53 protein-coding genes and 1 tRNA gene (2 of these 54 cut by a window edge) are annotated in these 57671 nt (G+C 32.6%); 34 read left to right on the plus strand and 20 right to left on the minus strand.

What is annotated here, in order from left to right:
* The 4 genes from pyk to DG508_RS08505 all read right to left on the minus strand — a co-directional run.
* Window positions 1-523: the 5' end (the start) of a pyruvate kinase gene (gene pyk / locus DG508_RS08490; protein ID WP_108867738.1), read on the minus strand. Its footprint begins 905 nt before the window's first position; the window shows 523 of its 1428 coding nt (coding positions 1-523); its start codon is at window positions 521-523; its stop codon lies beyond the left edge, outside the window.
* A complete protein-coding gene (locus DG508_RS08495) occupies window positions 523-1014 on the minus strand; it encodes an IPExxxVDY family protein (protein WP_159090764.1) in 492 nt (163 codons plus the stop codon). The genes pyk and DG508_RS08495 overlap by 1 nt, the downstream gene beginning before the upstream one ends.
* 250 nt (window positions 1015-1264) lie before the next feature.
* Window positions 1265-1474 (minus strand): hypothetical protein, encoded by a 210-nt coding sequence (locus DG508_RS08500; protein WP_108867740.1) that lies wholly within the window; start codon window positions 1472-1474, stop codon window positions 1265-1267.
* Between the two features lie 29 nt (window positions 1475-1503).
* The gene (locus DG508_RS08505; RefSeq protein ID WP_103866595.1) at window positions 1504-1743 is read right to left on the minus strand and encodes a hypothetical protein; all 240 of its coding nucleotides are present in this window, start codon (window positions 1741-1743) and stop codon (window positions 1504-1506) included.
* Between the two features lie 148 nt (window positions 1744-1891).
* Here DG508_RS08505 and DG508_RS08510 point away from each other — a divergent pair, with 148 nt between their 5' ends.
* Both DG508_RS08510 and DG508_RS08515 read left to right on the plus strand, forming a co-directional pair.
* Complete coding sequence (locus DG508_RS08510; RefSeq protein WP_108867741.1) at window positions 1892-2122, plus strand: helix-turn-helix domain-containing protein; 231 nt, start codon at window positions 1892-1894, stop codon at window positions 2120-2122.
* A 69-nt stretch (window positions 2123-2191) separates the two neighbouring features.
* On the plus strand, window positions 2192-2419 hold the full coding sequence (locus tag DG508_RS08515; protein WP_103866593.1) for a helix-turn-helix domain-containing protein: 228 nt from the start codon (window positions 2192-2194) through the stop codon (window positions 2417-2419).
* Between the two features lie 37 nt (window positions 2420-2456).
* Here DG508_RS08515 and rnc read toward each other — a convergent pair whose 3' ends face one another.
* From rnc to DG508_RS08530, 3 genes are read right to left on the minus strand one after another with little or no spacing between them, the layout of a single operon-like run.
* On the minus strand, window positions 2457-3191 hold the full coding sequence (gene rnc / locus DG508_RS08520; protein ID WP_108867742.1) for a ribonuclease III: 735 nt from the start codon (window positions 3189-3191) through the stop codon (window positions 2457-2459).
* Entirely contained in the window at window positions 3191-4444 is a 1254-nt protein-coding gene (gene fabF / locus DG508_RS08525; RefSeq protein ID WP_108867743.1) for a beta-ketoacyl-ACP synthase II, read from the minus strand. The genes rnc and fabF overlap by 1 nt, the downstream gene beginning before the upstream one ends.
* Window positions 4445-4464: 20 nt before the next feature.
* Complete coding sequence (locus DG508_RS08530; RefSeq protein WP_024768509.1) at window positions 4465-4698, minus strand: acyl carrier protein; 234 nt, start codon at window positions 4696-4698, stop codon at window positions 4465-4467.
* Window positions 4699-4881: 183 nt separating this feature from the next.
* Here DG508_RS08530 and purN point away from each other — a divergent pair, with 183 nt between their 5' ends.
* The gene (purN, locus tag DG508_RS08535) at window positions 4882-5454 is read left to right on the plus strand and encodes a phosphoribosylglycinamide formyltransferase (protein ID WP_108867744.1); all 573 of its coding nucleotides are present in this window, start codon (window positions 4882-4884) and stop codon (window positions 5452-5454) included.
* Between the two features lie 54 nt (window positions 5455-5508).
* Window positions 5509-6144, plus strand: a complete 636-nt coding sequence (locus tag DG508_RS08540; protein ID WP_103866589.1) for a ribonuclease H1 domain-containing protein — start codon at window positions 5509-5511, stop codon at window positions 6142-6144.
* Between the two features lie 18 nt (window positions 6145-6162).
* Here the strand turns inward: DG508_RS08540 and DG508_RS20985 are convergent, their stop codons facing one another.
* Complete coding sequence (locus DG508_RS20985) at window positions 6163-6303, minus strand: hypothetical protein (protein WP_159090765.1); 141 nt, start codon at window positions 6301-6303, stop codon at window positions 6163-6165.
* Window positions 6304-6554: 251 nt separating this feature from the next.
* Here DG508_RS20985 and DG508_RS08545 point away from each other — a divergent pair, with 251 nt between their 5' ends.
* Both DG508_RS08545 and DG508_RS08550 read left to right on the plus strand, forming a co-directional pair.
* Complete coding sequence (locus tag DG508_RS08545; RefSeq protein ID WP_108867745.1) at window positions 6555-6764, plus strand: hypothetical protein; 210 nt, start codon at window positions 6555-6557, stop codon at window positions 6762-6764.
* Window positions 6733-8388 (plus strand): hypothetical protein, encoded by a 1656-nt coding sequence (locus tag DG508_RS08550; protein WP_108867746.1) that lies wholly within the window; start codon window positions 6733-6735, stop codon window positions 8386-8388. The genes DG508_RS08545 and DG508_RS08550 overlap by 32 nt, the downstream gene beginning before the upstream one ends.
* 379 nt (window positions 8389-8767) lie before the next feature.
* On the opposite strand, the gene DG508_RS08555 is transcribed toward DG508_RS08550, so the two are convergent.
* On the minus strand, window positions 8768-9838 hold the full coding sequence (locus DG508_RS08555; RefSeq protein ID WP_108867747.1) for a M12 family metallopeptidase: 1071 nt from the start codon (window positions 9836-9838) through the stop codon (window positions 8768-8770).
* Window positions 9839-10250: 412 nt separating this feature from the next.
* On the opposite strand from DG508_RS08555, the gene DG508_RS08560 reads away from it, so the two are divergent.
* Complete coding sequence (locus DG508_RS08560) at window positions 10251-11180, plus strand: PfkB family carbohydrate kinase (RefSeq protein WP_108867748.1); 930 nt, start codon at window positions 10251-10253, stop codon at window positions 11178-11180.
* A gap of 90 nt (window positions 11181-11270) precedes the next feature.
* The gene (locus DG508_RS08565) at window positions 11271-13169 is read left to right on the plus strand and encodes an amidophosphoribosyltransferase (protein WP_108867749.1); all 1899 of its coding nucleotides are present in this window, start codon (window positions 11271-11273) and stop codon (window positions 13167-13169) included.
* A 484-nt stretch (window positions 13170-13653) separates the two neighbouring features.
* Here the strand turns inward: DG508_RS08565 and DG508_RS08570 are convergent, their stop codons facing one another.
* Window positions 13654-14262, minus strand: a complete 609-nt coding sequence (locus DG508_RS08570) for a superoxide dismutase (RefSeq protein ID WP_108867750.1) — start codon at window positions 14260-14262, stop codon at window positions 13654-13656.
* Window positions 14263-14452: 190 nt separating this feature from the next.
* On the opposite strand from DG508_RS08570, the gene DG508_RS08575 reads away from it, so the two are divergent.
* The 8 genes from DG508_RS08575 (at window position 14453) to DG508_RS08610 (ending at window position 27664) form a co-directional block, all read left to right on the plus strand.
* Window positions 14453-15592, plus strand: coding sequence for a DUF5700 domain-containing putative Zn-dependent protease (locus DG508_RS08575; protein ID WP_108867751.1), 1140 nt, complete (start codon window positions 14453-14455; stop codon window positions 15590-15592).
* Between the two features lie 88 nt (window positions 15593-15680).
* Complete coding sequence (locus DG508_RS08580) at window positions 15681-18836, plus strand: UvrD-helicase domain-containing protein (RefSeq protein ID WP_108867752.1); 3156 nt, start codon at window positions 15681-15683, stop codon at window positions 18834-18836.
* Between the two features lie 285 nt (window positions 18837-19121).
* Window positions 19122-20525, plus strand: coding sequence for an OmpA family protein (locus tag DG508_RS08585; RefSeq protein ID WP_108867753.1), 1404 nt, complete (start codon window positions 19122-19124; stop codon window positions 20523-20525).
* 105 nt (window positions 20526-20630) lie between these two features.
* The gene (locus tag DG508_RS08590; protein WP_108867754.1) at window positions 20631-23366 is read left to right on the plus strand and encodes a PD-(D/E)XK nuclease family protein; all 2736 of its coding nucleotides are present in this window, start codon (window positions 20631-20633) and stop codon (window positions 23364-23366) included.
* Window positions 23367-23368: 2 nt separating this feature from the next.
* Window positions 23369-24217, plus strand: a complete 849-nt coding sequence (locus DG508_RS08595; protein ID WP_108867755.1) for an alpha/beta hydrolase family protein — start codon at window positions 23369-23371, stop codon at window positions 24215-24217.
* A gap of 57 nt (window positions 24218-24274) precedes the next feature.
* Window positions 24275-24562 carry a hypothetical protein gene (locus tag DG508_RS08600; protein WP_108867756.1) on the plus strand — a complete coding sequence of 96 codons (288 nt, stop codon included), beginning with the start codon at window positions 24275-24277 and terminating at the stop codon, window positions 24560-24562.
* 81 nt (window positions 24563-24643) lie between these two features.
* Complete coding sequence (locus DG508_RS08605) at window positions 24644-27037, plus strand: TonB-dependent receptor (protein ID WP_108867757.1); 2394 nt, start codon at window positions 24644-24646, stop codon at window positions 27035-27037.
* 27 nt (window positions 27038-27064) lie between these two features.
* On the plus strand, window positions 27065-27664 hold the full coding sequence (locus DG508_RS08610; RefSeq protein WP_108867758.1) for a type 1 periplasmic binding fold superfamily protein: 600 nt from the start codon (window positions 27065-27067) through the stop codon (window positions 27662-27664).
* A gap of 987 nt (window positions 27665-28651) precedes the next feature.
* Here DG508_RS08610 and DG508_RS08615 read toward each other — a convergent pair.
* Window positions 28652-29731 carry a PepSY-associated TM helix domain-containing protein gene (locus tag DG508_RS08615; RefSeq protein WP_234418202.1) on the minus strand — a complete coding sequence of 360 codons (1080 nt, stop codon included), beginning with the start codon at window positions 29729-29731 and terminating at the stop codon, window positions 28652-28654.
* A gap of 596 nt (window positions 29732-30327) precedes the next feature.
* Between DG508_RS08615 and gloA2 the strand changes: the two genes are divergently transcribed.
* Together gloA2 and DG508_RS08625 are read left to right on the plus strand one after the other, a co-directional pair.
* Window positions 30328-30714, plus strand: coding sequence for an SMU1112c/YaeR family gloxylase I-like metalloprotein (gene gloA2, locus DG508_RS08620; protein WP_108867785.1), 387 nt, complete (start codon window positions 30328-30330; stop codon window positions 30712-30714).
* Complete coding sequence (locus DG508_RS08625; RefSeq protein ID WP_108867759.1) at window positions 30711-31316, plus strand: DapH/DapD/GlmU-related protein; 606 nt, start codon at window positions 30711-30713, stop codon at window positions 31314-31316. Before gloA2 ends, DG508_RS08625 begins: the two co-directional genes overlap by 4 nt.
* Before the next feature lie 88 nt (window positions 31317-31404).
* On the opposite strand, the gene DG508_RS08630 is transcribed toward DG508_RS08625, so the two are convergent.
* Complete coding sequence (locus DG508_RS08630) at window positions 31405-32982, minus strand: choice-of-anchor I family protein (protein ID WP_108867760.1); 1578 nt, start codon at window positions 32980-32982, stop codon at window positions 31405-31407.
* A gap of 614 nt (window positions 32983-33596) precedes the next feature.
* Between DG508_RS08630 and DG508_RS08635 the strand changes: the two genes are divergently transcribed.
* Together DG508_RS08635 and DG508_RS08640 are read left to right on the plus strand one after the other, a co-directional pair.
* Window positions 33597-36200, plus strand: a complete 2604-nt coding sequence (locus tag DG508_RS08635; protein WP_108867786.1) for a TonB-dependent receptor — start codon at window positions 33597-33599, stop codon at window positions 36198-36200.
* A gap of 274 nt (window positions 36201-36474) precedes the next feature.
* Window positions 36475-36915, plus strand: coding sequence for a hypothetical protein (locus DG508_RS08640; RefSeq protein ID WP_108867761.1), 441 nt, complete (start codon window positions 36475-36477; stop codon window positions 36913-36915).
* Window positions 36916-36997: 82 nt separating this feature from the next.
* Here DG508_RS08640 and DG508_RS08645 read toward each other — a convergent pair whose 3' ends face one another.
* Window positions 36998-37429 carry a secondary thiamine-phosphate synthase enzyme YjbQ gene (locus tag DG508_RS08645; RefSeq protein ID WP_108867762.1) on the minus strand — a complete coding sequence of 144 codons (432 nt, stop codon included), beginning with the start codon at window positions 37427-37429 and terminating at the stop codon, window positions 36998-37000.
* A 223-nt stretch (window positions 37430-37652) separates the two neighbouring features.
* On the opposite strand from DG508_RS08645, the gene DG508_RS08650 reads away from it, so the two are divergent.
* Entirely contained in the window at window positions 37653-38471 is an 819-nt protein-coding gene (locus DG508_RS08650) for an HAD family hydrolase (protein WP_103865765.1), read from the plus strand.
* A 7-nt stretch (window positions 38472-38478) separates the two neighbouring features.
* Here the strand turns inward: DG508_RS08650 and DG508_RS08655 are convergent, their stop codons facing one another.
* Both DG508_RS08655 and lepA read right to left on the minus strand, forming a co-directional pair.
* A complete protein-coding gene (locus tag DG508_RS08655; protein WP_108867763.1) occupies window positions 38479-39423 on the minus strand; it encodes an MBL fold metallo-hydrolase in 945 nt (314 codons plus the stop codon).
* A gap of 61 nt (window positions 39424-39484) precedes the next feature.
* The gene (lepA, locus tag DG508_RS08660) at window positions 39485-41281 is read right to left on the minus strand and encodes a translation elongation factor 4 (RefSeq protein WP_108867764.1); all 1797 of its coding nucleotides are present in this window, start codon (window positions 41279-41281) and stop codon (window positions 39485-39487) included.
* A 238-nt stretch (window positions 41282-41519) separates the two neighbouring features.
* Here lepA and dusB point away from each other — a divergent pair, with 238 nt between their 5' ends.
* The gene (gene dusB / locus DG508_RS08665) at window positions 41520-42515 is read left to right on the plus strand and encodes a tRNA dihydrouridine synthase DusB (RefSeq protein ID WP_108867765.1); all 996 of its coding nucleotides are present in this window, start codon (window positions 41520-41522) and stop codon (window positions 42513-42515) included.
* Window positions 42516-42776: 261 nt separating this feature from the next.
* Window positions 42777-46154: a tetratricopeptide repeat protein gene (locus DG508_RS08670; RefSeq protein WP_108867766.1), complete on the plus strand. Its 3378-nt coding sequence runs from the start codon at window positions 42777-42779 to the stop codon at window positions 46152-46154.
* A 28-nt stretch (window positions 46155-46182) separates the two neighbouring features.
* Here the strand turns inward: DG508_RS08670 and DG508_RS08675 are convergent, their stop codons facing one another.
* Entirely contained in the window at window positions 46183-47385 is a 1203-nt protein-coding gene (locus tag DG508_RS08675; RefSeq protein ID WP_108867767.1) for an ABC transporter permease, read from the minus strand.
* 117 nt (window positions 47386-47502) lie between these two features.
* On the minus strand, window positions 47503-47895 hold the full coding sequence (rbfA, locus tag DG508_RS08680; protein ID WP_108867768.1) for a 30S ribosome-binding factor RbfA: 393 nt from the start codon (window positions 47893-47895) through the stop codon (window positions 47503-47505).
* 63 nt (window positions 47896-47958) lie between these two features.
* Between rbfA and mce the strand changes: the two genes are divergently transcribed.
* Together mce and DG508_RS08690 are read left to right on the plus strand one after the other, a co-directional pair.
* Entirely contained in the window at window positions 47959-48387 is a 429-nt protein-coding gene (gene mce, locus DG508_RS08685) for a methylmalonyl-CoA epimerase (RefSeq protein ID WP_199185102.1), read from the plus strand.
* A 104-nt stretch (window positions 48388-48491) separates the two neighbouring features.
* Window positions 48492-48565, plus strand: a tRNA-Ile gene (locus DG508_RS08690).
* A gap of 702 nt (window positions 48566-49267) precedes the next feature.
* On the opposite strand, the gene DG508_RS20990 is transcribed toward DG508_RS08690, so the two are convergent.
* Both DG508_RS20990 and DG508_RS08695 read right to left on the minus strand, forming a co-directional pair.
* Complete coding sequence (locus DG508_RS20990; protein ID WP_159090766.1) at window positions 49268-49423, minus strand: hypothetical protein; 156 nt, start codon at window positions 49421-49423, stop codon at window positions 49268-49270.
* Between the two features lie 99 nt (window positions 49424-49522).
* Window positions 49523-49861 (minus strand): hypothetical protein, encoded by a 339-nt coding sequence (locus tag DG508_RS08695; RefSeq protein WP_146052707.1) that lies wholly within the window; start codon window positions 49859-49861, stop codon window positions 49523-49525.
* 482 nt (window positions 49862-50343) lie between these two features.
* On the opposite strand from DG508_RS08695, the gene DG508_RS08700 reads away from it, so the two are divergent.
* The gene (locus DG508_RS08700; protein ID WP_103864370.1) at window positions 50344-50526 is read left to right on the plus strand and encodes a hypothetical protein; all 183 of its coding nucleotides are present in this window, start codon (window positions 50344-50346) and stop codon (window positions 50524-50526) included.
* A 24-nt stretch (window positions 50527-50550) separates the two neighbouring features.
* Here the strand turns inward: DG508_RS08700 and DG508_RS08705 are convergent, their stop codons facing one another.
* On the minus strand, window positions 50551-51138 hold the full coding sequence (locus tag DG508_RS08705) for a riboflavin synthase (RefSeq protein ID WP_108867769.1): 588 nt from the start codon (window positions 51136-51138) through the stop codon (window positions 50551-50553).
* Between the two features lie 107 nt (window positions 51139-51245).
* Between DG508_RS08705 and pdxA the strand changes: the two genes are divergently transcribed.
* The 8 genes from pdxA to DG508_RS08745 form a co-directional block, all read left to right on the plus strand.
* The gene (pdxA, locus tag DG508_RS08710; RefSeq protein ID WP_108867770.1) at window positions 51246-52319 is read left to right on the plus strand and encodes a 4-hydroxythreonine-4-phosphate dehydrogenase PdxA; all 1074 of its coding nucleotides are present in this window, start codon (window positions 51246-51248) and stop codon (window positions 52317-52319) included.
* 160 nt (window positions 52320-52479) lie between these two features.
* Entirely contained in the window at window positions 52480-53019 is a 540-nt protein-coding gene (locus DG508_RS08715; RefSeq protein WP_108867771.1) for a YceD family protein, read from the plus strand.
* Window positions 53020-53029: 10 nt separating this feature from the next.
* Window positions 53030-53227 carry a 50S ribosomal protein L32 gene (rpmF, locus tag DG508_RS08720; RefSeq protein ID WP_024768393.1) on the plus strand — a complete coding sequence of 66 codons (198 nt, stop codon included), beginning with the start codon at window positions 53030-53032 and terminating at the stop codon, window positions 53225-53227.
* A 172-nt stretch (window positions 53228-53399) separates the two neighbouring features.
* Window positions 53400-54395, plus strand: a complete 996-nt coding sequence (locus DG508_RS08725; protein ID WP_108867772.1) for a beta-ketoacyl-ACP synthase III — start codon at window positions 53400-53402, stop codon at window positions 54393-54395.
* Between the two features lie 29 nt (window positions 54396-54424).
* Complete coding sequence (accB, locus tag DG508_RS08730; protein WP_108867773.1) at window positions 54425-54934, plus strand: acetyl-CoA carboxylase biotin carboxyl carrier protein; 510 nt, start codon at window positions 54425-54427, stop codon at window positions 54932-54934.
* A 91-nt stretch (window positions 54935-55025) separates the two neighbouring features.
* On the plus strand, window positions 55026-56369 hold the full coding sequence (gene accC / locus DG508_RS08735) for an acetyl-CoA carboxylase biotin carboxylase subunit (protein ID WP_108867774.1): 1344 nt from the start codon (window positions 55026-55028) through the stop codon (window positions 56367-56369).
* A gap of 152 nt (window positions 56370-56521) precedes the next feature.
* Window positions 56522-57199 carry a hypothetical protein gene (locus DG508_RS08740; RefSeq protein ID WP_108867775.1) on the plus strand — a complete coding sequence of 226 codons (678 nt, stop codon included), beginning with the start codon at window positions 56522-56524 and terminating at the stop codon, window positions 57197-57199.
* Window positions 57200-57209: 10 nt separating this feature from the next.
* Window positions 57210-57671, plus strand: partial view of a hypothetical protein gene (locus DG508_RS08745; RefSeq protein WP_108867776.1) — the 5' portion only. Its footprint extends 1287 nt past the window's final position; 462 of the gene's 1749 nt are visible here — the first part of the coding sequence; the start codon lies at window positions 57210-57212; the stop codon falls past the right edge of the window.

Below are 57671 nucleotides of genomic sequence, written 5' to 3' on the forward strand. Positions count from 1 at the left end.
TCTCTGTTAGTGCAGGTAAGGAGATGCTTGTATTAGGTAGGTTGACCCCTTTTTTAGACCTTAGAGGGCCTCCTTGTATTACCTTGGTCTTAACAGTATCTTTTTTGTTTGAAGAAACAACTTCAAAAATCAATTTACCATCATCTAGCAATATTCTTTCTCCAGCTTTTACATCCTTAGGAAAACTCTCATAATTCATATACACTTGCTCAGCTGTTCCTACAAAAGGCTCACCTGTTACAAAATTGATTGTATCACCATCATTTACGATGATATCTCCTTTCATGACACCCACTCGTAATTTGGGTCCTTGCAAGTCACCTAGTATCGCTGCATTATAACCATGTTCCTTACTTAGTTTTCGTATAATTTTTACACGTTCTTTGACGTCATTATAATCTGCATGAGAAAAATTGATTCTAAAAACATTTACGCCAGCTTCCAGCATTTTTTTTAAGATCTCTTCACTACTGGTTGCGGGTCCCAGAGTAGCGACTATTTTAGTTCTTTTACGTTTTGGCATTATTCGAATATTAAGTTGTTCTTTGATTTAAGTGTTGCATATTCTACAGGATATGCAGTTATAATTTGCGAAATAGAAAGTATATCGGCTAACAAGGATTTACTTGAAAAATTTGAAGTCTCTGTTTCAATTTTTAGAAAATAATCTACATTCTTTAATTCTGGAATTAAATATTTTGTAGTAAACGTATTCTCTATTGTAGTAAACAATCCGTCAGAAATATCTGTTTTTGATTCTATTTGAGTCTGAAACTTATTTCCCAAAAGGCTATATGTATTGTATTGAAATTGATCATCATATCTATATAATGGAAAGTTGGCAATAAAGTCATCATACCGAAAAATGATATCTTCTTTTTTTCTGAAAAGTTTTAATTTCAGATTTTTATTCAATAAAAAAGCTAACCTATATGAAGCTAATGAACAATGAATGGCAATAAGTTCATAATCATCATCGGCAAAGGCATCTAATACTAAACGCTGAACAGCCACTTTTGATCTTTTTATTTCAGATTAATGCGAAATATACAAATAAAATCATCCAACGGGTTTAATTAAATATAAACTTATTTAACGAAAACGATTGAGTTAGTATCTTTTTGATAGAAGTGGTTTTTACTTTATGTTATAGAAAGTATAGTTATCAAGAATACCATCAAATTTCATGGGTGTTCTATTACTTTATTTTATAGAATAGAATCACCCATGATTCTGATAATTTTATCTATAATAGATGTGGTGGTTATTTAGTGTGGTCTATTATCCTTTTGCGTAATCGCATTAATGTATTTCTATGGATTACAGCTTTACCATCTATTATAGATAATGCTGGGTTCATTTTTAAAAGTACTTCTCTGAGAACATCTTGAGGAACATGAATATGTTCAGACAATCGTGTAATGGCTATTTGTTTTTCTTCGGCATTCAGGTTTTTGTAATTTTTATTAAGCATATAAAGTGATGTTCTATAAATTCAACAAATTATGGTTTAGGAGCATTATACGTTCTTAGAATAAAAAGACGTCTAGCTCTATGTATATGTTCTATTGCTTCTTCACGAGTTTTTCCTTTTTTATATAATTTATTTATCCATGTATATATAAGAACTTCATAAGGACGTTTTTTATCAACATCACAAAAGAAATTTTTGAACTCCAAATGAAGTGCATTTAAGACTTCATTTGTAAATCTATGGTATATATCGTCTTTTTTTATACTCATGGGGATAATTTATATCTGATAGTATGCAAGTTACGATTTTTTCAACAAAAAGAGCATTATATACCGTAAAATCACGTATCATATGCCGTAATATTTTGTTAAGTGAATACTGAATTTTGTTTGAAAGTATATAAAGTACAGCTTTTTTATGAAAAAACAGGAGAAACTGCAACAACGTATTCAATTAATTGGAAAACGTATTAAGAAATTAAGGATTGATGGGAATTACACAAGTTATGAAAAATTTGCTATTGCAAAAGGAATTGATCGAAAGCAATATTGGCGATTGGAAAAGGGATCCAATTTTACAATGGCCACACTAATTAATATTTGTGATTTTCATAATATAAGTTTAGAAGAGTTTTTTGAGGGATTATAAGCAAAATCTACATCTCTGGGGTATTCGTGCCGTAATTTTTCAGACACATAATGATGATTTTTGTTAGTGATGGAAAATAAAACTGAAGACCGAATTAAAATCATTGGGGAGCGTATTAGACAACTAAGGTTTAAAGCTGGTTATACTAGTTATGAAACGTTTGCCCATGATAAAGGTGTCGATAGAAAGAACTATTGGCGTTTAGAAAAAGGTGCTAACTGTACACTAAAATCTCTTATGAAAATTTGTGATATACACGATATTTCTTTAAAAGAGTTTTTTAAAGATATAGAGTAATCTTTTGTTATAGTAAATAGAAGTAGTTTGTAACTTCTTACATGTTTATTTTGGATTGAAAAGCGAAGTAAGCTCTTTTTGAGGCTTTTTCTTCTGCTTTCTTTTTTGAAGTTGCTCGTGCCTTGGCAACCACTTTGTCGTCTATTCTTAATTTTACGGCAAAATGTTTCATTTCATCTTTACCAGTATCTTCATAGACTTCGTAGTTGAATATCTTCTTTTCTTTTTGACACCATTCTATTAGTAGACTTTTGTAGCTAATAATTTGCCCTTCTAGACTTTCGATATCTACATATGGATTGATTACAGCTTCTTTAATAAACCGTTCGCAATATGCAAAGCCACGATCTAAGTAAATAGCACCGATGAGTGCTTCAAAAAGATTTCCGTGTATATTTATTCCAAATTGAGATTTAGGGATATTGGTTCGTACCAATTCTATCAAGTTAAGATCTTTTCCTAGTTCATTTAGGTGTTTTCTGCTTACTACTTTTGCCCTCATCTTGGTTAGATACCCTTCGTTTCCTTCAGGAACTTCCTTAAACAAATGCGCAGCAATAACACTACTTAGCATAGCGTCACCCAGAAACTCCAATCTTTCAAAATTAACAGCATTTCCTTTTTTATCCTTTAGATTCAAGGATCTGTGTGTAAATGCTTTTTCGTATGGACGTATGCTACGAGGCTTAAAACCAACGATTTTCTGGATTTTAGAAAAAAAATTCCCGTTCTTTTCAGAGCGGGAATTTAGTATGTTTCGAATAATATTCATTATTCGTTCAATTTTTTAAATAACACACAAGCGTTATGACCTCCAAAACCAAAAGTATTACTCATTGCGTATGTGATGTCACGTTTTTGAGCTTTGTTTAATGTCAAATTCAATGTAGGGTCTATATTTTCATCCACTGTAGTATGGTTGATTGTTGGTGGTACCGTACTTTTTTGCATAGCAAGGATAGAAGCAATGGCCTCTATTGCCCCTGCGGCACCAAGTAAGTGTCCAGTCATAGATTTTGTTGAATTGATATTGATGTTGGGTGCATGGTCTCCAAAAACCTTGGTAATTGCTTTTAATTCTGCTACATCTCCTAATGGAGTAGATGTACCATGTGTATTAATAGTATCTACCTGCTCTGGATTTACCCCAGCGTCTCTTAAACAATTAAGCATTACACGCTCTACGCCTATTCCGTCGGGATGCGGAGCTGTCATATGATATGCATCACTAGACATTCCACCACCAACAACTTCGGCATAAATTTTAGCACCACGTGCTTTTGCATGTTCATATTCTTCAAGAATGAGTGCTCCACTACCTTCACCAAGTACAAAACCATCTCTGGTTGCATCAAATGGCCTAGAGGCAGTTTCTGGATTTTCATTTCTTGTAGACAAAGCGTGCATCGCATTAAATCCTCCCATACCAGCAATAGTAACTGCGGCTTCACTTCCTCCTGTAATAATGATATCACAATGACCTAAACGAATATAGTTTAGAGCATCAATCATTGCATTTGCAGAAGAAGCACAAGCAGATACTGTGGTATAGTTAGGTCCCATAAAACCATTTCTTATAGAAATATGTCCAGGAGCAATATCGGCAATCATTTTCGGGATAAAGAAAGGATTGAAACGTGGTGTTCCATTCCCATTGGCATAACCAATTACTTCTTCCTGAAAAGTCTCTATTCCACCAATACCAGCTCCCCAGATCACACCAACTCTAAATTTATCAACCTTTTCAAGGTCAATAGCCGCATCTTTTATAGCTTCTTCAGAAGATACAATAGCATATTGGGCAAATTTATCAAGCTTGCGTGCTTCTTTTCTATCAAAATAATCTGTGGGAGAATAATTTTTGACTTCGCAAGCAAATTTAGTCTTGAAATTTTCGGTATCAAAATAAGTGATAGGAGCGCAACCGCTCTTACCATCTACTAATCCATTCCAATATTCATCAATATTGTTACCGATAGGTGTTAAGGCACCTAGTCCTGTGACTACAACTCGCTTAAGATTCATATTTTGTCGTGAAGTTATTACTACTTTGCGTCTTCAATATAAGATATTGCTTGACCTACTGTTGCAATGTTCTCAGCTTGATCGTCTGGAATCTGAATGTCAAATTCTTTTTCGAATTCCATGATCAATTCTACAGTGTCTAACGAATCAGCGCCTAGGTCGTTTGTGAAACTAGCTTCATTTACAACTTCGTTTTCGTCTACTCCTAATTTGTCAACGATTATCGCTTTTACTCTTGATGCAATGTCTGACATAATGTTTAATTTTAATTTTTAAATTAGGTGGCAAAAATAAAAAACTTTATTTTAAAACCCCACAATCCCATAAAAATGTGCTTGTATTTTATCAAATATAGCGAAGTATTGCGTTTTTGCTACCTAAAAATGAATAATAATTATTTTTTTTGTGTTCTCTAAATTAACAATTTTCCAATCTTTATGAAACGTATTATAATTTTTGCTTCCGGATCTGGTACCAATGCCGAAAATATCATAAAATATTTCCATGAGCAAAAAATTGCTGAGGTTACACATGTGTTCTCTAACAACCTGCGTGCCAAAGTATTAAAAAGAGCTCATGCACTGGGGGTAAAGGCTTTACACTTTGACAAAGCGTCATTTTATGACACAAATGAAGTACTTAATGTCTTAAAAGATGCCAAACCAGATGTAATTGTCCTTGCTGGATTTTTATGGATTTTTCCGAAAAAGATCATAGATTCTTTTCCTGATAAAGTTATAAATGTGCACCCAGCTCTATTGCCAAAATATGGTGGTAAAGGAATGTATGGCCACCATGTACATGAAGCTGTAGTAAGAAATAAAGAAAAAGAAAGCGGAATCACTATTCATTATGTAAATGAACATTATGATGAAGGAGCGATCATTTTTCAAGCAAAAACGCTTGTGTCTGAAGAAGACTCTGCTGATGATGTTGCTCAGGCAATACATCAATTAGAGTATAAGTATTTTCCTGCTGTTATAGAAAAACTACTATTTCCTACAAAATGACCCTATGGTTTGTGATATATTACATCCAAAATTAATAACAATCAATTAATAGTAATGGCTAAGAAAGAGAAGTTTTATGTAGTGTGGGAAGGGCATAAGTCAGGAATTTATAGAAGCTGGAAAGATTGTAAGGCTGCAGTAGCAGGGTATGCAGGAGCAAAATATAAATCTTTTGATTCTTTTGATGTTGCCAAAAAGGCATACAACGGGAATTATGATGATTATAAAGGAAAAAGTAAACCTAAAAAAACACTTACTGCAGCACAATTGTCAAAAATAGGAGAACCTAATCTGTATTCTATTGCGGTAGATGCAGCCTCTAGTGGTAATCCTGGTAAGATGGAGTATCGAGGCGTAGATACCCAAACGCAAAAACAACTTTTTCATCAAGGGCCTTTTAAACAAGGAACAAATAATATAGGAGAATTTTTGGCATTAGTTCATGGGTTGGCCTACCTCAAAAAGAAAAATAGTGATCGCATTATTTATTCTGATTCTAAAATAGCAATAGGATGGGTAAAACAAAAAACATGTAGAACAAAACTAAAAAGAACTCCAAAAAATAAAGCGATGTTTGAGCTGGTGGATCGAGCCATAACATGGCTAAAAGAAAACACCTATACTACTACCATTGTAAAATGGGAAACCAAAGCATGGGGAGAAATACCTGCCGATTTTGGTAGGAAGTAGAATTAAAGTTTTTTAAAATTACTTTTTGGTTAAAAGAGCAATTAGATCATCTTTATCCTGTAATCGAGCTTCGTATAAAGCAATGATCTTTTCCATTTTTTCTTTACTCTCTTGATAGAGGTTTTCTATTTCTTGATGATCAATAGACTGGTCTTGCATATGTTGATTATAAATATTTTTAGCCTTAATATCTAGCAAATCAATTACTGGTGTTTCTAGGATTTCTGCTAATTTATATAATCGTTTTACGCTAAGTTTAGTTTCATTTTTTTCTAATTATTTTTTTTTTAAGTATTGAAATAGATAGTTTTTAAGAATTTAAAAAAAAATCTATTAAAACAAATCGATAAATTAGAGACAAAACAATTAATTTTAATTGAAGAAAAAAATAATATATTTAAAAATGTAACGTGGGAGATATACTATGTGAAATAATTACATCTTCAGATATCACCTCATTGTGGAAAGTTACAAAAGATCAAGTAGAAATCTGTAATAGTTGTGAATTTAGGTATGCATGTCCTGATAATCGTATTCCAATTTTTGATTCAAAAAGTAATCAGTATTATCACTTAACACCTTGTAAATATGACCCTAAAACAAAAAAATGGAATGCTTAAATTGATATTCTTTTTCAGCAGTATAGTTCTATTTAGTATTTCTTCAGGTTGTTCTTCATCAAAAATGTACCGAAAACATAATTATCATAATGGAGTTGTATACTATAATAATTTTTTAAAGATAAGTGGTCGGTTTTTTGGGGATATTAATTTTTATACAATAGGCGAAAAAGAAATTCACACAAAATTTCTTAAAAAGAACCATTCAATAAAAAAAAATATAATCCTTTATGGAAGAGCAAAAGATCCCAAATATGAGGTAATTATAACATATCGGGAAAATAAAAAAATAAAAAAATCCACAGATACTCTACTCCTTAATGACTTTAAAAATCAGAAAGTAATTTACAAAAAAAGTACCAAAGGAAAAGAAATCAAACTATATATAAGTGCAATTGGATCTCATAAATCAAACCTAACGATGTTGAGAGATGGAGATAAAATCATAAAATCATTTAAATTTAATTCTAATATTGAAGATCAAGTTCAACTTATTGATATATTTAATACGTATCGGTATGAAAATAATTTTCTATACCTGTTAAACAAGTTAGATCAAGCGCCAATTAATACAAAACAACGAAATCAATGGCTAAATTTTCAGTTATACACAACTATCTTGTCTAATGATACAAGCAATAAGAGGTATCAAGAACTAATTAAAAAATATGATTCCAAAAGAACCCAAAACCTTAAAAAAATTACCGAGGATGTTTTAGCTACTATATCAAATCATCCTAACAAAAAAGGAGTTCTACCACAAATAAAAAATGTATCAAAACATAAAAAAGTAGTAATGCTGAATGAAAACCATTGGAGTCCTAATCATAGAATATTTGCACATAGTCTATTACCTATACTTAAAGAAAATGGTTTTAATTATTTGGCTATCGAAGCGGTAAATAAAGATCAAGATAGCATTCTTAATGAGAGGGGAATCCCTGCTAAGAGCACAGGATATTATACAAGAGAACCTTATTTTGGGATTTTTATCAGAAAAGCTCTAGCGTTAGGATATCATATAGTTGGTTATGATGATGATGTATCTAATAATCGTGAGAAAGCACAAGCTGAGAATTTAATAAAAATAATTGATAAGGATCCCGATGCAAAAATATTCGTGTATGCTGGCATTGATCATATTCTCGAATATAACCCTGTAAAGAAAATGATGGCAGGATATTTTAAAGAATTATCAGGAATTAACCCTCTTACTATTGATCAAGTCGAAATAATTGCAAATACGAATGCCGATACAATTCTTTTGGAATCAAAATATTTCAATCAATCGGAGTTGATAAATTCAGGAGTTGATTATTTCCTTATCAATACAATCAAGCCAAATTTAAAAAAGGTGTACAAAGAAAATACAGTTTTTTTATTTTCTTCTGAAGAAAAAACACTCAAAACATATAAAAATGAAGACGTATTAGTATCGGTTTTTCTTGAAAAAGAATATTTAAAATTAAAAAATAACAGCATCCCTATAAAAAACAAAATCCTTTCTGTAAAAGATAACACTATAGAATTAGAGTTGCCAGAGGGAAATTATAGATTAAAAATTATGGACGGTAATAATAAAGTTATACTTTCAAAAGAGATAAACCATCACCGTTCAAAATAGATAAATTTATTTTTAAAGAGTGGTTGGTGATTAGGAAGAAAAAAATTGTTGTTAAGACAATAAATAATTAAGGAACTAAGAGCTGAATTTTTTGAGATGTTTAGTTTTTATACTATTATGAGAAATAAATGTTCAAACCCCCCTTGTTTTTTATGCTATCAAAGAATACTATACTTACAATTGTTAGTAATGTTATCTTGTAAGTAAAAAATCAAAAGAAAATATAGAGCAGTTGTTGGAGAAGTTGCAACTTAAATAAAACAAAGAAGTTCTATAAAAGTGAATTTACAAAAAATGCTCCAGTGTTTATCTGGAGCATTTCTTTAAAAATAATTTATTAATCTAGAGTATCAAATAATTGATACGTGATTACCGTTTTTTAGTTACCACATGCACCAAGATTATTCCATCCACTAGCTGTTCTTTGATATAAGCTTCCTTGAAATGTTACCTTATCCCCAACAGAATAAGAAGCATTACCATTATATGCAGCTACACCACTACAAATATCGTTATTAGGAGTGCTATCACATGCGCCAAGGTTATTCCATCCACTAGCTGTTTTTTGATATAAATTACCTTGATATGTTACCTTATCTCCAACAGAATAAGAAACACTACCATTATATTCAGATACACCATCACAGTTACCACCACCAGTACTAGAACCTGGATAAATAGTAGCTATAAAAGATTTATCTGTTGCAGATAATTGAGAATTGCTTCCTACAGCAACACGATCTGTGGTGTGTTCTGCAGGAATAGGATAATGCATGATAGATTTTGGATCATATACACTATAATTAGAAATATTTTTTTCATAGCGTCTGAATAGATTATTATCTACCTGTGCTCTACTCCAGTTATTAGGTGGTCCTGCATAATACGCATAGACAGCTTCTTTATCCCAGTTAATTCCAGCAACAGGATTTTGATGTTCATGAATCAAACCAAGCGCATGACCAAATTCATGAATAGTAGTTCTTCTAAACTCTGTGTCAGAAGTATTGTTATTAAACCATCCAAAATGCATACTATGAGCATGGTTATTAGAATCTGTTCCTAAATATGACCAAGACCCCCCATCATCTGCAAATTGACCTTCTTTAAAACCAATTTTGATATTGGCACTACTGTTTGAAGATACCCATTCAAATTTTAGATTCGCATGGTTTTCCCATTCTACGGCATATTGTCGTACTTTGGATTGTACATAACTATTTCCATTTAAAAATTTAACACGAATTGTTTGTCCAGGCTCCCACTGCTTTGATTTAAGACTTGCAGCTTTTGATTGATTGGTATCCCATTTTTCGATACAAACATGAGCGCTTTTTGCAGCTGTATCCTGATTTGTTTCGATAACATCGTCAGAATTCTTCTCACAGTTGAATAATAAAATCGAGAATAACGTAACTAAAGCTAGTTTAGCTAAATTTAGTTTTTTCATAATTAGTATAAGTTTGAGTTATTGCAAATAACGTTTATTTTTTATAAATATTTTAAGATTTATTTAATTTTTTTACGTAAATTTTAACATTTGTGTGTTGTTTAATGTGTTTTGGTTAGTGATTTGCTATTGTTGATTTTGTGATAAAAATGCAGAAAACCCTTTTGAAGTCTATGCTTTTTACTCAAGATTGACTCGTTGTCGAATAACCTAACTGATCAAGAGTGTTTGAAGGTGGAATATTTAAAGAGAGATATAATATCTTTATTTAATAGAATGATTTAAAAGTGATAATATTTATCTAAGAAAAAGCTAAGAAAAATATCTACTGATTTTGAAGGTAAGTTTGCATCAAACGGTCTTTACTACTTAAAACTAAAACGTATATTTGCAAAAAAAATAACGCTAGTTTATGAGCAAATTACTTATTGTAGGTTCTATTGCCTTTGATGCAATAGAAACCCCATTTGGTAAAACTGATAAAATATTAGGTGGAGCAGCACCTTATATTGCACTTTCAGCCTCTAATTTCAACATTTCTTCTGCGATTGTTTCTGTAGTAGGAGAAGATTTTCCAACAGATTATCTTTCAAAACTTCAGGAGAAAAACATCGACACTTCTGCAGTAGAAGTCGTAAAAGGAGGAAAAACATTTTTTTGGAGTGGTAGATATCATAATGACTTGAACTCAAGAGATACATTAGACACTCAACTTAATGTACTTGCTGATTTTAATCCAATGGTACCAGATAGTTATAAAGATGCCGATATAGTGATGTTGGGAAATCTAAATCCACTAGTACAGCTTGGTGTTTTGGAGCAACTTACAACCAAACCAAAACTAGCTATATTAGATACAATGAATTTTTGGATGGAAGATGCTTTTCTAGAAGACCTTCTTAAAGTAATTGCTAAAGTAGATGTCATTACTATTAATGATGAAGAGGCTAGGCAATTGAGCGGAGAATATTCTTTGGTAAAAGCAGCTAGAGCTATCGAAAAGATGGGGCCAAAATATGTAGTAATAAAAAAAGGAGAACATGGAGCGCTCTTATTTCATAAAGAACAGATTTTCTTTGCTCCTGCATTACCACTAGAAGAAGTTTTTGATCCTACGGGAGCTGGAGATACTTTTGCAGGTGGTTTTTCAGGATACCTGACAAAAACAAATGATATATCATTTGATAATATGAAGAAAGCCATTATTCATGCATCTAATTTAGCATCTTTTTGTGTAGAAAAATTTGGTACAGAAAGAATGGAAGACTTAAAGCGAGACGAAGTTCAAAAACGGCTTAAGCAGTTTAAGGATTTGACACAATTCGAGATAGAATTATCTTGAAATAAATATAGGCCCTAAAGCGCAATTGTTTGGGGCTTTTTTAATTATGGTTTACCTAACACAACAACAGTTTAGAATTTTTGGAATACAATGAGTGATGCGTTAAAACACGAATGCGGTATAGCATTTATCAGATTATTAAAACCGTTAGAGTATTATAAAGAGAAATACGGAAGTGCATTTTATGGAGTAAATAAAATGTATCTAATGATGGAAAAACAGCATAATCGTGGTCAAGATGGTGCTGGATTCGCTAGTATTAAGCTGGATACAGCTCCTGGAGAAAGATATATAAGTAGAGTGCGATCAAGTGAATCGCAACCAATACAAGATATTTTTTCTCAGATCAATGATAGGATTAATAAAGAATTGGTTAGTCATCCTGAATATGCAGATGACGTAGCAGAACAGAAAAAGAACATTCCATATATAGGAGAAGTACTTCTTGGGCATGTGCGTTATGGTACATTTGGTAAAAACAGTGTAGAGAGTGTTCATCCTTTTTTAAGACAAAATAACTGGATGCATCGTAACCTTATTGTTGCAGGTAACTTTAATATGACCAATAATGATGTCTTATTTAATAATTTGGTAAGATTAGGGCAACATCCAAAAGATAAAGTAGATACTGTAACTGTAATGGAAAAGATAGGTCACTTTCTAGATTCAGAAGTGGCTAAGTTATATAAGAAGTTAAAGAAAGAAGGATTTAATAAGAACGAAGCTTCTCCGCAAATAGCAGAAAGACTAAATGTTGCTAAAATCCTTAAGAAATCATCAAGAGATTGGGATGGTGGATATGCAATGGCAGGAATGCTTGGGCATGGCGACGCTTTTGTTTTAAGAGACCCTGCGGGAATAAGACCAGTATACTACTACAAAGATGATGAAGTAGTTGTTGTAGCATCAGAAAGACCTGTAATACAAACAGTATTTAATGTCGATTTTGATGATGTTTCTGAACTGGATCCAGGAAAGGCAATCATTGTAAAAAAAGACGGAAAAACATCTATAAGTAAGATTATAGATCCTTTAGAGAGAAAAGCATGTTCTTTTGAGCGTATTTATTTTTCTAGAGGTAGTGATGCTGAAATTTATAAGGAAAGAAAAAGTTTAGGAAAGTTGATCATGCCTCAAGTTCTGGAAGAAATTGATCATGATACAGTAAATACAGTCTTTTCTTTTATACCTAATACTGCAGAAACCTCTTTTTATGGTATGGTAGAAGCAGCGCAAGATGAGCTGAATAAGCAAAAGAATGAGACCATATTATCAGAAAAAGAAAGACTTACTGATGAGCGTTTGTCGCAGATTCTTTCTTATAGATTAAGAACAGAAAAAATAGCAATCAAAGATGCCAAGCTTCGTACTTTTATTACAGAAGATAGTAGTAGAGATGATTTGGTAGCTCACGTATATGATGTGACTTACGGAGTAGTAAAAGAAGAAGATAATCTAGTAATAATTGATGATAGTATTGTTAGAGGAACTACACTAAAAAAGAGTATCATTAAAATGGTAGATAGGTTGAAGCCTAAAAAAATAGTTATTGTTTCTTCTGCTCCACAGATTCGTTATCCAGATTGTTATGGGATTGATATGGCACGATTAGAAGGGTTAATTGCTTTTCAGGCATCGTTAGAGCTTTTAAAAGAAAATGGTAATTATGATCTGGTAGAGAAAGTTTACGAAAAATGCAAGGCTCAGGAGAATCTTGAAGATTCTGAAGTGCAAAACTTTGTAAAAGAAATCTATGATGGGTTTTCTGATCAGGAAATAAGTGATAAGATCTCAGAATTGTTAAGTGATACGTCTGTTAATGCTGATGTAAAGATTATTTATCAAACAGTAGACAACCTTCATAAGGCGTGCCCTAAGAATTTAGGAGATTGGTATTTTACTGGAGATTACCCAACTGCTGGAGGTAATAGGGTTGTAAATAAGGCATTTATAAACTTTTTTGAAGGGAACGACGAAAGAGCGTACTAAAAAAAGAAAATGTTTGCTGTTAAAATAGGTTAAATTGTGTAGTTCAACAAGTATTTTGACCTTTCATCTAAAACATTTTTCCACAATGAAATAACGCTTTATATTAGCAGAGCCATAGCATAAGTAGGTTAAGTTCATGGTAGATTTGGGGCAAAAAAAGGTGGATCTTCCACCTTTTTTTATTTTATAGCATTTCGTAATTCTTCATATACGCAAGACTATTGATTTATAGGATATACAAATTAAGAGCTATCATGTTGTTTAAGCAACTATTTTGATTAATCAAGAAATTCTTCTTCGTATTTATCTGAACCGTACTCTAAGAGCTTCTATTTAAGTATAAAGGTATCGGCTATTATTGATAAGATAGTTTTATAACTACTATAAAGAAAAGACTTAGTCATAAGACAATTGTATAGTATAAAAAAAGGAGTGATTAATTCTTAAAGAATTAATCACTCCTTTTTTATTAAAATACCAATTATTATTTTCCTTGAGCGTATCTGCTAGAAACTTCGTTCCAGTCAATTACGTTAAAAAATGCGGAAACATAATCTGGGCGACGATTTTGATAATTTAGGTAATATGCGTGCTCCCAAACGTCTAATGCTAGTATAGGAGTTCCTCCACAACCAATTCCTGGCATTATTGGATTGTCTTGGTTAGGAGTAGAGCAAACCTCTACTTTTCCTCCTTGGTGAACACATAACCAAGCCCATCCAGAACCAAATCTAGTTCCTGCTGCTTTAGAAAAAGCATCTTTGAAGGCCTCAAAAGAACCAAAAGCTGCATTTATTGCATCAGCAAGCTCACCAGAAGGCTTACCGCCACCGTTTGGAGACATTACTTCCCAGAACAGACTGTGATTATAATATCCTCCACCGTTATTTCTAACAGCTCCATTCGTCATATCAAGATTAATAAGGATATTTTCGATGGTTTTACCTTCAAGGTCAGTTCCTTTAATTGCAGCATTTAATTTATTGGTGTATCCAGCATGATGCTTATCATGATGAATTTCCATGGTACGAGCATCTATATGAGGTTCTAACGCATCAAAAGCGTAGTTTAATTTTGGTAGTTCAAATGACATACGTGACTGTTTTTGATTAATAAAAAATAAAAATGACACCAAATTTAACAATTAGAATGATGAATAAAAATTTATAATTGTTATAAATTAATTAAATAGCTAATTTTTTTATATAGTTTAAGACTATAATCAGTCAATTTTGTATGTTTACTGAGGGGGAAATTCAAACTTCAGTTTTAATATACATACTATGGATTTTATAAAACACACATGCTTATTGTCTATTTTGTTATTTGCTGTTGGTTGTGGTAATAAAAAACCTAGTGTTAGTAAGGATGCTGCTTCTCGTTTTAATTTTGAAGCTGTTTATGATTATTGGGAGGTAGTAGATTCATTAAAAAATAGTCAATACCCTTCTGATGTTTTGTGGGATAAGTTATTGAATCATCAAGGATATAAAGTAATAGAATCTGCCAATGGTACGACACCTGAAATGATAAAAGAGAGATTATCAATATGTTTTTATCCTGAAAATAAAAAAACAAAAGATAGTATATTTAGATATGGAGATGTTTTTCAGAAATCGATGTATTCACACCTTATAGAAACTGATCGGTCGAGAGAGGCCTTAAAAAAACATATAAATTGGATGAGGGGTCAAGAGGTTTATGAGGCTATGATTGATAAAACCAATGAGTTTTTACCAGAAAAATATAAGAATTATAAAACCCCGATTATCAATATAATTTTATTCGGAGAAAATGCGCATGCAAACCAATCGGGAGTGTGTATGGATTTATTACTTTCATATTTTATTGATAAAATAGACAAAGGAGGAACATTAGGTCATGAATTACATCATTATGTTTTAGATAGTTATAAAACTAATAGTGCCAAAGAAAGAAACAAGACTCTTGATAAAACTAAAGAACTTGTTCAGAAAATAGTATACCAGTCTCAAAAAGAAGGAATTGCGGATTTAATAGATAAGGAAAGAGGATACTTGAACCCTAAAGTAAAAACTACTTCACCCGAATATTTAACATTTATAAGAAGTGAATTTGCAAATGGAAAAATGCGTATTTCTCAATTAAATAAAAAATTAGTAACCATATCGCAAAATAAAAATAAGACATACACTTGGGATTTTGTAAGTGAAGCACTGCCTTTTTATGGGCACGTAGTTGGGTTTTATATGGCAAAAACAATTAATGAGAATGGGTATCACAAAGAATTGATTAACACTATAAATAGGCCACAATGTTTTTTTGAACTATACAATAAAGTGGTACAAGAAAAGAAATTGGATGCGCCTTTATTTGATGAAGTGGTTATTCAATTAATTAATGAATCTAGTTCTCAAGAGAATACTGCATTTTGTTATAAATAGAGGTTTTGATCATGAGTTTAATTAAACTAAAAAAACAAACACTCAGTATAAATACGACGGCATTTAGTATTTTAGACAAAAAAAAGAATTGAGTCCTACCACTGCCTTTACGATTTATAATGCTGCCGCTGGAGCAGGTAAAACGTATACTTTAGTCAAAGCATACTTAATAGCTTTATTTACAGGAGAATTTAAAGATAGCTATAGGAATATTTTGGCAATAACCTTTACAAATAAGGCAGTTGCCGAAATGAAAACCAGAATTTTAGAGAATCTGGTTGCTATTAGTAAACCTGATACACCAACTAAGTATCAAGATCTGTTGAAAGAGTTAAGTATAGAGACAGAAATTACCGAGCAGGATCTCAAACAAAAGGCAAAACGAATTCTTAGAAGTATTCTTCATAATTATGCTGCATTTGATGTAGTGACTATTGATACATTTACACATAGAGTAATAAGAACATTTGCCCATGATCTTGGCATTCCTATGAATTTTGAGATCGAGATGGATACAGATTCATTAGTCAAAGAAGCCGTAGATGCAGTGATTGCCAAAATAGGATTAGATAAAGAACTCACCAAACTCATTATTGATTTTGCGATAAGCAAATTAGAAGATGATAAAAGTTGGGATATAACCATAGAGCTAAATAAGGTTGCTAGATTGTTATTTAGTGAAAACGATAGAGAGAATCTCAATAAACTTTCGGGTAAGCAAATTGAAGATTTTGAATCTCTCAAGCAATATTTGAAACAAAAAATTGAAAGTGGAAAAAAAGAGATTGTTACAGAATCAAAAAATACACTACAATTAATAACAGATCAAGGGGTTGAGTATACAGATTTTACCCGTAGTTCGATTCCTAAGCATTTTTTGAAATTGGCAGAAGGTGATGTGAAAATTGATTTCAAGGCAGCCTGGAAACAAAATATAAAAGAAGCTTCTTTTTACGGAGCAAAATTAGATAGTTATAAAAAAGAATTAATAGATACCATAAGACCAGTCATTGAAGAAAATTTTCTAGCAACAAAAGAACGATTAATAGAAGTAGGTTTTTTTCAAAATATAGTCAAGAATTTGACTCCACTTTCTGTATTGAATGCTATAAATAAAGAACTGTTAGCAATAAAAAAAGAAAGAAAAATTTTATTGATATCAGAGTTTAATACGATTATAAGTAGAACAATTCAAGGGCAACCAGCTCCTTTTATATATGAACGCTTAGGCGAGCGTTATAGAGATTATTTTATTGATGAGTTTCAAGACACATCAGAGTTGCAATGGAACAACCTGATACCACTTATTGATAATGCAGTTTCTACAGAAACCCTAACAGGAAAAAGAGGAAAAATTACAATAGTAGGAGATGCCAAACAAGCAATATATCGTTGGAGAGGTGGAAAAGCAGAGCAATTAATCGACCTGTCTTCGGGTAAAAACCCTTTTTCGGTACAAGAAAAACAAGTGCTGGACTTGCCTAGAAACTACCGTAGCCATGAAGAGGTTATTACATTTAATAATAACTTATTTACCTATTTGTCAAAGGATTTTAGTGATACGAAACATCAAGAGCTATATTTATCAGGAAATAAGCAAGAAGTAAACTCAAAAAAAGATGGATACGTAAACGTATCATTTATAGAAGCAAAAAATGTATCTCAGGAAAATGAGATGTACCCAGAAAAAGTGCATCGCACAATACTAGAGTTGGCTAATAAAGGGTATGCGTATAATGATATTTGTATTATTGTGCGTAAACAAAAAGAAGGAGCTATTATAGCAGATTTTCTTACTCAAAAAGGAATATCAATAATCTCTTCAGAAACCTTATTGGTTAATAATGCTCCAGAAGTGGTATTTATTGTGAATTTACTCACATGGCACATACAATCAGACCATTTGCAATCAAAAATTAATGTATTACATTTTTTAACAGATAAGTTTTCAATTGTAGAGAAACATTCTTTTTTGCAAAATATGATGTCAAGTACTAAGCAAGAATTTTCATCAGCATTACAAGATTTAGGAGTTTATTTTAATTTTACTGATCTAGCAATAAAACCATTATATGATGCAGTAGAATATATTATAACTAGTTTTTCGCTCGCAAATACTGCTTCTGCATATTTGCAATTTTTTCTAGATATTATCTTTGCTTTTACGCAACGACATACAGAAGGGATTTCTGGATTTTTGTCATATTGGCTTGCTCATAAAGATACATTAAGTATTGTAGCCCCAGAAACAGAAGAAGCCATACAAATTATGACAATACATAAAGCTAAAGGGCTTGAGTTTTCTTGTGTTATCTATCCATATGCAAATATCGATATCTATGAAGAGATAGAGCCCAAAACATGGCTGACTGTAGAAAGTGATAATTATAAAGGGTTTGATGAAGTGTTTATTAATTACAATAAAGGAATAGTAGAGTATGGTGAGCATGCACAAAACATTGTTTTAAATCGACAAGCACAATTAGAATTAGATGCTTTTAATCTATTATATGTAGTGCTTACCAGAGCAAAAGAACAGTTGTATGTAATTTCTAATATGAAATTAAATTCTCGAGGAGAAAGTAATCCCAATACTTTTTCAGGTAAGTTAATTTCATATTTAAAATATTTAGGAAAATGGGATTCTAATACTACAGAATATGTTTTTGGAAATCCACATAAACCCGATAGTACTCATACAGCTAGTGTCGAGGATAAGCCAAGAGTAATCAAGCTCTCAAAATTTGAAGCGACCCCAGCAAAATACAAAGTACATATTATCACCAATTCTGGTAAATTGTGGGATACTTCTCAGCAAAACGCAATAGAAAAAGGAAACTTGGTACATGATCTTATGGCTTCTGTACAGACATATAAAGATGTAGAAAAGGTTGTTGAGGAGGCATATCAAAAAGGAGAAATTACGATTTCTGAAAAAAAGATTCTTTATAAAGAAATCAGTAATATTGTGAATCACCCTAAACTTTCTCAGTATTTTTCTGAAGATGTCATTATATATAATGAAAGAGATATTATCTATAATGGAAAACTAGTGCGTCCTGATAGAATAATAATGGGCACTAATAATATGACTACAATAATAGATTACAAAACAGGTGTTCATGATAATACACATACCCATCAAGTAGAACAATATGCATTAATTTTAGAGAAGATGGGATATATTATAAAGAATAAGATTTTAATTTATTTTAATGAAGAGATTACTCTTAAGTACTTATAAATAAACTATCAATTTTATAATTACTGACAGAAATTTAAGGATAAAAGGTATTTTTATCTTATAATTGTATCATAATTATTAAGATAAATAGGGTGATTTATCTTTTATAAGGCTAAAATTATTGCTTTTTCTGGGGCTTAAAAACTGTAAATTAAAACTACAATTCCCTTCAAAGATGCGATATATACTGGCCTATTAAGAAAAATTTATTAGATTTATCTTTGACAGTTATTTTTAACATATTACATTTGCTCTAATTAACACTTAAAAATTAAATTATTGAATATGAAACATCTTAGCAGATTTTTAGCGGCTTCGATACTTGTACTAGGACTTAGTACAGCGAATGCACAAGATGAGAATAATCCTTGGGCGGTTTCTATAGGCATTAACGCCGTTGACATCTTTCCTACTGGGGGAGACCTTACCAGTCAGGGAGAAATTTTCGATGAATTTTTTAATGCTAGCGACCACTGGAACATTCTTCCATCTGTTTCCAAATTATCTGTTGGTAGATATATAGGAGATGGTTTTACTTTTACAGCAGCAGGATCGGTTAACAAAATAGAAAATTTTGGAGAACTTGAAGACGGAACTCCTGTTGATGTTGATGACTTATCTTACTATGCTTTAGATGGTACAATTAGTTATAGCCTTAAAAACGTATTAAAATCAGGTTGGTTCGACCCTTACTTAGGTGTAGGTGGTGGATACACTTGGATTGATGAAAATGGAGCTGGAACATTAAACGGTTCTCTTGGATTAAACTTTTGGTTGACAGAAAATTTAGCATTTAATGTTCAGTCTACTTATAAGCATGTATTCGAAGATTACGATGCTGCACCAGCAGGAAACTATCCTCCAACTCACTTCCAACATTCTGCAGGACTTACTTTCGCTTTCGGAGGTAAAGATACAGATGGTGATGGAGTATATGACAAAGATGATGAGTGTCCAGAAGTACCAGGTTTAGAAGAATTCAACGGATGTCCTGATACTGATGGTGACGGAATCACTGATGCTAAAGATGACTGTCCTGATACTGCAGGTACTGCTGAGTTCAATGGATGTCCTGACACTGATGGTGACGGAGTTCCAGATCCTAAAGATGATTGTCCTACTGAAGCTGGATTAGCTGCACTTAACGGTTGTCCTGATGCTGATGGTGATGGAATCGCTGATGGTAAAGATGGTTGTCCTAATGAAGCTGGACCAGCTGCTAACAACGGATGTCCTTACCAAGATAAAGATGGTGACGGAGTAATAGACAAAGATGATAACTGTCCTGATGTTGCAGGAACTGTTGCAAACAAAGGTTGTCCTGAAGTAACTGAAGAGGTACAAAAGACACTTAATGAGTATGCAAAAACTATCTTGTTTGATTCTGGTAAATCTACAATCAAAGCACAATCAAATAAAGTACTTGGAGATATCATCGGTATCTTAAAAGAGTATCCTAATGCTAAATTTACAGTAGAAGGTCACACTGATAGTGTAGGAAGTGCTAAACTTAACCAGAGATTATCTGACTCTAGAGCAAATGCAGTTAAGAACTACTTAACAGAGCATGGTATCGATCAGTTTAGATTATCAGCTGTTGGTTATGGTGAAGATAGACCTATCGTTTCTAACAAAACTAGAAAAGGTAGAGCAGAAAACAGACGTGTAGAGATTAACTTAGTAAAATAAGAACTCACCTCTGTAAATAATAAAATATTGAAAACGTCCCGAATTTTTCGGGACGTTTTTTATTTTTAGGAACTATTATCATATCCAATATTAAATCATATTCGTTTGAAAAGTTTTCTAAAAGAAGTATTACTAGAATTACATGACACTAAAGAAAAAATAAGTGATCTAATTTTTCTTGTGCCCAGTAAAAGAGCAGGGCTTTTTCTTAAAAAAGAACTTTTAGAAATTTATACCGATGAAATTCTTTTTGCCCCAATAATTCTAAGTATAGAAGAATTTATTGTTCAATTATCAGGACTTCAACAAATTGATAATGTGCAAACATTATTCGAGTTTTATGATACGTATCTAGAAACACACCCTCAACAAGAAAAAGAAAATTTTGAAACCTTCAGTAATTGGGCGCAAACATTAATCTATGACTTTAATGAGATTGATAGATACTGTATAGATCACAAAAGCTTTTTTACATATTTATCAGGTATACAGGATTTGAATCACTGGTATTTGCAAAAAGAAAAAACAGAGTTAGTTCATAATTATATCAAATTTTGGGAAAGTCTAATAGATTATTATGATAATTTCAAAAACAAGCTTCTTTCAAAAAAGATAGGATATCAAGGGCTACTGTATAGGAAAGCATCAGAAGATATTCAAGACTATATTAAAACCGAAAAAAGAAAACATATTCTAGTAGGTTTTAATGCATTAAACAACGCAGAACAGCTTATTTTTCAAAGACTTTTAGAAGCGGGTATAGCAAAAATATATTGGGATGCCGATCAGTTCTTTATAGACAAGACGTATCATGAAGCCTCTTTGTTTTTAAGAACATATAGAGAGTCATGGGAATACTATAAAGAGAAACCTTTTCAATGGATACAAAATAATTTTTCTCAAGAAAAGGATATTACACTTATCGGAGTTCCAAAAAATATTGGTCAGGCAAAAACAGTAGGCCAAATACTTGCTAGTGTACCCAAAACAAAATTAGAGAAAACAGCATTAGTACTTGCAGATGAAACCTTATTACAGCCAGTACTTAATTCTTTGCCAGATACAATAGACTCTTTAAATATCACAATGGGATTACCACTCAAAGAAGTTCCTTTGTCAGCTTTTTTTGAGCTATTATTCACACTTCACAAAACAACCCACCCACAAGGGTTATATTATAAATTAATCATTGAGATTTTAAGTAGTCAACCTGCATATCGATTATTGGGATTAGAAGCTACAAGATTAATTAATACCATATCAAAAGAAAACATTGTCTACATTACTCTAGAAAAACTACAAGAAGGAGTCGCAGAGAAAGAGAAACAAATTCTTAAACTACTATTTGAATCATGGCAAAATGTAGCGGTTGCACTAGAGAACAGTAAAAAGATACTAATAACACTTAGAGATAATCTTGATAAAGACAAAGACGAGTTAGAGTTGGAGTATGTTTATCATTTTCATTTAATATTCAATAAAATAGTTACCCTTCACAGTACATATCAATATCTTACTACAATAGGATCGTTATATACCTTGTATAAAGATATTTTGACAACAGAAACACTAGATTTTGCAGGAGAGCCTTTTAGAGGGTTACAGCTTATGGGAATGTTAGAATCGCGTTGTCTAGATTTTGAGACAGTGATTATAACCTCTGTAAACGAAGGGGTTTTACCAGCGGGGAAAAGTATGAATTCTTTTATTCCTTATGATCTAAAAAGAGCGTATAACCTACCTACTTATAAAGAAAAAGATGCAATATATACCTATCACTTCTATAGATTGATCCAAAGAGCAAAAAAAGTATATTTATTATATAACACAGAAAATGAAGGAGTTGGAGGAGGAGAGAAAAGCAGGTTTCTCTTACAGCTAGATATAGATAAAAGGCCAAAACATAAGCTTGCAAAATATATTGTCTCTGCAACAGTGCCTAAATTAATTGCCCGCCCCTTACAAGTAGACAAGAATGAGGATATTATAGCAAGATTAAAAAAATTAGGGGCTCATGGGTTATCCCCATCAGCGTTAACAACCTATATAAGAAACCCAATAGACTTTTACTACAAATATGTTCTAGGTGTTCAAGAAACAGAAGAAGTAGAAGAAACCATAGCAGCAAATACTTTGGGAACAGTTATTCATAATATACTGGAAACATTCTATAAACCAATTGAAGGTAAGTTTCTTACAGTCGAGGATATCAAAAAAATGAGAACTCAAATAGAAACCGAACTCAAAAAAGAATTCAAACAAGAATACACAAAACTAGATATTACACAAGGTAAAAACCTTTTGATTTTTGAAGTAGCAAAACAATACATCTATAATTTTTTGAAAACCGAAGAAAAGGTATTGAACAGTGGTAGACAATTAAAAATTATATCGATAGAAAGTAATCTAAAAACCAAATTACATATCCCTGAATTAGATTTCCCTATATATATCAAAGGAAAAGTAGACCGTATCGATGAATTAGATGGTCAAGTAAGAATTATAGATTACAAAACAGGTAGAGTAAGCAAAAATGATGTTGTCATAATGGATTGGGATTTGATCACAGAAGACTATAAATATAGCAAGGTGATACAAGTTTTGGCATATGCTTATATGCGCCACAACGAAAATCCGATTTCTCAAGCCTTTCAAGCAGGGATAATTTCGTTTAAAAACCTTCAAGAAGGGTTTCTTGGGTTTGGAACCAAAGAAAGTGTACGAGGTAAGGTAAATTATGAAATAACGAATGTTGTATTTGAAGAGTATCTACGGCAAGTTACAAAAATGATATCTGAAATTTTTAATAATAAAATTCCGTTTATCGAAAAAGAAGTATAACTATGACTACACGTAATAATAATATATATATAGAAGGAAAACATAACAAGCCAATTCTAGCCGATGTTTTTTATTTAGAGAATGAATTACAGAAACCTATTGTTATTTTTTGTCATGGATATAAGGGGTTCAAAGATTGGGGAGCATGGGATTTGGTAGCAAATTCTTTTGCAAATGCAGGTTTTTTCTTTGTGAAATTTAATTTCTCTCATAATGGAGGGACTGCAAAACAACCAATTGATTTTCCTGATCTCGAAGCTTTTGCAAATAATAATTATAATAAAGAATTAGACGACTTAGAAACTGTAATTGATTGGGTTACATCTTCTGATTTTGAATATAATAAAGAAATAATCACTTCAAACATTACCTTGATAGGGCATTCACGAGGAGGAGGTATTGTAACGATAAAGGCTGTAGAAGATACAAGAGTTACCAAATTAATAACCTGGGCAGGGGTTTCAGATTATAAAAATCGATTCCCAAAGGGAAAAGCCTTTGATGAATGGAGAGAGAATAAAGTAATGTATGTTGAAAACGGAAGAACCCAACAGAGAATGCCACATTATTTTCAGTTTTATACATCTTTTATAGAAGATGAAGAGCGATTAACTATTGCAAAAGCTGTTACAAAAATCAAAATTCCTTATTTGATTGTTCATGGCACAGATGACCCTACAGTTGATGTAGAAGAAGGCAAAAAAATAAACTCATGGAATCGTGATAGTGAGTTATTTTTGGTAGAAGGATCTGATCATATATTTGGAGCGAGACATCCATGGCAAAAAAAGAATCTACCAAAGTATCTGGATGTTATAGTGCAAAAATCTATTAATTTTGCTAGTCTTTAACACTTTATTAGTCAAAAAATATACTAAGCAACTGTTTTTTTTCGTTTATTTGCCGTAATGAAGGTAAACAGACAAATACTAGCCTCTATTTTTTTGGTACTTTTTGGTATCATTCAATTAGCAGATTTACATGTCGTTGGTCATGATGATGATGATGATGTAGAATGCTCAATTTGTAAATTTACGTTGGATCATCATAATGATGGGGTAATACCAGTAGATTCAGTAAAAATTTCTGAGATCATAACTGTTCCCGCAGATATTGTTCGTACAACTTATGTAAATCGTTATTTTGGTTCATCTGTTACCCATTCATTTTTAAATAAAGCCCCACCCGCAGTATAATTTTATTTAGACTTTTTTTATTGACAACTTAACTGGTAGTATTACTCTCTAGTACCAGATTATTCATTATTTATTTTATAGATGAAAGGACTCACATGCTTATTAGTGTTTCTTTTTTTGGTAAACCTCGTATCAGCACAGGAATGTGATAAATCACTCTCTGGTAGAGTTATAGATTTTCATGATGGGGTGCCTCTAGAAGGAGCTACAATAACATTTAACAACCGCACAGTAGTGACAGATGTAACTGGCACATATCACATTAAAGGTTTATGTACAACAGCGTACGCTTTTACAATATCCCATGAAAAATGCAACTCTCAGGTAGTTACATTAGAGATGGCAAGGGTATCTGATAAAGATTTTTATCTAGAACATCATCTTAATGAACTTGATGAAGTAAAGGTAGATGGAGCAGATATTAGTAAAACAAACTCTGCTCAAGAAGAAACCATTGGGTCAGAAATTATTGATAAATATAGTAATGCTTCACTAGGAGATGCTCTTAGAGGGATTACAGGTGTTTCCTCATTAAATACTGGATCAACCATAGTAAAACCAATTATTCAAGGATTAAGCGGCAGTAGAGTACTTATTATGAATAATGGTGTGCGTATGCAGGATATGGAGTGGGGAGATGAGCATGCTCCTAATATTGATATCAATACAGCAGGAAATATTACTGTGGTAAAAGGAGCTTCTGCATTGAGATATGGTGGTGATGCTATTGGTGGAGTAATTATTATGCAACCTAGTAAAGTACCAACAAAAGACACTCTTTATGGAAAAACAGTAGCTTCAGGAGCAACAAATGGTTGGGGAGGTTCAATTACATCAGAATTAATAAAAGGATATAAAAGCGGCTGGTTTCTTAAAGCACAAGGAAGCTTAAAACGTTTTGGTGATGTAGAAGCACCAGATTATGTGCTCTCTAATACAGGAATATTTCAGAAAGGAGCATCATTCTCTTTTGGAGTAAATAAATTTACTCATGGTTGGGATGCATATTATTCCTTTTTTGAGAATGAAATTGGCGTATTGGCAGCTTCACACATAGGTAGTGTAGATGATCTTATTAATGCAATAAATAGTCAAAAACCTGCAATTGTTAGAGATTTTACCTATAAAATTAATGCTCCAAAACAAGAAGTTACTCATCACCTAGGGCGATTACGATATTTCAAACGTTTTGAGGAATTAGGAAAATGGAGTACGCAATATGATTTTCAGTATAATAAGCGATTTGAATTTGATATCCGTAGAATTGAAGAACGTAATAAAAAACCAAGTATAGACCTAGAATTAAAAACACATACACTCACCTCAGACTTTAGATTTGATTCAAATCCAGAGTTATTGTGGAGTATTGGTGGTCTATTTAGATATCAAAATAATTTTGCAGACCCTAGTACAGGGGTAAGAAGACTTATTCCTGATTATGACAAGTACGATGCTGGAGTATTTATTACAGGAGAGTATGACTTAACAAACAATATTGTAATAGATGGAGGTATTAGGTATGATTATAATCGTATAGATGCCAAAAAGTTTTATTTAAAATCAAGATGGGAAGAAAGAAATTATTCTATTGATTTTTCTAACCTTATCATTGAAGACTTTAATACACAATGGCTTGTTAATCCAGTTTTTGACTATCACAGTATTTCTGGTACTGCAGGAATACAATATATATATAAAGAAGATTATGAGTTCAGGTTCAATTACGCATTAGCGCAACGAGCTCCTAACCCATCAGAATTGTTCAGTGATGGATTGCATCATTCTGCAGCCAGAATTGAATTGGGAGACTTAAGAATAGATCAAGAAACATCTCATAAAATATCAATAACAGCACAAAAGAATACAGAGAAATGGGGCTGGGAAATTGCGCCTTACGCCAATTTTATAAATGATTATGTTTTATTAGAACCCGTTGATGTACAACTCTCTATAAGAGGTGCATTTCCTGTTTGGGAGTACAGACAAACTGATGTTACATTAGTAGGATTAGATGCAAAGCTGTATACAAATTGGAACAAACATTGGAGAACAGATCATAGTTTCTCTTTGGTAAAAGGAAATGAAAATAAGAATGATATACCACTGATTAATATACCATCAGCAAATTTTGATAATCGTATTACCTACACAAATAAGAACTGGTATGGATTTAATGCATCATTAGAAAGCCAGTATTTTTTCAGGCAAAATGAATACCCTGATAATATTTCAGTATTTTCTCCACAACAACAAGAAACCGTTGAATTAGATATCAACACTCCTCCTAAAGCATATCATTTATTAAATGCAGATGCTAGTATGGAGTTTCCTCTTGGAGAAAAAAATATAGTAAAAGTAGGAGTAACGGTAAACAATATATTAAATAAAAATTATAGGAACTATTTGAATCGTCAACGATATTTTGCAGATGATTTAGGTAGAACATTTTTATTAAGATTTTCAATTAAATATTAAATTAAATATTAAATTAAACTAAAAGTAATGAACACACGTAAATTTTTATCAACGCTTTTTATTGGAGGTATTCTATTCACATCTTGCTCCAGTGACGATGATAACCCTGTACCAGTAAATGAGGAAGAATTAATAACAAAGATGACAGTCTCGTTAGTCAATGCTGGAGAAACAGTGACTCTTACGGTTACAGATGAAGATGGAGCAGATGGACCAAAAGACCCGCAGGTAACAGTTTCAGGTAATTTGAATGCCAATACAACTTATACTGGCTCTGTAGAATTATTGAATGGATCAGTAAGTCCAGCAGAAATTATTAATGAAGAGATAGAAGAAGAAGCAGATGAGCACCAATTCTTTTATCAAACAAGTACAGCATTAGATATTACAACAACGTATACAGATAAAGAATCTGATTATAAAAAAGCAGATGGCACATCTTTTACAACAGAGAATCCTGTAGGGTTAACATTTACGTTAGCAACAAAAGAAGCAGGAACAGGTACATTAACAGTAACGTTAAGACATCAACCTAATAAAGGTGCAACTGGAGTAACTGGAGGAGATATTACAAATGCAGGAGGAGAAACAGATATCACTCAAAGTTTTGATATTACTGTACAATAAGCAAAGCACATAGAAATATAATATAGTGCTAACAAAAGAATAATTGAAATGTAATAATTATGTAAGTTGAATTTGTGTAAAGTCTTCATAATTAATTTCAATTTTAACCCTCGGGAGACACTCCCGAGGGTTTTTAAACCAACACTCTGGCTTAAAGACTAAATAAAATAAACCAGAGCTAGTACTCTCTTTTTGAGATACAAAAAAAATAAAAAAGCATTGTTCTTGGATTTGAAAAAACGATAGAGAATATGGAAGTATAAATTTCATAAAATTATGTTAACGCTTGATTTTTAGAAAGTTGATTACAGTAGTTTTATGAGTGTATTACCGTAGTATTAAGTGTTAATTATTATCAAATAAATGTTAAAACAGTTATGAAATAGCGCTTATATTCGTAATATCAATCCAAAGTAACAAACGATAAAATTGAAACTATCATAATTAGTATAAGTTGAGTTTGTGTTAAATACATACAATTATGTTTCAATTTAGACCCCTGGGAGTAGTTAACCTGGGGGTTGCTTTTTATATATACCAAGCATAAATATTCTGGTACTTCAAAACAGTACTATGGGAATTATAGAAGTATAAATCAAGTTTATAAATAATACCAGTTATACTTTGAATTTACTGTAAAAGAAAAGCAGCTATTTTTTGTTTATGCAAAGAAGAAAAAGTTAGCATAGCTATAGCTACGGTTAATTTTTATTCTGAAGCATAGGCGAAAAAGAGAATTTTATTGCGGTAAAATCAACGTGTAAGTGGTATAAGTATACCTAAATATCAATAAGATAAAGATGGATGATATCTATTTTTATTGACTTTGATGTACTTTGCTTTTGTGTTTAAGCTTACGTACAACCAACAAGGAAGATATTGCTATAAATAACCACAGTATATCAAATACAAAAACGCTGTAATTCTTATTTGAAAAAGTTACCCAAAGCCAATTTCCTGATGAAAAACCGTTTATAAACGGAATGACTAATCCCAAAACTCCCCCTGATAATAAGGTGTATTTGTTGGTAAAATAATTGTTTTTTTCATCCAAAAGAAAATAGACAATACAAACCATCCACCAAAAAAGACACAATACAAGATTAGTTTTCGTTCTTGATTGAAAGGTTCTGGAATTAGCTTAGAAGCTATAAAAGCTAATGCGGTAGCAGGAAACATAGTTAAGCAAAATGCCATATAAATATAACCTACCTGTGCATTGAATTTTTTTTGTTTCTCTGGCACGTTTTTTTTGTCCCTAGCCGTAAGCCAAATTAAGACACCCGTGATGATAACAAAGCAGGTTATCATGGTCATTATAAAGTAGATGATTTTTAAGAGATAATTCGGCCAAGTACCCAGTTCCCCAAATTTTGCATGATGTAAATTACCTGCAACTTCATAAACAGCTTTTGAATAGCCTAAGTCATTGGGGTCTGTGATCGAAGTGATTTTTTTTGTTGTAAAATCATAGCTAATTTCAGCATTGTGAAAAAATTGTTTTTTCTCTTTTAGTGTTCCGTAAACTGTAATCGTACTATTATAGTTTCCATAATTATTTACTTCAAGATAATTAGAAGAAAAACCCTTCCAGGAGGTTTGTAAACTATCTAAAAATGGAGTTATTAAAGGGGCTTTGTTTATGTGTTTACTAGAGGTATAATTACTGTTGGTATCTACTATTTCTACAGAAATTTTCTCTGTTTGATTTTCAGGAAAAAGAGCTTCTAATGGTTGTTTTGTTAGTATGTATAGGCAAAACATAGCTCCTGTTAATGCATACATAAATTGAAAAGGTAGCCCAATAACCCCAAGAGTTGTATGTGCATCTGCCCAAACCGTTTTTAATTTTGCCCAAGGTCTAAATACATAAAAGTTGGATATTATTTTTTTCCAATGAACAATCACTCCCGTTACAATGGCAAACAAAAAGAAAAACGAAACAAAACCAGCCAAATAATAACCAAAAAGACTAGCAGAATATTTATTATAAACCCTTTCAAATCCCTCTGATGTTTTGATATCAAAAATAAGATATGTATTGCTGTTTGATTTTTGAGATGACAATTTTGGGGTGTTTTTTTTGCCAAAGGTAATGTTATTTAGAATTATTACAAATAATAAAATATAAGTTTTACCTCCTCTTTTGGTGATTTATTTTATAAAATCAGAGAATAATTTATCGGTAGTAACTTTATTATTAATAGTGTGAGGTAGTTAATTCAGAGGTTATTCTTTTTGTGTACTTTTTTTAAACAAGTCTTATATGATTACATGGGCGATCTTGTGTTTTATCAGGATACAGATGCATGCAGCTGGAGATGAGCAATAAACAATAATATTGCTAGCAACACAATGTGTTATGTTTCTCCCACTGTATAGAAGCAGAAAATTCCTTAGCTTTGGAAAAGCAAACTAAACATAACACTTCGTATACTCTATTGATCAAATTGTTTGCTTTCGTTGCACAAACGATTTAATCAACGACATTAAAGTTGAGTTTACTTAGATGTTATCCGCAATTCCAAATTTGGATCAGATATTTTTTCTGAGGTTTATAAAAGCTGTATGGAGTTTCTTTTCCTAAGTAGTTTATGGCATATCTCTGACTTTAGGAATGAGGATTGCCCATTTGTTTAATGAAGCCTATTAATATAGATACAATGAAAATTGAAAAATTGCATCACATTGCTATTATCTGTTCTGATTATGAAAAATCTAAAAAGTTTTACACCGAAATTTTGGGATTCAAAATTAAAAGTGAAACTTACAGAGTAGAACGGCAATCATATAAGCTTGACCTTTCACTAAACGGACAGTATTTAATTGAGTTATTTTCATTTCCGAATCCTCCAAAAAGATTAACAAGACCTGAATCTGCGGGTTTAAGGCATATTGCATTTGCAGTTACAGACCTTGATTCATGTGTGGAGTTTTTAAAATCAAATGATGTAATAACAGAAGCAATACGAATAGATGAGTTTACAAATAAAAGGTTTACTTTTCTTAATGATCCTGATAAACTACCAATTGAATTATATGAGTTATGATAAACATTAAACATTTCCTACAAAACTTTTACTTTCCTCTTATACAAGATAAAACAAAACAACCTTGGGATGTCATTACTGATTTAGAAAACATAATAATCAATCGTATTTCTATGCTTAATACTGACTACAAAATAGAAAACAATATTGCAATTCATAAAACTGCTTTGATAGAAAAAAATGTCACTATTAAGGCACCAGCAATTATCGAAAAGAATTGCTTTATCGGTGCAAATGCTTACTTACGAAATGGTATTTACCTTGCAGAGAATGTGAAAATTGGAGCAAGTTGTGAGATTAAATCATCCTGTATTTTCAATAACAGTGCTATTGCTCATTTTAATTTTATCGGTGATAGTGTTATCGGGCAAAAAGTTAATTTTGAAGCAGGTTCTATTACAGCCAATCATTACAATGAAAGAAAAGAAAAACGAATTTTTGTAACATACAATGGAATAATTATCGATACCAAAACAGAAAAGTTTGGTTCTTTGGTTGGAGATAATTCAAAAATTGGAGCAAATGCTGTTTTATCACCAGGGACAATTTTAGAGGCTAATAGCATAGTAAAGCGACTTGAATTAATAGAACAAGTAAAATGATAAAAAGGCTTTACGAGATAAACCTCTGTAAAGCCTTTCAAAAAAATAAAACATACACCTTTCTCAATAGATAGGGATAAGGTAACACCTAATCATCATCACATGTAGCTGTTTTGTTTTCATAAATAGTTACGGTACCACTTCCTTCATTACTTACTACGAGCAATGGTTTTTTTGTAGGACTATCTTTTCTGGATATGGCAAGTAATCCTTCTGGGGCACTATCTCCTGGATGCGTTAAAATTTGTACAAATTGAGGAGAAACAGGGTTACTGATATCATAAACCAGTACCTCGTCATCACGTTCAAGTCCAACAAAAAGTACATATTTATCATCACATAGTTTCATGGCATCTACCGTTTCTGGTTCAGCACCTTTATCATCACTTCTTTTATCATTCCCATTAAAAACGTTAGGAGTTAACTCTAATGTTTTTAAACCAATGTCATTACCACTATCATAAAGTAAAGCACCTTTTGTTGACCACACAGAAAAAGAACGTGCACCAAATGAATACAAGGCATTATTTTCTTTGTTTTTAGGGCTTTTTAAAGCATTAGTGATTTTTAGTCTTCCTAGATTTGCATTATTTTGATAATCTCCTTGGGCAGGAAAAATTGAAGGGTTTAAGATAAGGTCTGCGACTCGAGCCTCTTCACTAAACCCAGTATAATCTCTAGAATCACCTTCATTAGCAGAAAAAATATACCCTTTTCCGTTGATATTCATATATTTGATTCCATCGGGTTGATACATCCCGTATACAGGAACAGACCAGTGTTTTAATCTTTTTTGATTGTCTTTATCACTAGCATCTATTTCATTTCCAGGTAAAGAATAATCTTTAAACCCTAATGGATAGATAGCAACAATTCGCTTATTTTCTAGGTCAACTTCTGCCAGTCCGTTATTTTCTTGTAGCGCAACCCAAGCAGTTTTAGAATTTTTAGAAACAGCCACATATTCTGGCTCTACATCTCTTGATAGGTTTGCATTAGGACTAAATACTCTAAACCCTTTTGCTTCTAGAGCAGTTTCTTGAAGATTAAAAGCATGAAAATCTAAAGTAACGACATTGTTTTTCTTCAAATCAATAACACTGATAGACCCTTCGGGATCAAAGGAGAAATCATCATTAGGCTCCCCCTCATTGGCCACAACAATTTTTTTGCCATCAGGAGTAAAAGTGATCATGTCAGGTAATGCCCCTACAGTAAATGTGTTTTCCAGTAATTGAGTTTTTGTATCATATACCAATACTGTTCCTGGATTTTGTTTTATAGGAGCTTCTACAGCGATTGCTAATTTCCCTTTTTTTACAGAAACACTATTGGCTCCCCCCAATGCGCTTAGGTCTATAGAGGGTTCCTCAATAGGGGTATTGATATCACTGATATTATAGACAGATATTTCCCGTATTCCTAGTACGATATCGTTATTAACGATAAAAAGCTTATTTGTTTCAGGATCAAAAGCTGTAATTTCTGCAGCTGCTTGATTACCAACATCAATGGTGGATTTTTGTTGAAAATTAATACTGAATTCTTCTTCATTATCTTTTCTAAAATTTTCAGAATTTAATTCGATATCATCTGAACATGATACAGCAAAGAGAGGTATCAAGAAAAGAAGGCTTTTTTTTAATGGTTTGTGTGAATTTTTCATTTTTAGTGAGTTTGTAAAACTTTGATTTGTAAATATTTGTGGTTAATTGGCAGGTATAACGAAAGAATGGCGCTAATGTTTTGTTAGCATTAATCTTTTATTGATTTTTTTATCAATAGTAGAAAACTCCAATTGTAAATTTTATTTGATTGAAAGTGAATCGGATGAAATAATGTTTTCTTTTTTTTAAAGAAAACAAAACATTGCTAACACTGAAGTTGAAAAAGTGTAACTCTAAATGGGGGTAATTTTTATAAATTTAACACCCGATTTCCCTTATACATCACTTTTTTTTGAGACTTATGTTGCAAAGATTATGGATGTTTAATTAACATTTTTTTGGTTGATAAGTTGTGAATATTTTTAAGTAATTCGTTGTTAATATGATACGAAATAATTCTACCTTAAATCTATCAATAAAATTGTGCACAAAATTTAACATTTAAATAAACTATGCGTGCATAAAGATTCGTTCTTTTGCGAAAAATATTAACACTATCAATTATTGTGAAACTTGATACGATGTAAGCACTTTTTGAAATATTAAATTCAAATCGTTTTTATTCGTTGCAAGTTCTATGAGATTATTAAAAAAAACAGTTAAAAACACATTCATGAAACAGATTACATTTTTATTTGTTGTAATCCTTATGGCAGTCGTTGGGGAGGCGACCGCACAAGGAGTAGTCACAGGAACTGTACTGGATGCAGAATCAAATGCACCATTACCAGGGGCAAACGTTATTGAACTGAGAACTTCTAATGGAACATCATCAGATTTTGATGGGATGTTTTCTCTAAAAGTAAGTAACACTACAGGAACCATTAACATTTCTTATTTAGGATTTGGGGCAAAAAGCATTGAGTATGATGTGACCAATGGAAATCAGGATTTAGGAACGATTAGTTTAAACCCTGATAACTCACTAGAAGAAATTGTACTAGTTGGTACAGGAGTTGTTGATTTGGCAGAAGACAGAAAAACACCAATCGCAGTATCAACGATTAGAGGAGAAGACATTCAGCTAAAAGCAGCGGGTAATGTAGAGTTTACAGAAACAATGAAAAATACTCCGTCTGTATATGTATCGAACCAAGCAGGAGGATTTGGTGATAGCCAAGTTTTTCTAAGAGGGTTTGATAATACAAATACAGCAATATTATTAAATGGACAACCAATCAATAGTCCAGAAGACGGAAGAGTATATTGGTCTAATTGGGCTGGAATGTCTGATGTAGCCAATGCAGTTCAGGTACAACGTGGTTTAGGGTCTTCTAAGCTAGCAATTTCTTCTGTAGGTGGAACAATAAACATTGTTTCTAAAACTACAGATCAAAAAGAAGGAGGTTTTGCAAGACTATTAGGTGGTAATGATAGCTATGCCAAGGGTACAGTTAGTTATAACACAGGATTGAGTGATAGCGGATGGGCTTTTTCGGTTTTATTAGACCATTGGCAAGCACATAGAAAATACGCAGAAGGAACGGCAGGACAAGGACAAAGTTATTTGTTTTCGGTTGGGTATAAACCAAATGAACAACATACATTTAACCTTTTAGTTACAGGGGCTCCACAATGGCATGATCAAAATTATTCTCAAGATTTAGAAGTATATGAAGAATTTACTGCAAAGCACAATAGAAACTCTGGTTTCTTAGATGGAGAGCGCTTTACAGAACGAAGAAATTACTACCATAAGCCAGTAGCAAACTTGAACTGGGATTTTGATATCAACGAAAAACTAGATCTATCTACAGTTTTATATGCATCATGGGGACGTGGTGGTGGAACAGGTGGTCTTGGTAGAGGTAGAGTCAGAGTTAATGATAATAACAATGATAATATAGATTTTGAGCAAATAAGAGCTAATAATATTACTACAGCTGATAGTAATGGTTTTGGAAATTTTGGAGACTCTTATGCAAGAAGAGCTTCTGTAAATAACCATAACTGGTATGGATTACTTTCAAATTTAAATATAAAAGCAACTGAAAATTGGGCATTCAATGTTGGTTTTGATGGAAGGTTATATAAAGGAGATCACTTTTACCAAATAAATGATTTGTTAGGCCTTACAGGATATGTTGATAATAGAAGAACAGACAGACCAGATGATTATGTATTTACACAAGAATATGACGCAGATCCGTGGTCAGCATTATTTGATTTTGCAGATGAGGCGAATCGTACACAGTTTGATTATTCAGAAAACATCAACTATTTAGGAGGATTTGGTCAGGCAGAGTACTCAACAGATAGGTTCGCTGTATTTTTTCAGGGAGCAGTATCAACACAGTCATATCAAAGAGATGGTCGTTTTGTAGGAACAGGTAATGGTTTAGGTAAATCTGAAAAACTAAATAAAGTTGGGTATAATGTAAAAGGAGGAGCATCGTATAATCTTAATGAGAATCATTCGGTTTTTGCTAATGCAGGATATTTCTCACGTCAACCTTTCTTAGATAATGTATTTGCTGACATAAGAAATTCTAATGATATTGTTAAACCAGAAATAGATAATGAAGAGATTACTAGTTTTGAAGCAGGGTATCGTTTTAAAAATAACAACTTTAGGTTTAATCTTGATGTTTACCATACCGAATGGGCAAATCGTTTCTTAACATTTAATGGACCTGAATTAGGAAATGGAGATAATACAACATATCGATTAACAGGAGTTTCACAAATTCATAAAGGACTGGAGTTTGATTTTGAGTATAGACCTGATGGTGGAAGATGGAGATTAAGAGGATATGGTTCTCTTGGTAATTGGAAATTTGATGCTGAAACACCATTTACTCTGACAAATGATCAAACAACTACTATTATTGATAACGGTGTTATTGAATTAACAGATACAAAAGTTGGTAGCGCACCGCAAACTTCTTTTGGAGCAGGAGTATACGTTGATATTATTGATAACCTATCATTTGATGCTGATTATAATGTCTATACTGATTTGTATGGTTTTGTTGATCCAGAAGATGTTGCTCAAGCTTCTATTGCTGGAGAGACGTATCAGGCAAAAAGATTACCATCATATGATCTTGTAGATGCTGGTCTTACTTATAAGCTTAATTTTGGAGAAAATAAACTAGTTTTTAGAGGAAACGTAAAAAACGTGTTTAATTCACCATATATTAACCAATTAAGTTCATTTGGTTACTATTTAGGAGTTGGTAGAACATGGAATGCAAGTGTAAGCTACAAATTCTAAATTATATAAAAATATAATTTTAACCCCCTCATTCGACAATCGAATGAGGGGGTTTTCTTTTAATGCATCTTTCTCTGCTTCCTACATAAAACAAAGAAGAGCCTTATACAAGTATTTGTTAAAATAAAAGACAATAGTATTCTATAAAATTTAAAATGATAGGTATTAGTAAATTAGATTTGTCATCTAGAATAAATCTAAATAAGCCCCTGTATGGCTAGTATATGAGGCTTTTATATGCATAATCTGTACATTTGCAAATAAACACATCATTATGTACGAAGTTATCCAAATAGTCCACTCTTACTGGGCTTATCTTGTTGTTCTTATCGTTACTTTGGCCACTATAAATGCATTAGCCGGTTTTTTTACAAAAAGGCAATATGCACCAAAAGATTTTAGAATTTCTCTATTCGCACTTATTGTTACGCATATACAGCTTTTGATAGGAATGATAATATTCTTTGTATCTCCTTTTGTAGTTTGGTTTTCAGGAACTCATAAAGTGGGAGAAATAATGAAGGATGCTACCTTGCGATTGTATAATGTAGAACATCCAATAGTAATGATTTTGACTATTGTTTTTATTACAATGGGATATTCAAAACATAAAAAGAAGCTAACTTCTACACCAAAATTTAAAACATTAGCCATTTTCTATACCCTTGCATGGATTCTTATGTTATCTAGAATTCCTTGGGCAAACTGGTTTTAGATTCTTGTAATCTGATAGTATAAAAAGACACCTCCTGAAATTAATTTCAGGAGGTGTCTTTTTATACATTATGGTCAAGTTATTATTCAATAACTTGACCATAAGCAGTAATTACTAAATTTCTTGCCCCCCCATAATCTCGGTGCTCACAAAGATAAATACCTTGCCAAGTACCTAGATTTAAAGCCCCGTTGGTTATTGGCACTACCACAGATGCCCCCATCAAAGAAGCTTTGATATGTGCAGGCATATCATCAGGACCTTCATAGGTATGAATATAGTATGAGGCATTTTCTGGCACCATAACATTCATATGACTTTCAAAATCCTCTCGTACTGTGCTATCCGCATTTTCATTTATAGTCAAACTAGCAGAAGTATGTTTTATAAACACTTGCAATTGACCAATAGCTATAGTGTGAATTTCGGGTATGTAGTTTATAATATCTGTAGTAATCAAATGAAACCCTCTTGGGAATGGCTGTAATTGTATTTCTTTCTGAAAAAATTTCATAATCTAATGATAAATGGAGTTGGTAGATAGATACTTCTTACTCTTTTAATTTTATATTTGATTAATAAGAGAAACTATTTTATAAAACAGAAGAGAATCATTTTTTAATTTTCCTATTCTGGTTTATGATAAGATTGTGCTAATTTAATATAAATTTCACAGTAGTTATTCTAAGGTGTTTTTTTCAACTATGTACCTTTGTGGTATAAAACAACTGATTAATATGGATTTATCACAAATCAAAATGATTGCTACAGATATGGATGGAACACTGCTCAATACCAAGGGAGAAGTAAGCCGTCTTTTTTTTGAGCTTTTTGAAGAGCTCAATGAACTGGGAGTGATTTTTGTTGCAGCAAGTGGTAGGCAATATTATAGTATTATAGATAAGTTAAAACCTATAAAAAACGATATCTATGTTATTGCAGAAAATGGAGCATTAACCATGCGACAAGATAGAGAACTCCAGACCACAGAGATTGATCGCAAAACATATTTAGAATTACTTGATGTTACCAAAAACTTACAAGGATCACAAGTTATTCTATGTGGAAGAAAACAAGGGTATATCCAAGATTATGGGCAAGATTTTGTAGACATGTTTAGTGAATTTTATGATCGCTATGAGATTGTAGAAGATCTAGCAACAGTTACAAATGATAGGTATCTTAAAATTGCAATCTGTAATCAGAAAGGAGCAGAAAAATATTTATATCCTGCATTAAAGCACCTCGAAGATAGATTAAAGGTAAAAGTATCAGGAGAAATCTGGCTAGACCTATCTCATAATCTCGCAAACAAAGGATATGCATTACAGCAATTACAAGAAGTGAATAATGTGCTACCAGAAGAAACTATGGTTTTTGGAGATTATAATAATGATTTTGAGATGATGGGTAGAGCTACCTATAGTTTTGCCATGCAGAATGCACACCCCAATATAAAAGAAGCCGCTAATTATTCAACAAAAAGTAATAATGATAATGGAGTAGAATATATGTTGCATAAAATGATCAAAGCCAAAAAAGCAATCAATTCTTGAGTATTATCTACTGGTATGCAGTTGCGAATTCGGTAATCAATTCTTGAATTTCTTCATCAGAGTATTTTCTCGAAAAATGAACAGGAATAGCTTCTGTAACATTACATAATTTCATTAATCGCCCTGACTCGCTAGAATAGCTATGGTGGTTTTTGATGGCCAACTCCTGATCCTGAGATTTATAAAAACTTTCGATATAGACCCGATCAGCATTTTTGAATATCGTTATTATTTTCTCATGATTTGTTTCAGAAGCGGCGTGATCCATTACAAAACCAAGCTTTTGACCAGGCTTTATACTCATCAAATAGAATAGCTCTGTAGCTTTATATGTTTTATGATCAATAGTGATAAGTCGATCAAGTTCACTATTCTCATAAGCATACTTTAGTTCTCGAACCCATACTCCCCCAGTAAAATCGGTATTTTGTAAATTGATTTTGGTAGTATTTCTTTCTTGAAATAAGTAAGCAATAGAATCAGTTTTATGATTTAGTATGGTACACGTGACCTCAAATAATTCATTCTCATAGACTGTATTTTGGTCTATGGTCTCCAATGCAACCTGATTCCATAAAGGAGGATTAAGTTCAGTTCTTTTTATTGAGTTCTCAGAAAGTATCTCACGAATCTCATACACTATTGCATCTTTATCAATTAAATTCCAGCAGTAGCTCTGTATTCTTTTCTGAATTTGATCAGTTATACCTTTTGGCCCACAGATAACCACTCTTCTTTGTATCCCGATTTGATGTCGTAAGATAGTATCAAAATTAATAAAGTGATCAATATGCGTATGACTAATAAATAGTGCATTCGTATTTTGACATTCTTTTACCGTGAGATCACTTGCCTCTCCACATTCGCATATATAATTAAATGAGTGGTTTTCTGCCTTGATCAAAAAGCAGATATCCTCATTCGGTTTACTTTTTAATACAACATCAAACATGTTTCTCTGTTTTTTTATACAGTAAGTATATACTTAGGTAATTATCAGAGTATGAGTAGTACTAATCATTCAGTTTAAGTACTGCCATAAATGCTTCCTGTGGGATTTCTACATTACCAACTTGACGCATACGTTTCTTACCTTTCTTTTGTTTTTCGAGTAGCTTACGCTTACGAGAAATATCACCACCATAACATTTGGCAGTAACATCTTTACGAAGTGCTTTTACCGTTTCACGGGCAATAAACTTAGCTCCAATAGCCGCCTGAATAGGAATATCAAATTGTTGACGAGGGATTAGTTCTTTTAGTTTTTCACAAATTTTCTTACCAATATCATACGCATTATCCTTGTGCAATAATGCAGACAATGCATCAACGATATTTCCATTAAGAAGTATATCTACTTTTACCAGTTTAGAGCTACGCAAACCAATAGGAGCATAATCAAAAGAAGCATATCCTTTTGACACCGTTTTTAAACGATCATAAAAATCAAAAACGATCTCTGCCAGTGGCATATCAAAAGTAAGTTCTACACGCTCTGTAGTCAAATATGTTTGATTTGTAATCTCACCACGTTTCTCGATACATAATGACATTACAGACCCTACAAAATCAGATTTGGTAATAATAGAAGCTTTTATATAAGGTTCCTCTACCCGATTCATAGAAGAAGGATCAGGTAAATCCGATGGGTTATTTACAATAATGATATCATCAGGCTCTTTATTAGTAAAAGCATGATAAGAAACGTTTGGTACTGTTGTAATAACAGTCATATTAAATTCACGTTCCAATCGCTCTTGAATGATTTCCATATGCAGCATTCCCAAGAATCCACATCTGAAACCAAAACCAAGTGCAGCCGAACTCTCTGGTACAAATACTAAAGAAGCATCATTAAGCTGTAATTTCTCCATAGAATTACGTAGCTCCTCATAATCCTCTGTATCTACAGGATAAATACCTGCAAATACCATAGGTTTTACATCTTCAAAACCTGCAATTGCATTTTGAGTAGGTGTTTTAGCATCAGTAATGGTATCTCCCACTTTTACCTCACGAGCATCCTTGATACCAGTAATCAAATAACCAACATCTCCTGTTTTAATTATTTGTTTTGGTACTTGATTAAGTTTTAGTGTTCCTACCTCGTCGGCAGAATAATCTTTTCCAGTAGCAACAAATTTAATTTGCTGTCCTTTTCTGATTTCCCCATTTACAATTCTAAAATAAGTTTCAACCCCTCTAAAAGGATTGTATACAGAATCAAAAATCAAGGCCTGTAATGGCTCCTCAGGATTTCCTTCAGGAGCAGGGATACGTTCTATAATAGCAGTAAGAATTTCTTCTATTCCGATTCCTGTTTTGGCACTGGCAGGAATCACATCCTCAGCATCACAGCCTAGTAAATCTACAATGTCATCAGTAACCTCTTCAGGATTGGCACTAGGCAAATCAACCTTATTAAGAACAGGAATAATTTCTAGATCATTCTCTAGAGCCAGATAAAGATTAGAAATCGTTTGCGCTTGTATACTCTGTGCAGCATCTACAATAAGTAATGCGCCTTCACATGCTGCAATAGAACGAGAAACCTCATAAGAGAAATCCACATGACCAGGAGTATCAATAAGATTCAGGATATAATCCTCACCCTTATATGTATATTCCATTTGGATAGCATGACTCTTGATGGTAATTCCACGTTCACGTTCTAGATCCATGCTGTCTAGTAATTGTGCCTGTGCTTCGCGGGCAGTTACAGAACCAGTAAAATCCAATAATCGATCCGCCAAGGTACTCTTACCATGATCAATATGAGCAATAATGCAAAAATTTCTTATATGTTTCATCTCTCGTAAATTCATCTTTAGGGCGTGACCCCTCGCTTGTGGCGAGTGGTCGGGCTATCCGCGCTACATGGTAGCTTGCTCCTATCCCTCACGCAATTCTCACTATAATAATAGCTTGCAAATATAATCGATTTTAGAAGGTTTATACTATCCCTTCCTGTATTTTTAGATGCCATAGGAATAATACAAACGGGTAAGGTCTGAAAGAATTTGTATTTTTGCCAAAAAAATAATTGCTGTGGCCAAAATAGGAAACATAGATGTAGGAGAGTTCCCATTGTTATTAGCACCGATGGAGGATGTAAGTGATCCCCCTTTTCGAGCATTGTGCAAAGAACAAGGAGCAGATGTAGTATATACAGAGTTTATCTCTAGTGAAGGATTGATTCGTGACGCTGCCAAAAGTGTGATGAAACTTGATATTTATGAAAAAGAACGCCCAGTAGGAATTCAAATTTTTGGAGCCAACCTGGATTCAATGCTAAAATCGGTTGAGATTGTAGAAGCATCGGGACCAGATATTATAGATATCAATTTTGGGTGTCCAGTAAAAAAGGTAGTTAGCAAAGGAGCAGGAGCAGGAATTCTCAAAGATATAGATCTCATGGTTTCGCTTACAAAAGCCATGGTAGAACATACCAAATTGCCAGTTACTGTAAAAACACGATTAGGTTGGGATCATGACTCCATCAGAATCGTAGAAGTAGCAGAACGATTACAAGATGTAGGAGCCAAAGCAATATCCATTCATGGGCGTACCAGATCACAGATGTACAAAGGTAATGCTGATTGGAGACCTATTGCCGAGGTAAAAAATAACCCACGAATGCATATACCTGTATTTGGTAACGGAGATGTTGATACCCCAGAGCGAGCTATGGAGATGCGAGATGCTTATGGGCTTGATGGAGCCATGATTGGTCGTGCCAGTATAGGATACCCTTGGTTTTTTAAAGAAGTAAAACATTATTTTGAAACAGGAAAAAAACTAGCTCCCCCAACCATAGAAGAGCGTGTTATTGCCGCTCGCAGGCATTTACAAATGGCAATCGATTGGAAAGGTGAAAAACTAGGTGTTTTTGAAACCCGAAGACATTATACAAACTATTTCAAAGGAATACCACATTTCAAAGAATACAGAACCAAAATGGTAACCAGTGATGATGCCAAAGATGTATTTGCTGCATTTGATGAGGTAGCGGCTACATTTTCTGATTTTGAGTTTATCTCATGATTTTGATAAACCTAAAAATAGATAAAATCTAACTATATAATTAGTTGTCTTTACTCTCTTAGCAAATATTTGATCTTGTGTGTGCTGAACCCTGTCTTGTTTTGGAGTAAACAATAAAAATAAGATATAGTAATGGTTGTAATCACTCAAAAATATACGAACCACTCATATCGAACTAAATTTTTAATGAGATCAACGTATAAGGTAACATTTTTGCGTTCTTTGCTATAAACTATTTAAGGAACAATATTTCTACCTCTTATGAAATCACCATTAGCTTTTTTATATTCTTCTTTTTGGATCATCTTTTTTATCACACTACCATTTACAACATATGCTCAAATAGCAAATGATACTGTAGTAGCCTCACAGTATTATAAAAAAGCAGATTCTTTGTTGACAGAAGGTGAGTATGATCCTTCTATCGGTTATTTTACAAAAGCGATCCCTATTTATAATAAAGCAAAGGCATGGAAACAACTGGCAAATAGTTATAATAAAATATCAGAAAATCAAAGATACTTAGGAAGCTATCAGGAGTCTCTCTCCAATGCTAAAAAAGCGTTAGAAATAGTTACCACTTATTCTTTAGCTGACTCTAGACAAGAAGCAGCTGCCTTAGATAATATAGGAGAATATTATTTTAAAAAAAGGAAAATAGACCAAGCCTTATTTCATTTTAAGAAATCGGTATCTATTCGCAAAAAAATACTACCAAGTAATCACTCAGATATCTCAAAATCATATAATAGTATAGGAAGAGTGATGACTATGAAAAATAAATTTAATGAAGCTTTAAAGTTTTATAATAAAGCAATTGACCCAAATTTTAAAGATAATATTCATCTCCCAAATATATATAGTAATATGGCTGGAGTATATTTTTTTTTAGGGAAGTATAATAAGGCTATCATTTATATGCAAAATGCATTGCAATTGCAAATTAAACAATTGGGAGATAATCATCCTAAAAATGTAATGTATTATAATAATATTGGAATTCTTTTTGAGAAGTTAGAAAAATATGATAAAGTAATATTTAATTATATAAAAGCCCTAGAGATACAAAAAAAGATAGCAGGAGAAAACCATTCCAATATTGCCGTGATTTATACTAACATGGCCAATGTGTTTTTTGAGAAAAGAGATTTTGATAAAGCTATTGAGTATAACCAAAAAGCGATAGAAATTAGATCTAAAACATTGGGGGATAATCATCCAAAAAAGGTGTTAAATTATTTTAATGTAGGAAGAGGTTATCTTAATAAGGGGATGTATAATAAAGCTCTTTCTTGTTACAAAAAAGGGATTGAACTCCAAGACAAAAAAAAGAAAGGTTATAACCCTCAAATAGCAGTTGCCTATACCAATCTAGCGTTAATATATTTGGCTAAAAAGGAGTATAAAAAAGCATTGACATTAGCTAATAAAGTTTTGCAAACACTTATTTCTACTTTTGGAGAAAAGCATCCGGATGTAGCAACAGCTTATGCTAAAGTTGGAGATATCTATAGAGATCAACAAAAATGGGAGAAAGCTTTGTTTTATTATAACAAAACAATAAATATCAGATTTAAAATTTTTGGAGAAAATCATAAATTTATTGCAGATACTTATTTGGCAATTAGTGATTTATATAAACAGAAAAAGGAGTTTGATAGGACTATAGAGTATTCTCAAAAAGCATTGGATATTTATAAGAGTATCAATAATAAGAGTATTATTCGTGCCTATAATTGTATTGCGTCTATTTATGTAGAGAAAAAAGAATATGATAAAGCTTTGGTACACTATCATAAAGCTATCAAAGAGAACTCTAGAGTTAATATACATAGTTTTGGCCAAAATAAAAGCAAGAATCAAACTGATACATCTTTGAACCCAAAGATTCTACTCACTTCTATAAGAGGTCAATCCAAATCATATATGGAGTTATTCAAACAACATAAAGATAAAAGATATCTAAAGAAAGCAATCAAAGGCTATCAAAAATCGGATTCATTGATTAATACACTACGTCAATCTTTTACGAACTATCAAGATAAAGTAGATTTTGCAAAAACAGCCAAAGCAGTTTATAAGGGAGCAATAGAAGTACAGCTACTACAAAATGATCAATCATCGATAGAACAGGCATTTTATTATGCAGAAAAAAGCAAAGCCAATACCCTTAAAGAATTGCTCAATGATGCCAATGCCAAAAGCTTTACAGGACTGCCAGAAGACCTTATTTCTTTAGAAAAAGAGATAAGAATTAATTATTCTTTCTATCAATCTAAAATAGTAGAACAACAGTCGAAGAAAGAATTAGATACAACAAAGCTTACTTATTTTGAGGGTAAACTATTTGATGTAAGCAAAAAACAGGATTCCCTAATTCAAGTATTAGAAACAAAGTACCCCAAATACTATCAGCTTAAATATAAAAACGAAACTACCAATCTATCCACAATTCAAAAACAGCTAGATAATCATACGACACTACTAGAGTTTTTTACAACTGATCGTGTTACCTATGCTTTTACAATTTCAAAAACAGCTATAGCAGTACAACAATTAGCTACTCCCCAGCTCACTGAGAAGATACAGACTTTGGGGGCAGCTATTACTTCTAGAAACACCACTGCTTTTAAACAAAAATCCAATGCTTTATATACTCAATTAATAGCACCTATCGCAGATAAGCTAGTAGGAGATCAATTGATTATCATACCAGATGGTGTCTTATGGCATCTTAATTTTGAACTACTATTAACTCAAAAAGATGAGAACAATAACAATCCAGCCCTTTTGTCATACTTGCTTAGAGACTATGCAATCACCTATGCCAATGCAGCCAACTTGTTGTTTGACTCTTCAACAAGAAATAAACAAAAAACATTACAAGAATGCTTGGCTTTTTCGTTTTCAGATAGTACTCAAACTACAGATACTCGTGCTGTGAGTTTGGCTACTTTGAGAGCTACAGGAGATGACTTGCCAGGAACTCGTAGAGAGATCAGGGCTATATCTGAGATTATTGATGGGCAATACTATTATGGATCACAAGCGATAGAAGCTAACTTTAAGAAAAATGCAGGGCAGTACAACATCCTTCATCTAGCATTGCATGGGGAGGTAGATAATGAACACCCTGAGAATTCTAGGCTTTATTTTACAAAAGACAAAGATACAATAGAAGACAACTATTTATATAGCCATGAGCTATTTGCTATGGATATTCCTGCAGAGCTTACGGTACTTAGTGCTTGTAATACAGGAACTGGTAAGATTGCCACAGGAGAAGGGATTATGAGTTTAGGGACAGCTTTTCAATATGCAGGTACCAAGAGCTTACTACTTACTGGTTGGGAGGTTTCTGATCAAACGACTCCAGAGTTGATGCAGTATTTCTATAAAAACCTCAAATCGGGGATGAGTAAAGGCAAGGCATTACAACAAGCCAAATTGGAATATCTGGCAACTGCCAATATCAATAGAACTGCCCCTTTTTATTGGGCAGGATTTTATTTGGTAGGAGATACAGCACCTATTGCGTTTACAGACAATACTAGATTGTACTGGATTTTGGGAATAGTAGGATTGATTATTCTATCAGCAGGACTTTTTTGGTATAGAAAGAAAGGTTATAAGAATTAAAATAATCGGCTTAATACTTACAAAACTATTATTGAACTAGCTTCTGGTTAATTCTACTCGAAGCGAGTAGAGAAGCTACAAAACCAATAATAGTAATAGTAAAGAAAACGACAACAAAACTCATTGCTGTAATTTTTGTAGGATATGTAAGTGACGGAGTGATCATCAATAATCCAAATTGTTGTTGCATAACGATTACTACAAATCCAAAAAACAAACCTAATAGAGCACCCAAAACAGTCATCAATGACCCTTGAAAAAGAAAAATCTTCCTAATATCAGGCAAAGAAGAACCTACATTATAAAGCGTTTTTACGTTACTTTTTTTGTCGATAATCATCATAATAATTGCCCCAGCAACATTAAAAAGAGCGATAATAGCAATTAATGTAATTATCAAATAAGACACTAGATTTTCAGTGTTTAGCATTTTGTATAGAGTGTCATTGAGTTGTGCTCTATTTTTGATAATTACGGTATGATCAAAGAGAGACTGTAGGTTCTTAATCAATTCTTCTTCATTAGCTTGAGGAGATAATTTAAGCTCTATATGTGTTACTTTATCAAGAGGTAAGTTTAGTAATTTACGTGCCAGTCCTATGGTAGCAAATATATATTTTTTGTCAAGCTCTTCATTTACACTATAAATCCCAATATTAACCGCTTTTTCAGTTCTGAATGCCTTTGATGGGTCATTAGGGATTCCTTTTCCAGGTTTTGGCACATAGATACTCAATAGGTTGGTATATGTCTGCTCTACTCCCATACTGAGCTCTCTACAGATTCCGTTGCCAGCCACTACTTGAAAATCATTACTATTTAACCAATCACCATACACTATAATACTATCGGTTTGTATGACATTATGGTAATTCGCATCAACACCCTTGATATAAGCAGTTTTTTGTTTGTTCCTAAAATCTAGAAAAACACGTTCTTCTACAATCTCAGAAAAATGAACAACTCCATCTAATTTGGCAAGTTTTGCTTTTTGATCCTCTGTAAATGTAAATGTTTTCCCTTCTGAAGGGAAAATCTTAAGATTGGGGTCAAAGTAAGTAGAGAACTGCAAACTAAACTCCTTGAGTCCTGCAAAACCAGATAGTACTAAAAATAATGCCATAGCCCCAATTACAACACCCAAAGCTGCAATAATTGTAATGATGTTAATAGCATTACTGCTTCCTGGAGAAAATAAATACCGCCTAGCGATGTAGTACGAAAAATTCACTGTTGTGTAAGGGTCATTTGATATATAGAACTCTAATTTTGTAATAAAGGTATCAGAAACGAAAATACTTTTCTTCTGTCAGGATAAATTTATATCAACAAAACAGAATCAAAAAGCTTATTTCTTTTTTCTTTTTTCTAGAAGGTCAGGATTTGCAATAGGATTTTCTTTTCCTTTTACAGCTTCTTCTATATTAGAGATATACTCTAGAGAATCATCAATAAAAAAGTAGAGTTCTGGCATACGACGCAATTGGTTTTTGGTACGTTGTGCGACCTGATGTTTTATTTGTGATTTTACTTCATTTACTTCTTTCAATACGTTCTCACCTTCTATATGCGGAAAAACACTCATATATACTTTGGCAATAGAGAGGTCTGTAGTTACACTTACTTTGGTCACAGAAACCAGTATCCCTTGTATTCCTGCTTCACGTAATGCAAGTTGTATTACATCTGCTACATCACGTTGTAATACTCCTGCAATTTTTTTCTGTCTGTTTGTTTCCATGGTGCAAAAGTACAATTTATATGTATTTTTGTTACAAAGTGATAAAAGTATATTATGAATCATATCAATAAAATAGAACATTTAGGGATTGCTGTAAAAGACATTGATCAGGCAAATGCACTATATGAGAAACTTTTAGGGGTTCCTCCTTATAAACAAGAAGCTGTAGAAAGTGAGTCGGTAATCACTTCTTTTTTTAAGGTTGGAGATAGTAAGATAGAGTTATTGGCGAGTACTCAGGAGGATGGCCCGATAGGTAAATTCATTAGTAAGAAAGGAGAAGGTATTCATCATATCGCTTTTGATGTAGATGATATCGAATTAGAATTAGATCGATTGCAAAAAGAAGGATTTCAATTAATCAATACAACCCCAAAATCAGGTGCAGATAATAAGTTAGTTGCTTTTATTCACCCAAAAAGCACTAATGGCGTTTTAGTCGAGTTATGTCAGGAAAAACCTGTGAATCAGAAAGGTGGCAATAATAAGTGACATTTGTTTTAAGGAGAGATTACTTTTTTATAAAAAAGATTTAAAATAATAGAAAAAAATGTTTGGCGGTTTATATCAAATCCTTAAATTTGCCCTCCGTTTTAGGTCCCATAGCTCAGCTGGTTAGAGCACCTGACTCATAATCAGGGGGTCCTTGGTTCGAGCCCAAGTGGGACCACCTAGTAAAACTAAGCCTTACAGAGATGTAAGGCTTTTTTTGTTTTTTATAATGATGTTTTCTAATACATACATTGAATATAAGAGAGCAGATAAATAAACTTACATGGTATTGATATTATGGCATGAATAAGAAATATTAATATAAGCCCTCTCGCAAGAGTTTTTTATAATTAGTTACATTTTTGCAGACATTCTGCCAAGTTCCCAACCGATATAAAATAACCCCATAGTTATAGCTAGCATAAGGGTTACGAAATCTAAATGACTTAACTTGTTTATTAATTTAGATAAGTAGCCTAAAAAATTGATTTTTGTTTTCATAAGAATATACTGTGAATTTTAGATTTATTAAATAAAGTGTTTATAAATAGTAAAACGATAATTAATAGAATTATATGGCTCAGGAAAAAATATAACCAATACCATATCCTATGCAGTAGGATAGCAATAATGATGACAATAATGTCCAGGCTATAAAATCTACCTTTTTCATTTCATTGTTTTTTTTCATTTTATGTGCATTAAGTATTTGTAATCAATGAATTATTTGTCAATAATACAACAGGATTGTCCCGTTTTTTGAAACTGACACATTTTTTTCTAAAAAAAATCTCATACGACCCAAATTTAGACCCGAGGGTCTCAAAATTAGGGTAATTGTATAATGTGATGGACCTATTTTACCTTCTGATGAGGTGTTTTAATGAAAATTTAGGTATTGATGTCTCATTTTTGGGATCATGTAGTCTAATGATGGGTGTTTATAGTCTAAAATTGAGAGGTTGTTCTCTAATTTTGAGACGTGTAAGTCTAATTTTGAGACCTCAGAGTCTAACGGAGCGTCTTTTTGATCCATCAGAGGGTCTTTTTTTTATTTGGGTAAAATCAGAATACGACTCTTTTCGATTTCTGTTTTACAACCATTATTTGTTAGAAAAAGAATTTTGTAAAAAGATTATACCAATCTAATATCCTCTTTAAATAAGCTGTGAATATATTCGGCATGAATATTTACTTGTTCAGCACCTTCTAGGCAATGAAACAATAAATGGATAAGACCATAATCTCCAAACGTATCTCTGTATTCATGACGTTCTTTGTTCTTGATCCAATAGATAAAAGAACATAAATGGCCAATCTCTCCCAGTTTTTGGGCATTGCTCAAGCATTTTTTAAACTCCTCTAGAGGCATGCAAGCATATTCATTGTATTTTCTTTTACAAAAATTGTAGTCAAACGTATGCTTATACGATTGTAATTTTCGATTCTGTATTTCATAGCTTATACCACTCATAACATTTGTATTAAGTAGTTATAATATCAATTAGGGTCTGTCGCTGCTTTCACAAAATATATGCCAAATCAACAAAAAACATAATCCAATTTCTGGTAAATAAAAGGAAAATGATTTATGGAATAATTCCACTACAAAAATACAAAATTAGGAATGATTCCAACAAATCTAAATTGTTTTTATAATGTTATTTTTTTAAACAGCATTATTATGTAACTCTATTAGAAGCGATGTATTTTATGAGTCTACTTATTTTTTAATAGTGAGTAATTAGGTGATCTCTTTGATTTAATATGAAGCTTAGATATGTTTTTGTTGCACATACAATTGTTAGTTAGTAGGTTAAGTGTTTGTTTTATTTGTTTTCTGTTAATAAAACCTGATAAGTATATTTTAGAAAAAGAAAGGTGTATTGTACATTTGTTTTTGAATTTGATACAGTATGGTATGTTTTTTGGGGAAAGAACAACCATAATGAATAAATGGGAAAATTAATCAAATCTAGAATTATGCAGTATAAAGTAATTGATACAAGAAGTCAGTTTTTTGGCAGAGTATTGGATTTCGAATCCTGCTCAACAATGGGGAATTTAGGAGGAGTTCTCTTAAAGATTGAAAGAAACAGAGTTTCGCTTTTTAAATTTAATGAAGTAGAATTAGTGTAGTGTTCAGCTCACTGTTCTACTTTTCTATCTTAATTCGGTAATCCGCTTTACATACTTACCAATAACATCAAACTCCAGATTGACAACTGTATCTATCTTGAAGGTGTTAAAATTTGTATGCTCATACGTAAAAGGAATAATAGCTACACTAAATTCATTTTTCTTAGAGTCTACCACAGTAAGGCTAACTCCATTTACAGTAACAGAACCTTTTTCTATAGTGATATTGTGTAGCTCAGGATCATAGTTAAATGTAAAATACCAACTTCCTTGAGCCTCTTTGACGGCAGTACATATTGCGGTTTGATCTACATGCCCCTGTACAATATGTCCATCAAGGCGATCCCCTAATTTCATCCCACGCTCTAGGTTTACGATACTACCTACTGCCAATGTATCTAGATTGGTTTTGTCTAAAGTCTCTTTGATCGCTGTTACAGTATATTGATCATCATTGATTGCCACTACAGTAAGACACACACCATTATGCGAAATACTCTGATCAATTTTTAGTTCTGAAGTAAAATTAGCACGTACTGTAATGTTTAAATTTTCTTTATCACTCTCTAGGTGAGTAACTGTTCCTAATTCTTCAATGATTCCAGTGAACATAAATGCAAATTATTTAATTAAATTTGTGACCTTGTGACCTAATATCAAATTAATTGGTATTAGTTCTGATACTATAGGTCAAAAATACAGATAAAGTAGTTTATATAATGAAGAAAGAAGAAAAAATAAGATTAGGAATTTCTATAGGAGATCTTAACGGAATAGGAAGTGAAGTAGTGCTCAAAACTTTTGAAGATTCACGGATGCTTGATTTTTGTACTCCTGTAATATTTGCCTCAGTAAAAAACCTTTCTTTCTTAAAAAAACATTATAAAAGCCCAGTAAACCTTCATGGAGTAGATAAAACTTCTCAGGTTTTAGATGGTAAGATTAATGTGCTTAATGTATGGAAAGAAGGCGTGAATATTAATTTTGGTAAAGAAGATCAAAAGATAGGAGAATATGCGATCAAATCTCTTGTTGCAGCAACCAAAGCATTAAAAGAAAATGAAATAGACGTGTTAGTTACTGCTCCTATTAATAAGCGTAGTATACAATCAGAAGAATTTAAATTTCCAGGACATACCGATTATCTAGACCAGGAACTAGAAGGTAATAGCCTAATGTTTATGATTACAGATGAATTAAAGGTAGGATTACTTACAGATCATGTAGCTATCAAAGATATAGCAACAACGATCACACCAGAGTTAATACATCAAAAAATAAATACCATTCATCAAGCACTCAAGCAGGATTTTGGTATTTCTAAGCCCAAAATAGCAGTATTAGGTATTAATCCGCATAGTGGAGATAACGGAGTAATAGGCAAGGAAGATGAAGAAATATTAAAACCAACAATTCAAGAAATTAATGAATCTGGCAAATTGGTATACGGGCCATATGCAGCAGACAGTTTTTTTGGTTCTGATAACTATAAAGTTTTTGATGCAATTGTAGCCTCATATCATGACCAAGGATTAATACCCTTTAAAACCTTATCCTTTGGCAAAGGTGTAAATTATACGGCAGGACTAAATAAAGTACGTACCTCGCCAGATCACGGTACAGCTTTTGAAATTGCAGGAAAAAACAAAGCAGATAATAGCTCTTTTAAGGAAGCAGTGTTTACAGCACTAAAAATTTTTAAAAGAAGAGAAGAATATCAAGAGTTAACCAAGAACCCGCTCAAAAAGCAAGCTCGAAAACCCCAAAAGAAGTCATTTGAAGGAAAAAAATAAGGTATTTGACAAACCTTTGCAGTAAAAACTGCACACATTATATTTATGAATCACTAACGAACTGATATAATTTTGTTTACAAAAATACTTTCATAACGAATTTTTATTATCTTTGCACCCGCCTTTATCAAATTGATAGGCGTCTGAAACTGATGATGAAATGAAACAACTAAAAGAGTATACTATTCCTTTTGTTGGGCTGAAGCAAGGATTACACCAGTTTGAGTATCAAATTGAGAATACGTTCTTTAAACATTTTGAGTATGATGAATTTAATGCATCTGCAGTAAAAGTTGATCTGGAGTTTAACAAGAAAACAACAATGTTAGAACTCGAGTTTAAAGCAACAGGAACTGTAAATGTGAATTGTGATCTCACTAATGAGCCTTTTGATCTGCCAATAGAAAACGATTTGTTTTTGGTAGTAAAATTTGGAGATGAATATAATGATGAAAACGAAGAACTACTTATTCTCCCGCATGGAGAATATGAAGTAAACGTACAACAATATATTTATGAACTTATTGTTCTGGCAATGCCATCCAAAAGAGTTCATCCAGGTGTAGAGAATGGTACATTACAATCTGATATACTCGAAAAATTAGAAGAATTAAGTCCAAAGGAAAAAACAAAAACAAATGACGATGAGGAGACAGATCCTCGTTGGGATAAATTAAAAAACTTATTAAACGATAAATAATAGCTAAGCAATGGCACATCCTAAGAGAAAAATATCGAAAACCAGAAGAGATAAGAGAAGAACGCATTATAAAGCTTCTGTACCACAAATAGCTACTGATCCTACTACAGGAGAAGCGCATTTGTATCATAGAGCCCACTGGCACGAAGGTAAACTATACTATCGTGGCCAAATCGTTATTGATAATACTGAAGAAGAAGTAGCATAACGATATAGATGAAATTATAAAAGAGCTCTCGCATTTGTGAGAGTTTTTTTGTTTTTAGTTGAATATGTGTCAAAATCCACTTATTTTGCGCCATGTTTGTGTATAATTTAGTAATTTCAACGAATTTTTAAGCGCTATTTTGTGCTGTAGTTCGTGAAACTAAAACTAAGATATGAGTAAAATCACAGCCGCTATTACAGCTGTAGGCGCTTATGTGCCAGACTATGTGTTGACTAATGATATATTAGCAACTATGGTCGAAACCAATGACGAATGGATAACCAGTCGTACAGGTATCAAAGAACGTAGAATACTAAAAGATAAAGACAAAGGGACTTCTTTTTTAGGTATTAAAGCCGCAGAAGATCTGATTGCCAAAAGAAATCTCGATCCAAAAGAGATAGATATGGTTATCTTTGCTACTGCTACCCCTGATCTTCCTGTTGCTGCAACAGCAGCATATACAGCCTCACAAATAGGAGCTGTCAATGCTTTTTCTTATGACTTACAAGCAGCCTGTTCCAGTTTTTTATATGGAATGTCTACTGCAGCTAGTTATATTGAATCAGGAAGATATAAAAAAGTATTAGTAATAGGAGCAGATAAAATGTCTTCTATTATTGATTATACCGATCGTACTACCTGTATCATTTTTGGTGACGGAGGAGGTGCCGTTCTTTTTGAACCCAATCAAGAAGGTTTGGGATTACAAGATGAGTATCTACGAAGTGATGGTATAGGAAGAGAGTTCCTCAAAATCGAAGCAGGAGGATCAATACTTCCCCCTACAGAAGAAACTGTAGCCAATAGGCAACATTTTGTTCAACAAGACGGAAAAACTGTATTTAAATATGCGGTTTCAAACATGGCTGATGCCAGTAGTAAGATCTTAGAACGTAATAATCTAACAGGAGAGGATGTAAACTGGCTTGTAGCTCATCAGGCAAATAAACGTATTATTGATGCTACAGCCAAAAGAATGGAACTTGATGAAAACAAGGTTCTTATGAATATCCAGCGATACGGTAATACCACATCTGCTACCTTACCGCTACTGTTACATGATTACGAAAAACAACTCAAAAAAGGAGATAATATAGTATTTGCCTCATTTGGAGGAGGCTTTACTTGGGGATCTATTTTTCTAAAATGGGCTTATAACGCCTAAACAACTAAAAAAAACACAATACCCACATTATGGATTTAAAAGAAATTCAGAATTTAATTAAATTCGTTGCCAAATCTGGTGCCAGCGAAGTAAAGTTAGAAATGGATGACATTAAAATCACCATTAAGACTACAGAAGAAAACAAAGAAGCAACAACAATTGTACAACATTTGCCTGCGGCTGGTACAGTTGCTCCACAGCAAATGGCTCCTGTGCAAACACAACAGGTTGCATCTACCCCACCAGCAGTGACGCCAACAAATGAAGCTCCCGCTGCTGCTGCAGAAGATAACTCAAAATACATAACGATCAAATCTCCTATCATAGGAACACTTTATAGAAAACCATCACCAGACAAGCCTACATTTGTAGAAGTAGGTGACTCTATAAAAGAAGGAGATGTGCTTTGTATTATTGAAGCTATGAAACTTTTTAATGAAATCGAAAGTGAGGTTTCTGGTAAAATAGTAAAAGTATTAGTTGATGACTCTTCTCCTGTAGAATTTGATCAACCATTATTCTTGGTGGATCCATCATAACCCGATTTTAAAATTCCAAGATACAATTCCCAAAATCTGATTATTTCAGAATTTGGAATTTGGAATTTGAGATTTTTAAATTTTAAAAGTTATGTTCAAAAAAATTCTAATAGCCAATAGAGGTGAGATTGCCATGCGTGTAATCAGAACCTGTAAAGAAATGGGTATAAAATCTGTAGCTGTATACTCTACGGCAGATGCAGAAAGTTTACATGTACGTTTTGCTGATGAAGCAGTATGTATAGGGCCAGCCCCAAGTAATGAATCTTATCTTAAAATGTCTAATATTATTGCTGCTGCAGAGATTACAAATGCAGATGCAATACATCCTGGATATGGATTCTTATCAGAAAATGCAAAGTTCTCCAAAATATGTGAAGAACATGAAATAAAATTTATCGGTGCCAGTGCCGAGATGATTGATAGAATGGGAGATAAAGCCTCTGCAAAAGCAACGATGAAAGCTGCTGGAGTGCCTACCATTCCAGGTAGTGAAGGAATACTTGACTCTTTTGAAGAGACAGAAAAGCTTGCAGATGAGATGGGATATCCTGTAATGCTTAAAGCTACTGCAGGAGGAGGAGGAAAAGGAATGAGAGCTGTATGGGAAAAAGAAAACCTGAAAAAATCATGGGATAGTGCACGACAAGAAGCTGCCGCCTCATTTGGAAATGATGGTATGTATATGGAGAAACTCATAGAAGAGCCACGTCATATCGAAATCCAAATTGTTGGAGATAGTAATGGAAGAGCCTGTCACCTATCAGAAAGAGATTGCTCGGTGCAAAGAAGACACCAAAAACTTACAGAAGAAACTCCGTCACCTTTTATGACAGATGAACTTCGTAAGAAAATGGGAGAAGCTGCAGTAAAAGCATCAGAATTTATTAAGTATGAAGGAGCTGGAACTGTAGAGTTTTTGGTAGATAAGCATCGTAACTTCTACTTTATGGAAATGAATACTCGTATTCAGGTAGAGCACCCTATTACAGAACAAGTGGTAGACTATGACCTGATAAGAGAGCAGATTCTAGTAGCGGCAGGAGTGCCGATTTCTGGTAAGAACTATTTTCCGCAACTACATTCTATAGAATGTAGAATTAATGCAGAAGATCCATACAAAGACTTTAGACCTTCACCAGGAAAAATTACCAACTTACACATTCCAGGAGGACATGGGGTACGTGTAGATACACACGTATATAGTGGATATATTATTCCACCTAACTACGATTCTATGATTGCTAAGTTGATTACCACAGCACAAACACGTGAAGAGGCGATCAATAAAATGAAAAGAGCACTAGACGAATTTGTAGTAGAAGGAATAAAAACTACAGTACCTTTCCATAGACAACTTATGGATCACCCAGACTATGTTGCAGGTAATTATACAACCAAATTCATGGAAGATTTTGAAATGGAAGAAGCTTAATATGTATCTCTTTTATTTTTTGAAATAAGAAAAAATGCCCCCCTGTTTTCAGGGGGGCATTTTTCACTTAAAAAGGTGTTTTTGTTGTACCTTTTTGATGGTAACTTTGTATTCTCTGTTGGGCATAAAACATATATTAAAAATAAATAGGTATGTTGAAGAACTACATTACAAAACTTATATTACTAGTAGTACTTCTATCTCTTACATCTTGTTTTGAGATCATAGAAGAAGTAAATCTCAATAAAGATGGATCAGGAGACTTTGTACTTACCATAAATCTAAGTCAAAGTAAATCTAAAATCACCTCGATAATGCTATTAGATAGTATAAATGGGCATAAAGTACCATCAAGAGAAGGTATACAACAAGGAATGATAGAAGTAGTAAACTATCTAAAAAAATCCAAAGGAATATATAATGTTACAAAAAAAGAAGATTATGAAAACTATGTTTTTTCAGTGCAATGTTCTTTCAAAAATATTAATAGCATAAATAACCTAACCAAAGAAGTATTAGGTAAACAAAAGGTAAAGATACAATCATACAACACTTATGAATATGATGTTTCAAACAAAGAATTTACCAAAGAATACAACTATGATTCTCAGCTATTAAAACAATATAATAAGCTACCTGTAGATACTAAAAAAGTATTTGAAAATGCTTCTTATACTGGTATCTATAGATTTAATGAGCAAATCCAATCTGTTTCAAATACAAAAGCTAAAGTCTCTAAATCAAAAAAGGCAGCAATGCTTAGAGTCAATGCGATAGATTTAATAAACGGACACACAAAACTTAATACCAAAATTCAATTAGCAAAATAATTACTTCACAATGAATAAATACTACTTACTAGCAATTGCATTACTCGGTGTAATGTACATAAATGCTCAAGACCTCGCATATAAAATACCCAAAGAAGCAAATGCTGTAGCTTCGTTAAAAGGAGAAAACCTCATTGAGCTTATTCCGATACAGGAATTTGATAAAACCAAAGTAGGAAAAGAAATACTACGAGAAGCTACAAGAAATAGAGATAGGCAACAAAGTGTTGCAGATTTAGGTTTGGATATCTCTTCTACGGGTTATTATTTTTATCAGATAACTGATAGTATAAGATATCATTGTGCGCTAATGCCAATAAATGATGTTCAGAAATTTGAGAAATTGCTGAGAAGAGGAAAGGTAGTAGAAGAAGATGGGGTCAAAATTCGTTATAAAGAATATTCAAAAGAATCAGTAATAGCCTGGAATGATAAGATGGTGCTTTCTATAACTGGAGAAATAATCGAATCA

This window comes from Aquimarina aquimarini, from assembly GCF_900299535.1.
Taxonomy (GTDB): Bacteria; Bacteroidota; Bacteroidia; order Flavobacteriales; family Flavobacteriaceae; genus Aquimarina; species Aquimarina aquimarini.

Excerpts from the sequence above, each read along its gene's own strand:
- DG508_RS08500 (WP_108867740.1), bottom strand. The coding sequence starts at position 1,474 with ATGCTTAATAAAAATTACAAAAACCTGAATGCCGAAGAAAAACAAATA.
- DG508_RS08505 (WP_103866595.1), bottom strand. The coding sequence starts at position 1,743 with ATGAGTATAAAAAAAGACGATATATACCATAGATTTACAAATGAAGTC.
- DG508_RS08510 (WP_108867741.1), top strand. The coding sequence starts at position 1,892 with ATGAAAAAACAGGAGAAACTGCAACAACGTATTCAATTAATTGGAAAA.
- DG508_RS08515 (WP_103866593.1), top strand. The coding sequence starts at position 2,192 with ATGGAAAATAAAACTGAAGACCGAATTAAAATCATTGGGGAGCGTATT.
- rnc (WP_108867742.1), bottom strand. The coding sequence starts at position 3,191 with ATGAATATTATTCGAAACATACTAAATTCCCGCTCTGAAAAGAACGGG.
- fabF (WP_108867743.1), bottom strand. The coding sequence starts at position 4,444 with ATGAATCTTAAGCGAGTTGTAGTCACAGGACTAGGTGCCTTAACACCT.
- DG508_RS08530 (WP_024768509.1), bottom strand. The coding sequence starts at position 4,698 with ATGTCAGACATTGCATCAAGAGTAAAAGCGATAATCGTTGACAAATTA.
- purN (WP_108867744.1), top strand. The coding sequence starts at position 4,882 with ATGAAACGTATTATAATTTTTGCTTCCGGATCTGGTACCAATGCCGAA.
- DG508_RS08540 (WP_103866589.1), top strand. The coding sequence starts at position 5,509 with ATGGCTAAGAAAGAGAAGTTTTATGTAGTGTGGGAAGGGCATAAGTCA.
- DG508_RS20985 (WP_159090765.1), bottom strand. The coding sequence starts at position 6,303 with ATGCAAGACCAGTCTATTGATCATCAAGAAATAGAAAACCTCTATCAA.
- DG508_RS08550 (WP_108867746.1), top strand. The coding sequence starts at position 6,733 with ATGACCCTAAAACAAAAAAATGGAATGCTTAAATTGATATTCTTTTTC.
- DG508_RS08555 (WP_108867747.1), bottom strand. The coding sequence starts at position 9,838 with ATGAAAAAACTAAATTTAGCTAAACTAGCTTTAGTTACGTTATTCTCG.
- DG508_RS08560 (WP_108867748.1), top strand. The coding sequence starts at position 10,251 with ATGAGCAAATTACTTATTGTAGGTTCTATTGCCTTTGATGCAATAGAA.
- DG508_RS08565 (WP_108867749.1), top strand. The coding sequence starts at position 11,271 with ATGAGTGATGCGTTAAAACACGAATGCGGTATAGCATTTATCAGATTA.
- DG508_RS08570 (WP_108867750.1), bottom strand. The coding sequence starts at position 14,262 with ATGTCATTTGAACTACCAAAATTAAACTACGCTTTTGATGCGTTAGAA.
- DG508_RS08575 (WP_108867751.1), top strand. The coding sequence starts at position 14,453 with ATGGATTTTATAAAACACACATGCTTATTGTCTATTTTGTTATTTGCT.
- DG508_RS08585 (WP_108867753.1), top strand. The coding sequence starts at position 19,122 with ATGAAACATCTTAGCAGATTTTTAGCGGCTTCGATACTTGTACTAGGA.
- DG508_RS08595 (WP_108867755.1), top strand. The coding sequence starts at position 23,369 with ATGACTACACGTAATAATAATATATATATAGAAGGAAAACATAACAAG.
- DG508_RS08600 (WP_108867756.1), top strand. The coding sequence starts at position 24,275 with ATGAAGGTAAACAGACAAATACTAGCCTCTATTTTTTTGGTACTTTTT.
- DG508_RS08605 (WP_108867757.1), top strand. The coding sequence starts at position 24,644 with ATGAAAGGACTCACATGCTTATTAGTGTTTCTTTTTTTGGTAAACCTC.
- DG508_RS08610 (WP_108867758.1), top strand. The coding sequence starts at position 27,065 with ATGAACACACGTAAATTTTTATCAACGCTTTTTATTGGAGGTATTCTA.
- gloA2 (WP_108867785.1), top strand. The coding sequence starts at position 30,328 with ATGAAAATTGAAAAATTGCATCACATTGCTATTATCTGTTCTGATTAT.
- DG508_RS08625 (WP_108867759.1), top strand. The coding sequence starts at position 30,711 with ATGATAAACATTAAACATTTCCTACAAAACTTTTACTTTCCTCTTATA.
- DG508_RS08630 (WP_108867760.1), bottom strand. The coding sequence starts at position 32,982 with ATGAAAAATTCACACAAACCATTAAAAAAAAGCCTTCTTTTCTTGATA.
- DG508_RS08635 (WP_108867786.1), top strand. The coding sequence starts at position 33,597 with ATGAAACAGATTACATTTTTATTTGTTGTAATCCTTATGGCAGTCGTT.
- DG508_RS08640 (WP_108867761.1), top strand. The coding sequence starts at position 36,475 with ATGTACGAAGTTATCCAAATAGTCCACTCTTACTGGGCTTATCTTGTT.
- DG508_RS08645 (WP_108867762.1), bottom strand. The coding sequence starts at position 37,429 with ATGAAATTTTTTCAGAAAGAAATACAATTACAGCCATTCCCAAGAGGG.
- DG508_RS08650 (WP_103865765.1), top strand. The coding sequence starts at position 37,653 with ATGGATTTATCACAAATCAAAATGATTGCTACAGATATGGATGGAACA.
- DG508_RS08655 (WP_108867763.1), bottom strand. The coding sequence starts at position 39,423 with ATGTTTGATGTTGTATTAAAAAGTAAACCGAATGAGGATATCTGCTTT.
- lepA (WP_108867764.1), bottom strand. The coding sequence starts at position 41,281 with ATGAAACATATAAGAAATTTTTGCATTATTGCTCATATTGATCATGGT.
- DG508_RS08670 (WP_108867766.1), top strand. The coding sequence starts at position 42,777 with ATGAAATCACCATTAGCTTTTTTATATTCTTCTTTTTGGATCATCTTT.
- rbfA (WP_108867768.1), bottom strand. The coding sequence starts at position 47,895 with ATGGAAACAAACAGACAGAAAAAAATTGCAGGAGTATTACAACGTGAT.
- DG508_RS20990 (WP_159090766.1), bottom strand. The coding sequence starts at position 49,423 with ATGGATCAAAAAGACGCTCCGTTAGACTCTGAGGTCTCAAAATTAGAC.
- DG508_RS08695 (WP_146052707.1), bottom strand. The coding sequence starts at position 49,861 with ATGAGTGGTATAAGCTATGAAATACAGAATCGAAAATTACAATCGTAT.
- DG508_RS08700 (WP_103864370.1), top strand. The coding sequence starts at position 50,344 with ATGGGAAAATTAATCAAATCTAGAATTATGCAGTATAAAGTAATTGAT.
- DG508_RS08705 (WP_108867769.1), bottom strand. The coding sequence starts at position 51,138 with ATGTTCACTGGAATCATTGAAGAATTAGGAACAGTTACTCACCTAGAG.
- pdxA (WP_108867770.1), top strand. The coding sequence starts at position 51,246 with ATGAAGAAAGAAGAAAAAATAAGATTAGGAATTTCTATAGGAGATCTT.
- DG508_RS08715 (WP_108867771.1), top strand. The coding sequence starts at position 52,480 with ATGAAACAACTAAAAGAGTATACTATTCCTTTTGTTGGGCTGAAGCAA.
- rpmF (WP_024768393.1), top strand. The coding sequence starts at position 53,030 with ATGGCACATCCTAAGAGAAAAATATCGAAAACCAGAAGAGATAAGAGA.
- DG508_RS08725 (WP_108867772.1), top strand. The coding sequence starts at position 53,400 with ATGAGTAAAATCACAGCCGCTATTACAGCTGTAGGCGCTTATGTGCCA.
- accB (WP_108867773.1), top strand. The coding sequence starts at position 54,425 with ATGGATTTAAAAGAAATTCAGAATTTAATTAAATTCGTTGCCAAATCT.
- accC (WP_108867774.1), top strand. The coding sequence starts at position 55,026 with ATGTTCAAAAAAATTCTAATAGCCAATAGAGGTGAGATTGCCATGCGT.
- DG508_RS08740 (WP_108867775.1), top strand. The coding sequence starts at position 56,522 with ATGTTGAAGAACTACATTACAAAACTTATATTACTAGTAGTACTTCTA.